Origin of the sequence: Phascolarctobacterium sp. Marseille-Q4147 (assembly GCF_017968825.1) — a bacterium.
In the GTDB taxonomy this organism is placed as follows: Bacteria; Bacillota; Negativicutes; order Acidaminococcales; family Acidaminococcaceae; genus Phascolarctobacterium_A.
This window is the reverse complement of the sequence record NZ_CP072874.1, coordinates 1,211,103-1,268,773: the sequence shown is the minus strand read 5'-3', so window position 1 is coordinate 1,268,773 and position 57,671 is coordinate 1,211,103. Positions and strand designations below refer to the sequence as shown.

51 protein-coding genes and 1 tRNA gene (2 of these 52 cut by a window edge) are annotated in these 57,671 nt (G+C 49.2%); 7 read left to right on the top strand and 45 right to left on the bottom strand.

Annotated elements, in window-relative coordinates:
- The 5 genes from rpmE to KAH19_RS05990 form a co-directional block, all read right to left on the bottom strand.
- A protein-coding gene (rpmE, locus tag KAH19_RS06010) for a 50S ribosomal protein L31 (protein ID WP_021720275.1) crosses the window boundary here: on the bottom strand, positions 1-99 show its 5' end (the start). Its footprint begins 105 nt before the window's first position; 99 of the gene's 204 nt are visible here — the first part of the coding sequence; it begins with the start codon at positions 97-99; its stop codon lies beyond the left edge, outside the window.
- A gap of 117 nt (positions 100-216) precedes the next feature.
- On the bottom strand, positions 217-1,536 hold the full coding sequence (locus KAH19_RS06005) for an ATP-binding protein (RefSeq protein ID WP_210683823.1): 1,320 nt from the start codon (positions 1,534-1,536) through the stop codon (positions 217-219).
- A gap of 20 nt (positions 1,537-1,556) precedes the next feature.
- On the bottom strand, positions 1,557-3,260 hold the full coding sequence (gene ade / locus KAH19_RS06000; RefSeq protein WP_210683822.1) for an adenine deaminase: 1,704 nt from the start codon (positions 3,258-3,260) through the stop codon (positions 1,557-1,559).
- Between the two features lie 19 nt (positions 3,261-3,279).
- Positions 3,280-4,659: an NCS2 family permease gene (locus KAH19_RS05995; protein ID WP_210683820.1), complete on the bottom strand. Its 1,380-nt coding sequence runs from the start codon at positions 4,657-4,659 to the stop codon at positions 3,280-3,282.
- A 95-nt stretch (positions 4,660-4,754) separates the two neighbouring features.
- On the bottom strand, positions 4,755-5,615 hold the full coding sequence (locus tag KAH19_RS05990) for a methionyl aminopeptidase (RefSeq protein ID WP_210683819.1): 861 nt from the start codon (positions 5,613-5,615) through the stop codon (positions 4,755-4,757).
- A gap of 176 nt (positions 5,616-5,791) precedes the next feature.
- On the opposite strand from KAH19_RS05990, the gene KAH19_RS05985 reads away from it, so the two are divergent.
- Together KAH19_RS05985 and KAH19_RS05980 are read left to right on the top strand one after the other, a co-directional pair.
- A complete protein-coding gene (locus KAH19_RS05985; protein ID WP_210683817.1) occupies positions 5,792-6,436 on the top strand; it encodes a DedA family protein in 645 nt (214 codons plus the stop codon).
- A 103-nt stretch (positions 6,437-6,539) separates the two neighbouring features.
- Positions 6,540-7,577, top strand: coding sequence for a low specificity L-threonine aldolase (locus KAH19_RS05980; RefSeq protein ID WP_210683816.1), 1,038 nt, complete (start codon positions 6,540-6,542; stop codon positions 7,575-7,577).
- 146 nt (positions 7,578-7,723) lie between these two features.
- Here the strand turns inward: KAH19_RS05980 and KAH19_RS11060 are convergent, their stop codons facing one another.
- Together KAH19_RS11060 and KAH19_RS05975 are read right to left on the bottom strand one after the other, a co-directional pair.
- Positions 7,724-7,801 (bottom strand): putative holin-like toxin, encoded by a 78-nt coding sequence (locus tag KAH19_RS11060; RefSeq protein ID WP_222859573.1) that lies wholly within the window; start codon positions 7,799-7,801, stop codon positions 7,724-7,726.
- Positions 7,802-7,933: 132 nt separating this feature from the next.
- Entirely contained in the window at positions 7,934-9,133 is a 1,200-nt protein-coding gene (locus KAH19_RS05975; protein ID WP_210683814.1) for a DHHA1 domain-containing protein, read from the bottom strand.
- 128 nt (positions 9,134-9,261) lie between these two features.
- Between KAH19_RS05975 and KAH19_RS05970 the strand changes: the two genes are divergently transcribed.
- Entirely contained in the window at positions 9,262-9,924 is a 663-nt protein-coding gene (locus KAH19_RS05970; RefSeq protein ID WP_210683813.1) for an HAD hydrolase-like protein, read from the top strand.
- Between the two features lie 31 nt (positions 9,925-9,955).
- The gene (locus KAH19_RS05965; RefSeq protein ID WP_210683812.1) at positions 9,956-10,648 is read left to right on the top strand and encodes a metallophosphoesterase; all 693 of its coding nucleotides are present in this window, start codon (positions 9,956-9,958) and stop codon (positions 10,646-10,648) included.
- Between the two features lie 119 nt (positions 10,649-10,767).
- Here KAH19_RS05965 and KAH19_RS05960 read toward each other — a convergent pair whose 3' ends face one another.
- From KAH19_RS05960 to clpB, 10 genes are all read right to left on the bottom strand, one after another.
- Complete coding sequence (locus KAH19_RS05960; protein WP_009146068.1) at positions 10,768-12,279, bottom strand: IMP dehydrogenase; 1,512 nt, start codon at positions 12,277-12,279, stop codon at positions 10,768-10,770.
- A 121-nt stretch (positions 12,280-12,400) separates the two neighbouring features.
- Complete coding sequence (gene purD / locus KAH19_RS05955) at positions 12,401-13,678, bottom strand: phosphoribosylamine--glycine ligase (RefSeq protein WP_210683811.1); 1,278 nt, start codon at positions 13,676-13,678, stop codon at positions 12,401-12,403.
- A gap of 2 nt (positions 13,679-13,680) precedes the next feature.
- Complete coding sequence (locus KAH19_RS05950) at positions 13,681-14,274, bottom strand: IMP cyclohydrolase (RefSeq protein ID WP_009146066.1); 594 nt, start codon at positions 14,272-14,274, stop codon at positions 13,681-13,683.
- The gene (gene purN / locus KAH19_RS05945; protein WP_210683810.1) at positions 14,271-14,876 is read right to left on the bottom strand and encodes a phosphoribosylglycinamide formyltransferase; all 606 of its coding nucleotides are present in this window, start codon (positions 14,874-14,876) and stop codon (positions 14,271-14,273) included. Before purN ends, KAH19_RS05950 begins: the two co-directional genes overlap by 4 nt.
- Positions 14,869-15,930 carry a phosphoribosylformylglycinamidine cyclo-ligase gene (gene purM / locus KAH19_RS05940; protein ID WP_210683809.1) on the bottom strand — a complete coding sequence of 354 codons (1,062 nt, stop codon included), beginning with the start codon at positions 15,928-15,930 and terminating at the stop codon, positions 14,869-14,871. The genes purN and purM overlap by 8 nt, the downstream gene beginning before the upstream one ends.
- Before the next feature lie 14 nt (positions 15,931-15,944).
- Positions 15,945-17,390, bottom strand: coding sequence for an amidophosphoribosyltransferase (purF, locus tag KAH19_RS05935; RefSeq protein WP_210683808.1), 1,446 nt, complete (start codon positions 17,388-17,390; stop codon positions 15,945-15,947).
- A 97-nt stretch (positions 17,391-17,487) separates the two neighbouring features.
- Positions 17,488-18,009, bottom strand: a complete 522-nt coding sequence (purE, locus tag KAH19_RS05930) for a 5-(carboxyamino)imidazole ribonucleotide mutase (protein ID WP_009146062.1) — start codon at positions 18,007-18,009, stop codon at positions 17,488-17,490.
- A 249-nt stretch (positions 18,010-18,258) separates the two neighbouring features.
- A complete protein-coding gene (locus KAH19_RS05925) occupies positions 18,259-18,504 on the bottom strand; it encodes a DUF4160 domain-containing protein (RefSeq protein ID WP_210685507.1) in 246 nt (81 codons plus the stop codon).
- Complete coding sequence (locus tag KAH19_RS05920) at positions 18,494-18,772, bottom strand: hypothetical protein (RefSeq protein WP_210683807.1); 279 nt, start codon at positions 18,770-18,772, stop codon at positions 18,494-18,496. The genes KAH19_RS05925 and KAH19_RS05920 overlap by 11 nt, the downstream gene beginning before the upstream one ends.
- A 175-nt stretch (positions 18,773-18,947) precedes the next feature.
- Positions 18,948-21,488 (bottom strand): ATP-dependent chaperone ClpB, encoded by a 2,541-nt coding sequence (gene clpB, locus KAH19_RS05915; protein ID WP_210685506.1) that lies wholly within the window; start codon positions 21,486-21,488, stop codon positions 18,948-18,950.
- A gap of 339 nt (positions 21,489-21,827) precedes the next feature.
- Here clpB and KAH19_RS05910 point away from each other — a divergent pair, with 339 nt between their 5' ends.
- Both KAH19_RS05910 and KAH19_RS05905 read left to right on the top strand, forming a co-directional pair.
- The gene (locus tag KAH19_RS05910; protein ID WP_210683806.1) at positions 21,828-22,190 is read left to right on the top strand and encodes a CidA/LrgA family protein; all 363 of its coding nucleotides are present in this window, start codon (positions 21,828-21,830) and stop codon (positions 22,188-22,190) included.
- The gene (locus KAH19_RS05905; RefSeq protein WP_210683805.1) at positions 22,187-22,903 is read left to right on the top strand and encodes an LrgB family protein; all 717 of its coding nucleotides are present in this window, start codon (positions 22,187-22,189) and stop codon (positions 22,901-22,903) included. Before KAH19_RS05910 ends, KAH19_RS05905 begins: the two co-directional genes overlap by 4 nt.
- A 65-nt stretch (positions 22,904-22,968) precedes the next feature.
- On the opposite strand, the gene KAH19_RS05900 is transcribed toward KAH19_RS05905, so the two are convergent.
- The 10 genes from KAH19_RS05900 to KAH19_RS05855 all read right to left on the bottom strand — a co-directional run bounded on the left by KAH19_RS05900 (position 22,969) and on the right by KAH19_RS05855 (position 34,006).
- A complete protein-coding gene (locus tag KAH19_RS05900; protein WP_021720293.1) occupies positions 22,969-23,229 on the bottom strand; it encodes a hypothetical protein in 261 nt (86 codons plus the stop codon).
- A gap of 140 nt (positions 23,230-23,369) precedes the next feature.
- Positions 23,370-25,727: a homocysteine S-methyltransferase family protein gene (locus KAH19_RS05895; protein WP_210683804.1), complete on the bottom strand. Its 2,358-nt coding sequence runs from the start codon at positions 25,725-25,727 to the stop codon at positions 23,370-23,372.
- A 16-nt stretch (positions 25,728-25,743) separates the two neighbouring features.
- Positions 25,744-26,382 (bottom strand): vitamin B12 dependent-methionine synthase activation domain-containing protein, encoded by a 639-nt coding sequence (locus KAH19_RS05890; RefSeq protein WP_210683802.1) that lies wholly within the window; start codon positions 26,380-26,382, stop codon positions 25,744-25,746.
- Positions 26,383-26,416: 34 nt separating this feature from the next.
- Positions 26,417-27,292 (bottom strand): methylenetetrahydrofolate reductase, encoded by an 876-nt coding sequence (locus tag KAH19_RS05885; RefSeq protein ID WP_210683800.1) that lies wholly within the window; start codon positions 27,290-27,292, stop codon positions 26,417-26,419.
- Positions 27,293-27,463: 171 nt separating this feature from the next.
- Positions 27,464-27,554: transfer RNA gene (locus KAH19_RS05880), tRNA-Ser, on the bottom strand.
- An 86-nt stretch (positions 27,555-27,640) separates the two neighbouring features.
- Positions 27,641-28,141, bottom strand: a complete 501-nt coding sequence (gene tadA, locus KAH19_RS05875; protein WP_210683799.1) for a tRNA adenosine(34) deaminase TadA — start codon at positions 28,139-28,141, stop codon at positions 27,641-27,643.
- Positions 28,141-30,090: an ABC-F family ATP-binding cassette domain-containing protein gene (locus KAH19_RS05870; RefSeq protein ID WP_246869305.1), complete on the bottom strand. Its 1,950-nt coding sequence runs from the start codon at positions 30,088-30,090 to the stop codon at positions 28,141-28,143. Before KAH19_RS05870 ends, tadA begins: the two co-directional genes overlap by 1 nt.
- Before the next feature lie 197 nt (positions 30,091-30,287).
- Positions 30,288-30,761, bottom strand: a complete 474-nt coding sequence (tnpA, locus tag KAH19_RS05865; protein ID WP_210683796.1) for an IS200/IS605 family transposase — start codon at positions 30,759-30,761, stop codon at positions 30,288-30,290.
- 173 nt (positions 30,762-30,934) lie between these two features.
- Complete coding sequence (locus KAH19_RS05860; protein ID WP_366914960.1) at positions 30,935-32,332, bottom strand: amino acid permease; 1,398 nt, start codon at positions 32,330-32,332, stop codon at positions 30,935-30,937.
- 261 nt (positions 32,333-32,593) lie between these two features.
- Positions 32,594-34,006: an SLC13 family permease gene (locus tag KAH19_RS05855; RefSeq protein ID WP_210683793.1), complete on the bottom strand. Its 1,413-nt coding sequence runs from the start codon at positions 34,004-34,006 to the stop codon at positions 32,594-32,596.
- Between the two features lie 144 nt (positions 34,007-34,150).
- Between KAH19_RS05855 and KAH19_RS05850 the strand changes: the two genes are divergently transcribed.
- Entirely contained in the window at positions 34,151-35,032 is an 882-nt protein-coding gene (locus KAH19_RS05850; protein ID WP_210683792.1) for a LysR family transcriptional regulator, read from the top strand.
- Positions 35,033-36,075: 1,043 nt separating this feature from the next.
- Here KAH19_RS05850 and ftsH read toward each other — a convergent pair.
- The 18 genes from ftsH to KAH19_RS05760 form a co-directional block, all read right to left on the bottom strand.
- Entirely contained in the window at positions 36,076-38,031 is a 1,956-nt protein-coding gene (gene ftsH / locus KAH19_RS05845) for an ATP-dependent zinc metalloprotease FtsH (protein WP_210683790.1), read from the bottom strand.
- Between the two features lie 89 nt (positions 38,032-38,120).
- Positions 38,121-38,663: a hypoxanthine phosphoribosyltransferase gene (gene hpt / locus KAH19_RS05840; protein WP_009146038.1), complete on the bottom strand. Its 543-nt coding sequence runs from the start codon at positions 38,661-38,663 to the stop codon at positions 38,121-38,123.
- A gap of 19 nt (positions 38,664-38,682) precedes the next feature.
- Entirely contained in the window at positions 38,683-39,669 is a 987-nt protein-coding gene (gene tilS, locus KAH19_RS05835; protein WP_210683789.1) for a tRNA lysidine(34) synthetase TilS, read from the bottom strand.
- A 105-nt stretch (positions 39,670-39,774) separates the two neighbouring features.
- The gene (locus KAH19_RS05830; protein ID WP_210683787.1) at positions 39,775-40,266 is read right to left on the bottom strand and encodes a S1 domain-containing RNA-binding protein; all 492 of its coding nucleotides are present in this window, start codon (positions 40,264-40,266) and stop codon (positions 39,775-39,777) included.
- A 110-nt stretch (positions 40,267-40,376) separates the two neighbouring features.
- Positions 40,377-40,670, bottom strand: coding sequence for a septum formation initiator family protein (locus KAH19_RS05825; protein WP_210683786.1), 294 nt, complete (start codon positions 40,668-40,670; stop codon positions 40,377-40,379).
- Between the two features lie 90 nt (positions 40,671-40,760).
- On the bottom strand, positions 40,761-41,039 hold the full coding sequence (locus KAH19_RS05820; RefSeq protein ID WP_246869304.1) for an HU family DNA-binding protein: 279 nt from the start codon (positions 41,037-41,039) through the stop codon (positions 40,761-40,763).
- A gap of 215 nt (positions 41,040-41,254) precedes the next feature.
- Positions 41,255-42,844: a nucleoside triphosphate pyrophosphohydrolase gene (gene mazG / locus KAH19_RS05815; protein ID WP_210683783.1), complete on the bottom strand. Its 1,590-nt coding sequence runs from the start codon at positions 42,842-42,844 to the stop codon at positions 41,255-41,257.
- Between the two features lie 22 nt (positions 42,845-42,866).
- Entirely contained in the window at positions 42,867-44,429 is a 1,563-nt protein-coding gene (locus KAH19_RS05810) for a polysaccharide biosynthesis protein (RefSeq protein ID WP_210683782.1), read from the bottom strand.
- A gap of 22 nt (positions 44,430-44,451) precedes the next feature.
- A complete protein-coding gene (gene mfd, locus KAH19_RS05805; protein WP_210683780.1) occupies positions 44,452-47,724 on the bottom strand; it encodes a transcription-repair coupling factor in 3,273 nt (1,090 codons plus the stop codon).
- Between the two features lie 63 nt (positions 47,725-47,787).
- A complete protein-coding gene (gene glpX, locus KAH19_RS05800; protein WP_210683779.1) occupies positions 47,788-48,750 on the bottom strand; it encodes a class II fructose-bisphosphatase in 963 nt (320 codons plus the stop codon).
- A gap of 126 nt (positions 48,751-48,876) precedes the next feature.
- Positions 48,877-49,428, bottom strand: coding sequence for a YIP1 family protein (locus KAH19_RS05795; protein ID WP_210683777.1), 552 nt, complete (start codon positions 49,426-49,428; stop codon positions 48,877-48,879).
- A gap of 6 nt (positions 49,429-49,434) precedes the next feature.
- Entirely contained in the window at positions 49,435-50,391 is a 957-nt protein-coding gene (gene sppA / locus KAH19_RS05790) for a signal peptide peptidase SppA (protein WP_210683775.1), read from the bottom strand.
- A gap of 152 nt (positions 50,392-50,543) precedes the next feature.
- Entirely contained in the window at positions 50,544-52,169 is a 1,626-nt protein-coding gene (locus KAH19_RS05785; protein WP_210683773.1) for a CTP synthase, read from the bottom strand.
- A gap of 122 nt (positions 52,170-52,291) precedes the next feature.
- Positions 52,292-54,016 carry an arginine--tRNA ligase gene (gene argS, locus KAH19_RS05780; protein ID WP_210683772.1) on the bottom strand — a complete coding sequence of 575 codons (1,725 nt, stop codon included), beginning with the start codon at positions 54,014-54,016 and terminating at the stop codon, positions 52,292-52,294.
- 31 nt (positions 54,017-54,047) lie between these two features.
- Positions 54,048-55,514 (bottom strand): DUF1846 domain-containing protein, encoded by a 1,467-nt coding sequence (locus KAH19_RS05775; RefSeq protein ID WP_210683771.1) that lies wholly within the window; start codon positions 55,512-55,514, stop codon positions 54,048-54,050.
- A gap of 1 nt (position 55,515) precedes the next feature.
- Positions 55,516-55,935, bottom strand: coding sequence for a DUF1934 domain-containing protein (locus KAH19_RS05770; protein WP_210683769.1), 420 nt, complete (start codon positions 55,933-55,935; stop codon positions 55,516-55,518).
- Between the two features lie 286 nt (positions 55,936-56,221).
- Positions 56,222-56,650: a hypothetical protein gene (locus tag KAH19_RS05765; RefSeq protein WP_210683768.1), complete on the bottom strand. Its 429-nt coding sequence runs from the start codon at positions 56,648-56,650 to the stop codon at positions 56,222-56,224.
- Between the two features lie 131 nt (positions 56,651-56,781).
- On the bottom strand, positions 56,782-57,671 hold the 3' portion of the coding sequence (locus KAH19_RS05760) for a CHAD domain-containing protein (RefSeq protein WP_210683766.1). It continues 391 nt past the right edge of the window; 890 of the gene's 1,281 nt are visible here — the last part of the coding sequence; the start codon falls outside the window, past its right edge; its stop codon occupies positions 56,782-56,784.

Here is a 57,671-nt window from a genome sequence, read left to right as displayed (position 1 = left end):
CACGCGTAATTCTTTTTTAGTGCTACCAGTTACGAAGCTTGCACCACATGCGCAGGTAGCAGTAACTTCACCGTAATTCGGATGAATCTTTTCTTTCATTCTTTACACCTCTCTTTGCTAAGAACATTATATTCATAATTTAGAAGCTGCCCTGCTTGGCAAAGCGGCTTGCATTAACACTAGACTAGTGTAACATATCCGCCAAGTAAACGCAAGCTATTTTTTACTAAAATCAGCAACACCCTGCAGATAATTAATAAACTGCTGCGCCGTACGTCCGGAAATGCCACCGTGATGCAGCTCCCACTTCCGCGCTTCGGCACAAAGGAAGTCGTCAGCAAGCTCCAGTCCCTGCTTTTTAGCCAGCTCGCAGACAATTTTGTAATATTCCTTCTGCGTAGGCTGTCCGTAATAAATCGTGCAGCCGAAGCGGTTAACCAGAGAAAGTTTTTCCTGCATCGTATCCGACTTGTAAATGCCGTCCTCCTGCATTACATCGTTGCGGTCCTTCCACGTTTCATTAATCAGATGTCTGCGGTTAGAGGTAGCGTAAATCAAAATATTATCCGGACGCACCTCCAGACCGCCTTCGATGATAGCCTTCAGATATTTGTATTCGATTTCAAATTCCTCGAATGACAAATCATCCATATAGATAATGAAGCGGTAGTTACGGTTTTTAATTTGGGCAATTACCTGCGATAAATCGCGGAACTGATGCTTGTAGATTTCTATCATCCGCAGGCCCTGATCATAATATTTGTTGATAAGCGCCTTAATGCTGCTGGATTTGCCTGTACCACTGTCACCAAAAAGCAGCACGTTATTTGCCGGGCGGCCTGCTACAAAAGCCTCCGTATTTTCCAACAGGCGCTTCTTCTGGTCCTCATAACCGATGAGATCAGCAAAGGTAATCTGCTCCGTATTGGATATTGGCACCAGCTCTGGCGCGCCCTGCTGCGCCTGCGCTATGCGGAAGGCCTTGTTCAGACCAAGCTTGCCCACGCCGTAATCATGATAGAATTTGGTAACGCAGGCGAAAAACTCCTCAGCATCGGCAGCACCTTCCAAAGCAGTGCTGAGTGCCTGCACCTTGTCGCTGATATTTTTGTTATAGCGACGCTCCTGCTTCACCACAGCCTGATAATTGCTGATTAACGAAAAGCAGTTAATCTCCAAGGCTTGCTCCAGTTCACTGAAATCGTAGGCAAACAGCTGCCGAAAGATTTGAAAGTCATGCTTGGCAAACAGGTTGACGCTGCCATCACAGGCTCCAACCTTTTCGCAGGTAATAGCAAAGGGATTTTCACAGCTGACGAGCAAATAAGCCAGATAATTGTGCCAAAGATTTTTGTCAAAACCATAAACGGTGCCGATATCAAGCAGCTTATGTACCTGCTCATAAATTTCCGCTGTCAGTTCCTCGCGATTATAATTTCCGCCGGCAAATTTGGCGCAGATATCAGCCAACGGCTCCAGCAAATTGTCCGTCGGCAGATTGCGGTAAATAACTAATTGTGATACAAGCTTATGCATATTTTTCCCCTCAAATATTTCTACTTTATAAATTCAAATTTTTCCGTGTCGAACATACCCATATCCGTAATGCGCAGCTTAGGAATAACCGGCAGCGCCATAAAGCTCAGGCTGATGAACGGGTCGATGCCGTCTAAAACTCCCTGTGCATGCGCCTTCGCCGCAATCTCATCAAGACTGCCGATAAGCTCCTCGGCAGGCGCGCTGCTCATCAGTCCACAGATATTCAGCGGCAGCGTATCAATAACCTCGGTGCCCTTGACCAATGTATAACCACCCTGTACACGTACCAGCTCCTTAGCGGCAGCATTCATTGCTTCCGGACTTGTGCCGATAACAATCAGGTTATGTGAATCGTGTGCCACAGTTGTCGCTACCGCACCGTCCTTCAGGCCATAGCCACGCAAGAGGCCAAGTCCCACATTACCGGTACCGTGATGTCTTTCCAGCACGGCAATCAGATATACATCGCCTTTTTCCAAAGCGGAGGCAATATCCTTGCCCATAATGGTGCTCTTTTCGGTAAAAATTTCACCGGGAAGCATAGTGATAACAGGATATTCCCTGTCATCGTCAAAATGCGATAAAGAGAAGGTTTCGGCATCAAATGCCGCAGGCTTCACGCTGCCCTGCAGGCTGGCATTGGGAGTAACAGGCGTAATCTTTTCGCAAGCCATAAGCGCGTCCACGCCCTTATGGAAAACAGCCTGCGGCGTAAGGCTTTGCAGGTTGTCAAAAACTACCAAATCTGCCTGCCAGCCGGGAGCAACAGCACCCACGCGGCGCAGGCCGTAAATACGCGCAGCGTTGATAGTTGCCAGACGCAGAGCACGCACAGGCTCCATACCTAATTCTATCGCCATTTGTACGCAGTGACGAATAGTTCCTTCGTGGCGAATATCGGCAAGATGCTTATCATCGGTGCAGAAGGCCAAACTGCTTACATCAATACCTTCTTCAATAACGCCGCGCAAAATTGCCGTAAGATTACGCGAAGCACTGCCCTCGCGCACCAGCACTGCCAGACCGTTGCGCAGCTTTTCCTTCGCCTCGTCCCAGCTGATGCTCTCATGGTCGGTATCAATACCGCTGGCAACGTAGGCTGCCAGCTCCTTGCCACGCACGCAGGGTGCATGACCGTCGATTACGCGGCCCAAACTTTGGAACAGGTCCAGCTTTTTCTGTACCTCGGCGGAATTATAAATAACACCCGGCACGTTCATCATTTCGCCCATACCGAGTACACCCGGCTCATTGACAAGCTTAATCATATCACGCGCGTCCATCACACAGCCGCTGTGCTCAAAGCGTGTCGCGGGCACGCAGCTCGGCAGATTCACATAATAGTTCAGCGGCATCTGTCCGCCGGCCTCCAGCATATAGTGAATGCCTGCTGCACCCGCTACGTTGGCAATTTCGTGCGGGTCGGTAATCAGCGTGGTTACGCCCCAGCGCAGCTCCTCAGCGCAGTAATGCTCAGGCACAGCCATCGAGCTTTCTACATGGCAATGCGCGTTAATCAGACCGGGCGCAACATATGCTCCCTGCAGATCGATGATTTTTTCCGCCTGGTCATAGCTGCCGACGCCGGCAATCATGCCCTCGGCGATAGCAACATCAGCTTCATAAATTGTTTCGGTCAGCACGTCAACAACCCTGCCGTTCTTCAAAAGAATATCAGCAGGGCTGTTACCGAGTGCGACCGCTCTTACACGGTCCATCATATTTATTACCTCAATCCTTTTACACGTAAATATATTTCAGGATAAAGATTACCGCCAGCACATACACAATCCAGCTGGTTTTTTTATTTTTGTATTCGCCGCTGAGCAAGTTAATTGCCACATAGGAGATAATGCCCATGGAAATACCTTCGGAAATAGAATACATAAAAGGCATTGCTACTGCTGCAACAAAAGCAGGAATAGCTTCGGTCATATCATCAAAGTCTACATTCAGCAGGCTGCTTACCATCAAAAAGCCTACAATTACCAGTGCCGGAGCGGTAGCAAAGGCAGGAATTGCCAGGAAAATCGGTGCAAAGAACAAGCTGAGGAAGAACAGAATTGCTGCAGTAACAGCAGTAAGACCGGTACGGCCGCCGACAGCAACGCCGGCGCTGCTTTCTACGAAGGTAGTAACGGTGGAAGTACCCAGCAGCGCACCACCGGTAGTAGCGATGGAGTCGGCCAGCAGAGCGCCTTCAATATTCGGCAGCTTGCCGTCCTTGTCCAGCATTTTAGCCTTGGAAGCAACACCGATCAGGGTGCCAAGGGTATCAAACAAATCTACAAACATGAAGGAAAGCATGATTGTAATGAAGTTAAAGGTGAAGATAGCACTGAAGTCCAGCTGCATAAAGGTCGGTGCCAGACTGGGAACAGAAATACCGTTAGCAAAGCTGGGCATAACGGAAAACATACCGAGCTTCGGATTCGGTACATAAATACCGGTCAGCTCACAAATCATGCCTAAGCCCCAGGTAACCAGAATACCAACGAGGATACCGCCGGGAACCTTTTTCGTCATCATTACCGCAGTCAGCAGAATACCGATAAGTGCCAGCAAAGCACCGATACCGGTGGAGCAAAAGGTGCCGTCTGCCAAAGCAGCCTTAAACGGATACAGGCCGACAAGAGTCGGTCCCGCAACAACGAGCTTGGAATTCTGCAGGCCGATAAAGGTGATGAACAGACCGATACCGCTGGTAACGCCAAATTTCAATGCAGGCGGAATGGAGTTGAACAACGCTTCGCGCACCTTAGTCAGGGACAGAACAATGAACAGAATACCTTCGACAAAAACAGCTGCCAACGCAATCTGCCAGCTATAACCCATCTGTCCTACAACAGTATAAGCAAAAAAGGCGTTCAGGCCCATACCGGGAGCAAGAGCAAAAGGATAGTTAGAGAACAGCGCCATGAGCAGAGTACCAAGACAAGCACCCAAAGCAGTAGCGGTAAATACAGCGCCCGCATCCATACCGGCAGCACTTAAAATGCCAGGGTTAACAGCTAAAATATAAGCCATCGTCATAAAGGTGGTGATACCGGCAAGAATTTCTGTGCGGACATCCGTCTGATGTTCCTTCAGGCGGAATGTTTTTTCCAAAAAGTCTGTCATTATTATAGCCTCCTATGCTATCTATTTGCCCAAGCTGCAGGGCCCGGGCACAATAATAAAGATTAAGACTGCCTGCACAGCCGTCAAGCCATTAATTAATATGTTAAAATCTCCGGACCGTTTTCGGTAATCAGGACCTGGTGCTCCCATTGAGCGGAAAGACTGCCGTCACAGGTATAAACAGTCCAGTTGTTAGCCTCGTCAACAAAGATATCTCTGTGACCCATGTTAATCATCGGCTCAATAGTAAAAATCATTCCCGGTACAAGTACCATACCGGTTTTGCGCTTGCCTACATGGCAGACGAACGGGTCCTCGTGGAATTCTACGCCAACGCCGTGGCCACCGAATTCTTCGACAACGGAATAACCGTGCTTATGTGCCAGCTTGGAAACGGCAGCGCCGATATCGCCCAAAAATCCCCAAGGCTGAGCTGCTTCAATACCGCGCAGCAGGCATTGCTTGGTAATCGCAACCAAATCTGCCGCCGGCTTAGCAACCTTGCCGATCATAAACATACGGGATGCGTCAGCATAATAGCCATTGTAGATAGTAGAAACGTCTACGTTCACAATGTCACCGCTGCGCAGCACATCATGCTCGCTGGGAATACCATGGCAAACCTGGTCATTGATAGAGGTGCACACGCTTTTCGGGAAGCCCTCATAGCCCAACGGTGCAGGGATAGCATTATGTGCTACTGTATATTCGTAAACGATTCTGTCGATATCAGCAGTAGTCATACCGGCCTTAATATATTTGGCAACCTCATCCAATACACCGGTATTGATTTTGCAAGCTGCACGAATACCTGCAATCTGCTCCGGAGTTTTAATCATATCGCGGTCAGGAACCTCGCAGCCCTGAGCCTGCAGCAACGCAATTTTCGCATCATTCATTTTGTGGCAGTCTGCATATGCTTTACCGCTGCCACACCAACATAATTCTTGGTCCAAAGAAAACACTCCTTATCTAAATAATTGTTACAACTTGTACATTACAACCTTATAGCTTCTATTTTACCACATATTTAAGGGAAAAATCACATTTTCGGCTTAAAATTCTCTTACAACGTTTGGTTTTTTGTGTTAAAATTATTTTATATGACTCAAGGTTAAGAAAGGAAATTTTTATGGAAGCATACGCAATGTATTTTATCGATTTAATTCTTCACCTGGACAAGCACCTGCCGGAAATTATGATGGCCTACGGTCATCTGATTTACGCTATCCTGTTCATGGTAGTGTTCTGCGAAACCGGTCTGGTAGTTACCCCATTTTTACCGGGCGATTCGCTGCTTTTCGCCTGTGGCGCCCTTGCCGCTGCCGCACCCGAAGGCATGGATATTAAAATTATCGTGCCCATCTTTTTAGTTTCGGCTGTGCTGGGTGATGCCTGCAATTATATGATAGGCGAGCATCTCGGCATGCACATGATTAAGAAGAACATCATCAAGAAGGAGCATGTCGACAAGGCCAGCGCTTTTTATGACAAGCATGGTCATAAGGCTATTTTTCTGGCACGCTTTGTACCGATTGTACGCACCTTCGCACCCTTCGTTGCCGGCATCGGCAAAATGCACTACCTGACCTTTGCTCATTACAATGTCATCGGTGCCGTAGTGTGGGTATTTCTCTTTGTCGGCGGCGGTTATTTCTTCGGCAATATCCCTGCCATCAAGCATAATTTCACACTGGTAACTCTGGGCATCGTTGTCTTTTCCCTGCTGCCTGTGTTATATGAATTCGTAGGCAAGAAAATTTTAGGCAAGAAGTAAGAAGGTCTTGGAATTTTTGTAACAGGTTCTCCTCCGATAGAGCCTTTACACAGTTAAACTCCCAAGTACATATATAAATTTTAAAAATTGAAGGTGATTTAAAATGACTTATCGTTTTAACAGTGATTACACCGAAGGCTGCCATCCTGCAGTCCTTGAAAAACTCGTGCAAACCAACATGGAACAGACCGACGGCTACGGCCTTGATCCCTACTGCGACGAAGCACGTAAATTGATTAGAGAAGCCTTTGCCTGCCCGAACGCTGATGTGCATTTTCTCGTTGGCGGCACCCAAACAAACCTGACGGTTATCTGTGCTGCATTGCGTCCGCATCAGGCTGTTTACGGCGCTGTTCCCAGCCATATCAATACGCATGAGGCCGGTGCTATTGAGCATGTAGGCCACCGCGTACTGCCGCTTCCGAGCGAGGACGGCAAGCTCACCGCCGAGCAAATCCGCCACGAATGGAAAATGTACGATACCGACCCCAGCCGTGAGCATTGGGCTCAGCCTAAAATGGTTTATATATCCCAACCGACTGAAATCGGCAGCATGTACAGCAAAAACGAGCTGCAGGATTTATATCAGGCCTGCAAGGACTGCGGTCTTTACCTCTTTGTTGACGGCGCACGCTTAGGCTATGTTCTCGGCGCTCCCGACAACGATATGACTGCTGCAGACTTGGCAGCCAACTGCGACGTCTTCTATATCGGCGGTACCAAATGCGGCCTGCTCTTCGGCGAAGCAGTTGTTATTTTGAACGATGCACTCAAGCCTGACTTCCGCACTATTGCTAAGCAATGCGGTTCTATCATGGCCAAAGGACGTCTGCTTGGCGTACAGTTCGGCGCAATTATGAAAGATGACCTTTACAGCAAAATCTGCGGCAAGGGCACACTGCAGGCGCTGAAAATCCGTGATGCACTGTTAGCCAAAGGCTTTAAGTTCGTTACCGAGTCCCCCACCAACCAGCAATTTGTGATTATGACTCCGGCACAGTTTGAAAAGCTGAGCGAGGAATTTGCTCTCAGCCACATTGCTTATCTGGAGGACGGCAATTACAGCGTGCGCATCTGCACCAGCTGGGCAACCAAGGACGAAGAGGTTGACAGACTCATTGCTATGATCAACGAGTTGTAAGCTTGACAGAAAACGTAAATTTGCTATAATAAAGACAAAGAGAGACTCTGACAGTCGCATGTCAGCCCTCTCTGTTAATTGTGTATATTTGACAAAAGGCTGACATTGACCTCTAATGTCGGTCTTTTGTTATATTGTAAGCAAAATTACTTACGTTTAGACATAATGGTCGCAACAAGCAAACCAAATGTTAACATTATCTGTAACGCTTCGGCTACTGTCATGCTCCCACCTCCTTACGGAGGAACCGACCTGTCAGAATCTCTAGTGTTATTATAACAGCTATTCTATTTATTGACAATATGTTCACGAAAATAAAAAGACGGTCGCTTGACCGTCTTTTTATTTTGCGCTTGTTACTTCAGTTTTTCTACAACGCTCTGCAGCTTTTCCTGCCAATCGGCGCAATAATCCGCACCGCCCTGCGCGCAATCGCTCTTGCCGCCGCCACGGCCGCCAAAGGCTTCGTTGAGCAGCTTAATAACACTGCGGCAATCACCTGCAGTATCAGCACCCAAAGCAACTGCATAGCTGATGCGCTCATGCTGCACTGCTACCAAAAGGCTCAGCGTGTTTGCCAAGGCAGTAACCTTCGGCAGAAAGGCTTTGATATCCTTGGCATCGTGACCTTCCATAGGCAAAGCCAAAACTTTTACTCCGTCAGCATTCACCGGTGCAGCAGCATACGTTTCCTGCAGCTTTTCCTCTTCAATCTTCAAAAGCTTACTCTTGGCAACATCAAGCTGTGCCAGCAAATCATTTTTCTGCTTACTTACGGCAGCAGGCACCTGCTCAGGCTTCACGGAAAGACTTGCAGCAACATTTAGCAAAGTGCTGTTCTTGGTGTCCGCATCAAGCAGTGCTCTGCGGCCGCAAACAAACTCTACGCGACAACCGCCCTTGTGCTTTTCATGGCGGATGACCTTAACGCTGCCCAGCATTCCTGTAAACGGCGGGTGCGTACCGCAGCAGGTACAGATATCGGCATCCTCAACCGAGACGATACGCAGCGTACCTGTCAGCTTGCTGTTGAACTTACGCATTTTATCCTTCAGCTTGACAGCCTCTGTGCTGTCCATGTAGCTGATATGTACCGGGCGATTCTCCCAGATGATCTCATTCGTATATAATTCTGCCTGCAGCAGCTCCTCGTCCGTCAGCTCCTTGTCAAGGTCAATAAAAACATCATCCTCATTCATATGAAAGCCGATGTTGTTGGCCTTAAACAGCTTCCAGCATGCGTAGGACAAAAGATGCTCGCCCAAATGCTGCTGCATTCTGTCCAAACGCACAGGCCAGTCCAGCACAGCCTCTGCCTCAACACCAACCTCCAACGGCTTGTCGCACTCATGGTAAATGTGACCATCCTTTTCGCTTACGTGGCTTACAACAGCATCAGCCAGCTTACCTCTGTCGCTCAACTGACCGCCGCCCTCCGGAAAGAAAACCGTCTGGTCAAGCTCAACCAGATATTTGCCATCCTTAGGCGTGCAGGCCGTAACCTTCGCCACACACTGTTTGAGCAAAGAATTATTTTCAAAAAGCTTAATTGTCATTTTTTATTCCCCCTCATGAAATCTATCTGTCTCTAATAACCATTATTGTATCACTAATTTGCTAAAGTGTGTTATAATCAGTTATACAAGTCCAAAAAAATTCTATTGAAGCGAATAAGGAGCAATAAATGTTTCAAAATTTACTCTTTGATTTAGACGGTACCCTGACAAATTCCGCCGAGGGTATCACCAAATGCGTACAATACGCCCTGCGCGCTCAAAATATCGAAGAGCCTGATTTAAAAAAGCTGGAGGTTTTCATCGGCCCGCCTCTGCGCGACAGCTTTATCAAATATTACGGCATGACCAGAGAGCAGGCTGAAATCGGCGTAGAAAAATATCGCGAACGCTACACCGATATCGGCATTTGGGAAAACAAGGTTTATCCCGGTATCATGGAGCTATTGGCAGACCTGCAGCAGGATGGCCGCCGCCTCGGTATGGCTACCGCCAAGCCGGAGGTTTTTGCGCTGCGAATTGCCGAACGCTTTGGCTTTAATCCCTATCTGGAAGATATCACCGGCTGCAGCCTAGACGGCAAAACAGACAAAAAAGCTTTGGTAGTTGCCGCCGCTTTGGAAAAATGGCAACTCACTACGCCGGAAGCTAAAAAGACTATAGCACTTATCGGCGACCGTCGTGAGGACGTTCTCGCCGCTCACGCCAACGGTATCGCCTGCATCGGTGCAGGCTTCGGCTTCGGCAGCTACGAGGAACTGTCGGAGGCAGGTGCCGATTACTATGTTTCTGATGTTCCGGCCTTAGCACGCTTCCTGCTGAACAGAGTCTAAAATAAAATCAACACTTACAGGTGATAATATTATGCATATTTACGCAATAGGCGACCTGCATTTATCAGGCGAACCGGCAAGCAAGCCCATGGAGGTTTTCGGGGAGCATTGGCGCAACCATAAGGAAAAGGTTGCCGCTAATTGGCAAAACACCGTAACCGCACAGGACACCGTTATTGTCTGCGGTGACATTTCCTGGGCCATGACTTTGGAAGAAGCAGCACAGGATTTAGACTGGTTGGCGCAGCTTCCCGGTCGCAAGCTGCTGCTGCGCGGCAACCATGATTACTGGTGGAGCAGCTTGAGCAAAATGCAGCAGCGTTACGGCGCTCATTTTGAATTTCTGCAGAACGACTGCATTATGGCAGAGGATATTGCTGTCTGCGGCACCCGCGGCTGGCTGCTGCCCTCAGCCGAAAGCTTCAGTGACGCCGACAGAAAAATTTACAATCGCGAGGGAATCCGCCTGGAGCTTTCCCTGCAGCAGGCGCATAAAATGCAGGCGCAGCAGATAATTACGGCCTTTCACTATCCGCCGCTCTTTGCACGCACGGAGCACACCTGCTTTACTAATCTTATGCTGCGGTACGGCGTGCAGCACTGTGTCTACGGCCACATTCACGGTGAAAACCACATTCCTGTTTTTGAAGGATTGCGCGAAGGAATCAACTATAAGCTGGTTTCCTGCGATACGCAAAGCTTTCAGCTTTACAGGGTAATATAACAGCGAAACTTCGCTGAAAAACAGACAGGCTCCCCTGAACGATTCGTTCAGTGGAGCTTTTTGTATAGAAAAACAAGCCCTCGAATTTCTTCGAGAGCTTGCCATTTACATTCATTTAATTATTTAGGATAGTTGCTGTTGGAGTTTTCTTTCAACATAACGTCATGTGCGCCGCCTTCAACCAAGCTGGTTGCGGAAACCAAAGTCAGCTTAGCCTTCTCCTGCAGCTCGCGGATGTTCAGAGCACCGCAGTTGCACATGGTGGAACGAACCTTAGCCAAGGTCAGGTTTACGTTATCCTTCAGGCTGCCTGCGTACGGAACATAGGAATCAACGCCTTCTTCGAAGGACAGCTTAGCTGCGCCGCCCATGTCATAACGTTGCCAGTTACGTGCACGGCTGGAACCTTCGCCCCAGTATTCCTTCATGTAGGTGCCGTTAATGTTAACCTTGTTGGTCGGGCTTTCGTCGAAACGAGCGAAGTAACGGCCCAGCATCATGAAGTCAGCTCCCATAGCCAGAGCCAGAGTCATGTGGTAGTCATAAACGATACCACCGTCGGAGCATACAGGAATGTATACGCCGGTTTCTTCGAAGTATTCGTCACGAGCCTTGCAAACGTCAATCAAAGCAGTTGCCTGGCCACGGCCAATACCTTTTTGCTCACGGGTAATGCAGATAGAACCGCCGCCGATACCAACTTTAATGAAGTCAGCGCCAGCCTCAGCCAAGAAGCGGAAGCCTTCAGCGTCTACTACGTTGCCTGCACCAACCTTAACGCTGTCACCGTAGTGCTCACGGATCCAGTCCAGGGTGATTTTCTGCCATGCGCTGTAGCCTTCGGAGGAGTCAATGCAGAGTACGTCTACGCCTGCATCAATCAATGCGGGAACACGCTCAGCATAGTCGCGGGTGTTGATACCTGCGCCAACGATGTGGCGTTTTTTGCTGTCCAGCAGCTCCAACGGATATTCTTTATGAGTTGCATAGTCTTTACGGAATACCATGTACAGCATACGGCCGTCGTCATCAACGATAGGCAGAGTGTTGAGTTTTTTCTCCCAGATGATATCGTTAGCCTGTTGCAGGGTGGTATCTTTCGGAGCATAAACCATTTTGTCAATCGGAGTCATGAAGTCACGAACCTTAGCATCCATAGACATACGGCTCGGACGATAGTCACGGCTGGTAACAATGCCTTCCAGCTTGCCGTTAGCGGTACCATCGCTGGTAACAGCAACAGTGGAGTGACCGGTGCGTTCCTTCAGTGCCAAGATGTCAGCCAGAGTGCTGTCCGGACGGATATTGGAGTCGCTGCTTACAAAGCCTGCACGATAGCCTTTAACGCGAGCAACCATAGCAGCTTCGTCCTCTACGGATTGAGAACCATAGATGAAAGAAACGCCGCCCTCTTTGGAAAGAGCTACAGCCAGCTTTTCGCCGGAAACAGCCTGCATGATAGCAGAAACCATCGGGATGTTCATAGTAATTGCCGGCTCTTCACCTTTTTTGTATTTAACCAGCGGCGTACGCAGGTCTACATTGGCGGGGATACATTTTTCGGAGGAATAACCGGGAACTAACAGGTACTCACTAAATGTGTGAGCAGGTTCATCATAATAAAAAGCCATTCTTTCATCATCCTTTTCTTAATAATTTTTTGTTTACCACAGCCAAAGCAATTGTTAATCATGTAACATAATTACTTGAAAAAATTGCTTTTCTGCGGTCCGAGTAGGTATTTTATCTATTTTACCTCTTTAAGGCTCTCCATGCAATATCTTTTCTGCAAAAAGCACCATTAAAATTAATTTTTTCTACAGCAGTATATGCACGGTCACGTGCAGCCTTGATATTTGCGTCTACGGCAGTTACGCCAAGCACACGTCCGCCGTTGGTAAGAACCTTAGCGCCATCAGCTTTGGTACCTGCGTGGAATACAACAACGTCTTTATCTGCAGCAGCGTCAGCCAGACCGGTAATTTCCATACCCTTGGCATAGCTTTCGGGATAACCGCCGGAAGCCATTACTACGCATACAGCAGCCTTGTCATACCAGCCGAAGTCTACCTGATCCAAAGTTCCGGTAGCGCAGGCCAGCATAATTTCAGCCAAATCACCGTCAAGCAACGGTAACACTACCTGAGTTTCGGGGTCACCGAAGCGGCAGTTGAACTCTACAACCTTCACGCTGTCGCCCTTGATCATCAGGCCGGCATAGAGGCAGCCCTGATACGGCATGCCTTCTGCTGCCATGGCAGCGATAACAGGCTTCAGAATCAGCTCGGTTGCTTTTAAACGCAGCACGTCGGTCATAACCGGAGCGGGAGCATAGGTGCCCATACCGCCGGTGTTGGGGCCTTCATCGCCGTCAAATACGCGCTTGTGGTCCTGGGAAGCAATCATCGGCACAATGGTCTTGCCGTCGGTAAATGCCAGGAGAGAAGCCTCCTCGCCTTCCATGTATTCTTCCAGAACGAGGCGTGCGCCTGCGTTGCCGAATTTATGGTCAGCCATCATTTCGTCGATAGCGTCAAGTGCTTCCTGCTTAGTCATTGCAACAACAACGCCCTTGCCTGCTGCAAGACCGTCAGCCTTAACTACGATAGGTGCGCCCTTTTCTTCAACATAAGCCTTAGCGGTTTCAATATCCTCGCAAATTTTGAAGAAGGCGGTAGGAATATTGTATTTTGCCATCAGCTCTTTGGAAAACGCTTTGGAGCCTTCCAGCTGCGCTGCAGCCTTGGAAGGACCGAACACCGGCAGACCGCGGCGTTTGCAAACGTCCGCAAGACCTGCAACAAGCGGTGCTTCAGGACCTACAACGGTCAGGTCAATGCTCTTTTCCTCAGCGTAATCTGCTACACCCTCCAGATTTTCAACATCCAGAGCAATGCATTCGCATTTAGGCAGCAGTGCCATGCCCGGGTTGCCGGGAGCAGCATAAATTTTTTCAACCTTAGGGCTTTGCGCCAGCTTCCACGCTAAAGCGTGTTCGCGGCCGCCGCCACCGATTAATAAAATATTCATGGTTATTTCTCCAGTTGCTTCTTCAGATATTCGCTGATCATTGCATCGTATTCAGCAGTATGAGTGAAGGCTTCCAATGCCAGCTCCTTGCGGGTGCGTGCATCAACGTCGCCTTCTTTAGCGAGCATTTCCATTAAGCCGGCATAACGGCTAGGATAGGTTACGATAACAACGTCCTTGAAGTTTTTAGCGCTGGCACGTACCATTGCCGGACCGCCGATATCAATATTTTCAATTGCCTCAGCCTCGGTTACGCCGGGTTTGGCAACAGTTTCACGGAAGGGATAGAGGTTAACTACAACCAGGTCAATCGGGGTGATGTCATGCTCAGCCAAAGCCTTCATATGCTCCGGATTGCTGCGTACAGCCAGGATTGCGCCATGAATCTTCGGATTCAGAGTTTTTACACGGCCGTCCATGATTTCGGGGAAGCCGGTTACATCACTTACATAGGTTACAGGAATGCCTGCTTCCTTAATAGCCTTCATGGTGCCGCCGGTAGAAATAATTTCTACACCGTTGTCACTCAGGAATTTTGCCAGCTCTACAATGCCGGTTTTATCACTAACGCTTAATAATGCTCTTTTAATTTTCATGCTTTAACCTTTACCTTTCTGCCTTCGATTGTCAGCTTTCCTTCTGCCCAAAGCTTTAAAGCCTCCGGCATCGCGATATGCTCCTGCACCAGAATGCGGTCAGCCAAAGTATCCTCGGTGTCGTCATCCATAACAGGAACAACCTTCTGCAGGATAATCGGGCCGCTGTCAGTGCCTGCATCTACAAAATGAACAGTGCAGCCGCTGAATTTTACACCGTAATCCACAGCCTGCTTTTGGCCGTGCAGACCGGGGAAGCTCGGGAGCAGCGCCGGATGAATGTTAATAATCTTATGCTGCCATTTATTTACGAAATCAGCGCTCAGAATACGCATGAAGCCTGCGAGAACTACCAGCTCGCAGCCCTCTGCTTCTAAAGCAGCGTTGATTTTTGCTTCAAATTCTTCTTTGGAAGCGCAAGCCTTACGCTCTACGGCAACGGTTTTGATATCGGCCTTTTGCGCACGCTCCAAAGCAAAAGCATCAGGCTTATCGCTGATTACAACCGCGATTTCCAGCGACAGATAGCCATCAGCGATACGGTCCATAATTGCCTGCAGATTGCTGCCGCGACCGCTTACAAGTACGCCGATTTTATGCACCGAAAACGCCGCCTTTCATAATCGTTTCTTTGTGGCCGGGAACAACCTTGCCCAGCTCATAGAAGGTTTCGCCCTCAGCCTTCAGGTGAGCGCGTACAGCGTCAGCCTCAGACGGGTCAACAACCAATACCATACCTACGCCCATGTTGAAGGTGCGGTACATTTCAGCCCAAGGCACATTGCCCCATTCCTGCAGCTTTTTGAAGACAACAGGAACTTCCCAAGCCTCGGCATTTACCTCAGCATCGCAGTCTTCGGGCAGAATGCGGGGGATATTATCATAGAAGCCGCCGCCGGTAATATGCACCATGCCGTGCAGATCGAAGTTTTCAATCAGCGGCAGGCAGGTTTTCGGATACAGACGAGTCGGAGTCAGCAGCTTTTCGCCCAAGGTGCAGCCAAATTCCGGAACTTCGGTGTCCATGGTGTAGCCCATAGCCTCAAAGCAGATTTTACGTACGAGGGAGAAGCCGTTGGAATGCACACCGCTGGAAGGCAGGCCCAAAAGCACGTCGCCGGCCTTAACCTTGTCACCGGTAATCATTTTGCTCTTGTCAACAACGCCAACGCAGAAGCCTGCAATGTCGTATTCGCCTTTGGAGTAGAAGCCGGCCATTTCGGCAGTTTCGCCGCCGATAAGAGCACAGCCGCTTTCCTTGCAGGCATTGGCAACACCCTTAACAATGTTGGCAACCTTTTGGGAATCAACCTTATCTACTGCAATGTAATCCAGGAAGAACAAGGGCTCTGCGCCTTGTACCAGGATATCGTTAACGCACATTGCTACAGCATCCTGACCGATAGTATCATGCTTATCAGCCATGAAAGCCAGCTTCAGTTTAGTGCCTACGCCGTCAGTACCGCTGACGAGCACAGGCTCCTTGTATTTGCCGCTGTTTAAAGCAAACAGGCCGCCGAAACCGCCCAGGTCACCGATAACCTCAGGTCTGTAGGTAGCACGTACGCTGTCCTTCATTAATTCTACTGCTTTATTACCAGCATCAATATCTACACCGGCATCAGCATAAGTAAGTTGTTTCTTTTCCTCGCTCATGAGCCTTCCTCCTGTTATTCAATAATGCTTTCAGGTTCTGCTTTGATTACACTATCTGCGTTATCGGGGTATTTAGCGCTGAAGCAGGCACAGCACAAACCATCGGGATCAATTTTATCAATAGCACGTTTCATGCCATCCATAGAAATATAATGCAGACTGTCTGCCCCAATATAACGGCAGATTTCATTTTCCGTGCAACGTGCCGCAATCAGCTCTTTACGCTCGGAGGTATCAATACCATAGTAGCAGCTGTCTGTTACCGGGGGAGAAGAAATGCATACATGCACTTCACGTGCGCCTGCCTCCTTCAGCAGTTTAACAATCTTGCCGCTGGTAGTGCCGCGAACGATGGAGTCATCGACCATAACAACAGATTTGCCTTCTACAACGCTGCGTACCGGATTCAGCTTCAGACGTACTGCATTAGCACGTTGCTTTTGCGTCGGCTGAATAAAAGTACGGCCTACATAACGGTTTTTGGTAAGGCCTTCCAGGAAGGGAACACCTGCCTCCATAGCATAGCCGATTGCCGCCGGAGTGCCGCTGTCAGGAACGGAAATAACGATATCCGGATGAATATCAGGAGTTTCCTTAGCCAGCTCGCGTCCCATCTGGATACGTGCATCATATACAGATTGGTTGTCGATGATACTGTCATTACGAGCAAAGTAAACATATTCAAAAATGCAGTGCGCAGGCTTTGCCGGTTTGTTTTCAGCCCACATCATGCTGCGCGGTTCAGAGTTATCGCTGTCGATAATAATCATTTCGCCGGGCTTAACATCGCGTACCAGCTCTGCACCAACCAAGTCAAAAGCACAGGATTCGGAAGCAACGCACCAGCCGTTTTCCATCTTACCGAGTACCAGCGGACGGAAGCCGTAAGGATCGCGTACAGCGATGATTTTATTATCAGTCAACAGCAGAATAGCAAAAGCGCCCTTAATCTGGTTAACAGCCTCTGCTACACGCTCTTCAATAGTCGGACGTGCACTGTAGGCAATCAAGGTCAATACAACCTCACTGTCAACAGTAGTATTAAATACTGCGCCTTCCTTAGCCAGGTTAGCACGCAGCTGACCGGCATTAGTCAGGTTACCGTTGTGGCTCAGCGCAAGGTTACCGCCGTCAAAATAAACCTTCAGCGGCTGAATGTTATACGGCATGCTGGCACCGGTGGTGGAATAACGTACGTGGCCGATAGCCGCATAGCCCTGCAAATCAGCAACGCCGTCCTTGAAAACATCGGCAACGAGGCCCATGCCCTTTTTAATTTTCATACGCTCGCCGTCAGTTACAACAATACCGGTACTTTCCTGGCCACGATGCTGCAACGCATACAGTCCCCAATAGGTGTTGAGTGCTACATCTTCATTATGGCTGAAGATACCAAAGACACCGCACTCCTCATGCAGCTTGTCCTCGCTAAAATTTTGCTCCTCGAAAATCTGCTCCACAATTTTTCTCCTTAATTTTAGTTTTTAGTTATCAGTTATTAGTTATCAGTGATTAGTGACTAGTGGTCAGTATCTATTCACTATCCACTACTCACTATTACAGGTGTAAATCCTTAAACTCCTGCGCAGGAACGCCACGCATGGAAGCCAATTTCTCACCCTTAGCTCTTACTTCTTCACGCATTGTTGCACGATGCTCTGCCAGCTTTTCTACCAGCTCCGGATATTTTACGGAAAGAATCTGAATTGCGAACAATGCAGCATTCTTGGCACCATTGATAGCCATCGTTGCAACAGGCACGCCGGAAGGCATCTGTACAAAGCTCAGCAGTGCATCCATACCGGCCAACGGTGTTGCGTTAATAGGAATACCGATGACAGGAACGGTAGTAAAGGCAGCGATGAAACCACCCAGATGAGCAGCTGCGCCGGCTGCGGCAATAATTACCTCTACGCCACGGTCACGGGCACCCTTAGCAAAGTTCTGTACTACATCCGGAGTACGGTGAGCGGAAGCAACTACTACTTCAGTTTCAACGCCAAACTCCTTCAGAGTTTTTTCTGCAGCCTCAAGTACAGGCCAATCAGAATTACTACCCATGATAATTGCAACTTTCATTGAAATCTACCTCCCAAAAATTACTTGTAGAAACAATAAAACCCAAGCAGAAAGCTGTTCAGTTTCAAAATCCTGTGCAAAATCTAACCCGGGTTCTCAATCACTTAAATAATTCACTTTAATTATACCAATCCAACGCGTAAACGTCAAATAAACTGTGAACTTTTTAACAGTTTTTTAGAAAATCGTTCGGAAAACTTCGGAGTAAAGAAAAAAGCACCTGTCAGACACCAGACAGATGCTAAAAACTCATACACCAAAATGCTTATTCCACTGTTCAATGATTCTCTTTTTGTTCTGAGATACGAAGCGAAGTATTTTCAGCAAATCGGCATCAGGAATTTTGCTTTTATTATGCTCTAAAATAACACGTTCCCCAACCCATATTTTAGTTGCATTTTCAGTAGGCCTGCCTTTACAAACGTGTACGTGAACCGGCTCACCGGCATCACCTGACCAAAAATATATTGTATAACCTAAAAGCTTATACAGCATTGGCAAGATGATCTCCTCCTTCGCGTGCCATCTCCCAAATCAAGGCTGCATTATCAGCAGCGAAATCTTTTAAATCTTCTATTTCAGCCTCGCTGTATCCCTCAAAAGAAGCTGTATCTAAGTCAGGCAAGGAAATCTGCAAATAGTCAAAGCCGGTATCTACAGGACGTTCAAAATAAACATCAATATGCTCACCGTTCTTATCCTTGCGTATATCATTAAAAGTAACAAGTGTTCCATCAGCGAACTCTACATATGTATATTTCATTTTGCTCACCTCGTTTTATAAACATCATGCATTGGCAACTCATTAACTGAACATCTCTTTTAATTGTATCATTTAACCACCTGCTACGCAATAACAGGCCTGTCGGCAGATAAGAAAAAAGCACCCTCCGCCACCGCTTTCACGGCAGCAGAGGGCGCTTAAACCCAAAGCTGTTTTATTTTACGACAACGTCAATTGCATCGTTTACCAATACAACCTCAACCTTGTCGCCATTTTTAATTTCGCCTGCAACAATCTTCTTGCCCAGGATATTTTCTACAGTGTGGACAATCAGACGTTTCAACGGACGAGCACCGAAGGCAGAATCAAAGCCGGCCTTTGCCAGGAAAGCAACAGCCTCGTCGGTATAAGTCAGCGTCAGCTCAAGCTGCTTGTTCAGACGGTCGCCCAGCTCACGCAGTACCAGTTTAACGATTTCCTTAATCTGTTCTGCCTGCAGCGGTTTGAACACAACGATGTCATCAACACGGTTCAGGAATTCCGGACGGAAGAAGTTCATCAGCATCTGCTGAATCTTTTCTCTGTCCATAGAGCCCTGTGCCTTCATAATCTCGCTGCTGCCAAGGTTACTGGTCATAATAATCAGGGTATTCTTGAAGTCAACGATACGACCTTTACCATCAGTCAGACGGCCATCGTCCAGAACCTGCAGCAATACGTTAAAGACATCTGCATGTGCCTTTTCGATTTCGTCCAGCAGGATTACGCTGTACGGATGACGGCGTACAGCCTCGGTCAGCTGACCGCCTTCATCATAACCGACGTATCCCGGAGGCGCACCGATCAGACGAGATACGGTATGCTTCTCCATGTATTCGCTCATATCGATACGCACCATGTTGCGTTCATCATCAAAGAGGACCTCTGCCAAGGTCTTAGCCAGCTCGGTTTTGCCGACACCGGTAGGACCAAGGAAGATAAAGGAGCCAATCGGACGGTTAGGATCCTTGATACCGGCGCGCGCACGGATAACAGCCTCGCTGACAGCCTTAACTGCCTCATCCTGACCGATAACATGCTCGTGCAGGATTTCCTCTAGGTGAACCAGTTTAGCACGTTCACCGGTGCCTAAGCGGGCAACAGGAATACCGGTCCAGGTGCTGACAACCTTCGCGATATCCTCTTCGTCAACCTCTTCCTTGAGCATAACATTGTCATTGCCGTTTTCATCCTTCTTGGACAAAGCAGCCAATTCCTTCTGCAGCTCAGGCAGACGACCGTATTTCAATTCAGCCATTTTATTCAGGTCATAGTCGCGCTCAGCCTGCTCCATCTGGTTTTTCACAGCATCGATTTCCTTCTTTACCTCACGTACGCGGGCAATAGAAGCCTTTTCTGCATCCCAGCGTTTAACAAGCTCGTCATTTTCCTTACGCAGCTTTGCCAGCTCCTCATTCAGCTTAGCCAAACGATCTTTGGACTGAGCATCCTCCTCTTTGCCCAAGGCCTGAGCTTCGATTTCCAGCTGCAGGATACGACGTTTGCTTTCATCAAGCTCAGTCGGCAGCGAATCAATTTCGGTACGCAGACGGGCAGCAGCCTCATCTACCAGGTCAATAGCCTTATCAGGTAAGAAACGGTCATTGATATAACGGTTAGAAAGCACAGCAGCAGCCACCAGAGCAGCGTCTTTAATGCGCACGCCATGATGTACCTCATAGCGTTCACGCAGGCCACGCAGGATGGAAATTGTATCTTCAACGCTAGGCTCCTTAACCATTACCGGCTGGAAACGACGCTCCAGCGCACTGTCTTTTTCAATATACTTACGGTATTCGTTCAGCGTAGTTGCACCGATGCAGCGCAGCTCGCCACGTGCCAGCATCGGTTTCAGGATGTTGCCTGCATCCATAGCGCCTTCGGCAGCACCGGCACCGACAACGGTATGCAGCTCATCAATAAACATGATAATCTGACCGGCACTTTCGCTGACAGCCTTCAATACCTTTTTCAGACGCTCTTCGAATTCACCACGGTATTTGGCACCGGCAACCAAAGCCGCCAGGTCCAGAGCATACAGGGTTTTATTCTTCAGGCTTTCCGGTACATCGCCGGCAATAATACGTCTTGCCAGACCTTCAACGATGGCAGTTTTACCAACGCCAGGCTCACCAATAAGCACCGGGTTATTTTTCTTACGACGCGAAAGGATTTCAATCGTACGACGGATTTCCTCATCACGTCCGATTACCGGATCCAGCTTGCCTTCTTTAGCTTTTGCTGTCAGATCCTGGCCGTATTTTTCCAGCGTCTTTTTAGTTTCATCATTTGCTTCGCTATTTTGATACTGCATAAATGCCGCCTCAACTTTTTTCTTGTCTATACCATATTTACGGAAGATCGATACTACATCGCTGTCACCGTCACTGGCCATAGCCGCAACCAGCTGGCCGATACCGATTTCTTCCTTACCTTGTCCCAGAATAGCCATTACTCTGGCAAAGCCGGTACCCATCATCAGCTGACGGTCCTGACCTTTTACTCCGGGGATTTTTTGTACCAAAGCCTTAGCATCCTTGCTGAAAGCATTTTCATCAATGTGCAGGCTCTGCAGCAAATATTTAAAGAAGCCGTCGCTGCCGCACAATGCTGCCAGAACATGTGCCGTTGTCAGCTCCTGGTGATAGTTCATAACTGCCTGCTGCTGAGCAGCCTCCAATATAGCCTTTACCTCTTCACTGTAGCGTTCATTCATCACGCTGCACCTCCTTCTATCAGGTTCAATAGCAGTCAATAACCGAATGGAGTTGACTCTTTTCCATTTCCGGACCACTATTCACTTTCTAATTGCTATTATATCAGTAAAAGTCAAAAAGTCAAATAGTTTTCTGTGTTAATTCAGTGAAAAATCACCGTCATTTTGTTGACATATTTTTAGCTTTGTGGCAATATTAATAGCATGTCGTTCTGTCGGCCAAGTACTCTTAACCCCAAAGACCATCGGCTCACCCCAGCCGTTTTGACCTTTATGCGTACTTCCACCAACAGGTCTATAATAATATTATTTGTCATGTTTTTATGAGGAGGAAACAAAATGTCACCCACCAGCTTATTGCGCGGTATCGCCTTTTTACTGCTTTTGCAATGGGTATCCACGCTCATCATCAACGCCCTCGGCGTCCCCTTTCCGCCCGCTCTTTTGGGAATGCTGATTTTAACGGCACTTCTCTGCGGCAACGTTATTCCGGCAAGCTCCATCGAGGGCATCTGCGATATCCTGATTTCCAAAATGGGTATGCTGTTTTTACCGGCAGGCGTCAGCGTTATATTATATGTAGATGTTATCAAAGCTGAGCTGCTGCCCATTACCGTTACCATTATCGTCTGCAGCGTTGTTGTTTTGGCTGTCACAGCCTTCTTTATCGAAGCAATGCTCAAAGGAAAGGAGAGTCAATGATGCTTTTTCCTGACGCTTTACTTAATTCACCGCTCTTCGGTATCGGTCTGACAGTTATCCTGTATGCTATCAGCGAAATCATCATTGACCGCTTCAGCCTGAACATCATTCCGCCCTTCGTTATCGCCTGCCCTCTGGTCATCGCCGTCATTGTTCTGGCGCCAGGCGTAGAGTACAAGCAGTACGAAGCAGGTGCGGAATTCATTAACTTTCTTTTAGGACCGGCAACTATCGCTCTGGCCCTGCCTTTGTACAAGAACCGTGAAATCATCATGGCTAAGGCCGGTGCTATTGTCGGCGGCGTTACACTGGCAACGCTTTCGGCTATCATAGTGGTTTACTTCTGCGGCAAGGCAATGGGTACCAGCGAGCAGGTTCTGCTTTCGCTCATCCCCAAATCCATTACCACGCCAATCGCCATTGACGTTTCCAAAACCATCGGCGGCATTCCGGCATTGACTACGGCTGCTGTTATCTTTACCGGCATGCTGGGTTCAACCTTTAATCATAAGCTGCTGCGTCTAATGGGAATCAAAAACCATTTGGCTGCCGGTCTCGCTATCGGCGCCTCCAGCCACGGCCTCGGCACCAGCGTCTGCGCCAATGTCAGCCCCGTTCAGTTGGCTATCGGCGGTGTAGCGATTGCCCTTACCGGCATCAGCACCTCAATATTAGCACCGCTTTTACTGCCGATTTTAAAAAGCATCTGGTAAGCAGATAAAGCAAAAGCCCAAATTCTCACGTACATATCATGTGGGAATTCGGGCTTTTTTTGTTTTTAGAGATGCGGAATAATCCCGCGCAGCTCGGAAAAGATTACTGCTGCCTTATCCGCAGGATATACGCTGCACGGCAGCTGCCTAAGATCCTCCGTGCGCCAGCCTTTATTTTCCTCCGCCAGCTTGGTCAGCGCTTCTTCCAAATCATGCGCCAGCACAACAGCAATCGCATCAAGATAAAATTCGCTGTTGACGCAGGGCTCGTCGATCATACTGTGGCTATGATATGTTTTGTTGTGTCGCCAAACGTAAATGTTCATGCAGCATCCCTCCGTTCATGGTGATATTTGTTTAATTCTTGGGAGGGAGCGGTTTTTCCTGCTTAAAGGCCCAAAAGTCGAAACTCCGTAAAAAAGGACTACCACGCTAAGCATGATAGTCCTTAAATCACCTATATAATTTATTTGCCTAAGATCTCGTTGACGTAATTTACCGCACTGACAGCGTTCGGCGCATAATGCTCAGCACCGATAGTATCAGCGTATTCCTGCGTGAGCACTGCACCGCCGACAACAACCTGACAGTCACATTCATTATGCAACGCAGCAATAGTTTCTTCCATTGCGCCTACGGTTGTGGTCATCAATGCAGACAAGCCGACAACCTTGGCATCTGTTTTCTTGGCTGCCTCTACAACTGCTTCCACAGGCACATCCTTGCCCAAGTCAAGCACGCGATAGCCGTAGTTTTCCAGCAGCACCTTAACAATGTTTTTGCCGATATCGTGGATATCGCCATGGACAGTAGCGATAATTACTGTTTCTCCCTGCGTTTCGCCCACGCCGACAGCCTCACGGATAACCTCAAAGGCTGCCTTCGCCGCATCCGCGCTCATCAGCAGCTGCGGCAGGAAGAGAGTTTTCTTTTCAAAGCCATGACCGACAAAATCAAGCGCCGGAATCATATACTTGTTAATGATATCCAAAGGCTTTTCGCTTTCCAGAGCCTTGGCTGCTGCCTGACGCGCAGGTCCCTGCAGTCCTTTGACAATGGCATCGTAAAGTCCCATTTCGCTTACTGTCGTCGCCGCAGCCTTCGGAGCGTCCGCATAATGCTGCACGTATTCCTTGCAGCCCTCGTCATAGCCTGCCAGTGCACGATAACCGTAATAAGCATCCATCATCGGCTTGCTCTGCGGATTGATGATGCCGCAGGAAAGGCCTGCTGCCATCGCCATGCTGAAGAAGGTGCTGTTGACAGCATCACGTCCTGGCAGACCGAAGGAAATATTGGAAACACCCATAACAGTGTTAATGCCACGCGCCTTCATTGTGCGGATAACCTCACAGGCAATCGCCGCGTTATCAGCACCGGTGGAAATAGTCAGTGCCAGCGGGTCTACAACTATATTGCGGCTTTCAATACCGTATTCTGCGGCACGGGCGATAATTTTTTCAGCCACGGCAATACGACCGACGGCAGTAGAGGGAATACCGTTGTCATCAAGGCACAGTGCAACCAGCACAGCACCGTATTTTTTTGCCAGCGGCAGCACATGCTGCAGGCTGTCCTCCTTGCCGTTGACGGAATTGAGCATCGGCTTGCCGTTATAGAGGCGCAGCGCTCTTTCCATTGCTTCGTAATTAGATGTATCAATCTGCAGCGGCGTATCGGTAATTGCCTGCAGCGCCGGCACAGCCTTCGCAGCCATTGCCGCTTCGTCAATGCCCGGCGTACCTACGTTAACGTCCAAAATCTGTGCGCCTACGCCAATCTGCTCCAGACCAAGACGGCACACATAATCAAGGTCACTGTTGACCAATGCTTCCTTCAAACGCTTTTTGCCTGTAGGATTGATGCGTTCGCCGATAATTATAGGACCTTCGCCAAGATGCACTGCCTTGCCGTAGGAGGATACCGCCGTCAGACGGCAATCACGCGTACCTCCGGGCTGCAGAGTTTTGCATTTGGCAATCATCTGCGCAATATGCTCCGGCGTTGTACCGCAGCAGCCGCCGACGATGCTTGCTCCCATGCCTGCAAGCTCGTACATCAGCTCCGCATATTCCTCGGGGCCAACATCAAAGCAGGTTTTACCGTCACGCTGTACCGGCAGACCGGCATTCGGATTGATGATCAGCGGCAAGCTGGTTGCTGCCAGCATCTGCGGAAATAAATTACCCACCTGCACCGGTCCCAGACCGCAGTTAAAGCCGATGGCATCTACGTCCAGACCTTCGCACATCAGAGCGGCAGCCTCAACCGTAGCACCGGTCAACAGCTTGCCACCCTCGTCAAAGGTCATGGTCACGCAAATCGGCAAATCACAGTTTTCCTTAGACGCCAGAACCGCAGCTTTAATTTCATAGGTGTCGCTCATCGTTTCGATAAGAATCAAATCCGCACCGGCAGCAGCGCCGTAACGTACCATTTCGCCGTAGGCTTCTACTGCCTTTTCAAAAGGCAAATCGCCATAAGGAGCCAACAGCTTGCCTGTCGGTCCCAAATTCAGCGCAACAAATTTATTTTCCCTGCCACCGCAGGCCTTCTTGGCAATCGCCACAGCCGCTTCGATGGTTTCCTTGCAGTCCAGGCCGGAGCCTGCCAGCTTCAACGGATTAGCACCGAATGTATTGGATTTTACGATATTGGAGCCTACATCAAGATAACTGCGATGCACAGCCTCTACAATATCGGGGTGTGTAAAATTCCAGCTTTCGGGCAGCTCACCCGGCTGCAGACCGCGTGCCTGCAGCTGTGTGCCGGTGGCACCATCAAAGAACAGCATTTGCTTGCCTAACAATTCCTTAAAATTCATAAATTAAATCTTCTCCTCAAACTTTCTTAATATCAGTATCTCTGTAAGGACAGTTTATATTACTGCAGGTCATACATTTATTCTGCACGCAGTCAGCATCTTCCGATAAGCCGATGATTGCCGTCACCGACTTGGACGGAGCCATCATCAGTCCGTCCGTCAGCGTCAAGCCGATGCGCTTGGCACAGTTCAGCACTGCGAACAGCTGACGCTGCTCCTCCAGCGGCCAATCTCCGTAACCAGGCGAAAAGCGCGGACGCTGCAGCAGACCGCCGGTTTCAGCCTGCGCCTGCACTTCATCGCAATAGCTTTCAATCAGCGCCGCTGCCACAGCCTGAGCCGCCGCACCTTCAGCAACGCTGATGAGCGCAAGGCGGCGGATGGCTGCGTCCACCCTGCTGCCGAGTGTTGCACCCATAAGCAGCACCGTGTCGCAACCCTTTAAATGCCGCGCCAACGCACGCGAATGAAAGCGCACGCCGCAATCCAGCGTTACGCCTGCCTCATCTGCCGTTATCGCATGCTTTTGCAGGATATAACGTGCCTGTACCTCATTGCGCAGCTTCAGATAAACCGTATCCACTAAAATTTCTGCTGCCTTATCTCCCGGCTTGGCCCGCAGATAGCGCAGCGCTTCCTTTTGCTTAAATTCCATAACAACAACCTGACTTTTGCGCCATAGCGCAGGACTATTTATCTACAATCTCTCCGAGATTATCCATAATACCGGCAAAAATTTCCGGCTTGTTCATCGTATAGATGTGTACATTGTCAAAACCATTGGCAATCAGATCAATAATCTGACCGGTAGCATAGGCGATACCTGCCTGCTTCAGTGCCTCCGGCTTATCGGCAAATTTTTCTACCATCGCACGGAACTGCGGCGGCAGCTTAGTGCCGCTCAGCTGGCAGATACGGATAATCTGCTTGGCATTCGTCACCGGCATAATACCCGGCACTACCGGCACATTGATGCCCGCACGCAGCAGGCGGAACATATAGTTATATAAAATCGTATTATCAAAAAACATCTGCGTCACTAAAAAGTCCACGCCGGCATCTACCTTATACTTGGTGTTTTCTATATCCTGTTCCAAGGAACCGGATTCAGGATGGCCTTCGGGATAAGCAGCACCGCCGACGCAGAAATCGCCTTGCTGCTTCACAAAACGCATCAGCTCACTGGCATGGGCAAAGCTGCCGATTTCCTCACCCTGCATATCTGCCGGTATATCGCCGCGCAGTGCCAGAATATTTTTTACGCCGAAGCCATGCAGCTGTCCAAGTACCTCTGCCAGCTTTGCTTCGTCAGCCTTTACGCAGGTAAGATGTGCCAGAGCCGGTATACCGTTATCCTGTACCTTTTTGGCCAGTGCTGCCGAATAGCCTACCGTGCTGCCGCCTGCGCCATAGGTAACGCTCATATAGGACGGCTTGCTGGCCGCAATCTGGTTGACAATCTCCAGACTGTTTTGCAGCTCTGCGCCCTGCTTAGGCGGAAACAGCTCACACGACAGATGGATTTTTCCATTTTTTAAGATATCAATTATTTTTTCCGATGTCATAATAATCCCCCAAAATCAAAAGCATTCGTATGACATTTTAACAGTTAGCGACATCTTTGGCAAACAAAAAGCAGAATAAATTAACTATCAGGCGATAAAACCTACCAAAATGATAAATATGTTACACACTAAAAATCCCGCAGCCAAATAAGCTGCGGGATTGAATTTCGTTGGCGGAGACGGTGGGATTCGAACCCACGTGCCGCGCAAACGGCAAACTGATTTCGAGTCAGCCGCGTTATGACCACTTCGCTACGTCTCCATTATTCTGTTGGCGCGAAATATTCGCATCAGGTTAACATTAATATTATATAAGAAAAATCCTGTCTTGGCAACCGCATACTGAAATTATTCCTGTGGCGCTCCGGCTTCACTCTTGCGCTTCGCCTTGTTTTCCTGACGGCGACGGCGGAAAAAGTCGCGCATCACCTGCGCGCATTCCTCCTCACAGATGCCGCTGATAACTTCAGCGCAGTGATTGAGATTAGGATTCGTAATAATATTGAAAATTGATTCCGCACCGCCGGCCTTCACATCAGGACAGCCGTAAACAACGCGGTCGACACGGCCGTTGACAATGGCACCGCTGCACATCGGGCAGGGCTCAACGGTAACGTAAAGCGCACAGCCGCTCAAACGCCAACGCCCCAGACGCTCGCAGGCCTCACGGATGACGATGACCTCAGCGTGCGCCGTTGCGTCATGCCACGTTTCACGCATATTGTGCGCGGCGGCGATAACCTCACCTGTTGTCATATCCGCCAGTACCGCGCCGATAGGAATTTCACCAAGCTCTGCGGCCTTGCGTGCCTCAGCCAGTGCCAGCTGCATATACTTTTTATCGTCCATCAGGCATCCTCCGCCGCTTCCATCAGCAGCTCCCATTTCTCCATCAGCTCGGCAATGGTTTGCTCGTATTCCTCATGCTCTGCTGCCATCGCTGCGCTATGCTCTGGACTGGTGTGATTTGCCGGGTCCGCCATCTGCTTTTCCAAAAGGCCCATCATGGCCTCCTGCTCACGAATCTGCAGCTCTACCTTAGGAAGTAGCCTTGCAGCCTCGTCCGGACTGTAACGGCGCTTTTTATCCTCCTGCTTTTTCGCTTTCGTCGGCGCAGCAGCAGCCTGCTGTTGCTGCTTTTTAGTCTGTGCCTCCGCATAGGCTGCAGCCTTTTCCGCTTCCTCCTGTGCCTGCGCCAAAGCAACAGCCTTTTTCTGCTTTTCTTCGAGGTAAAAATCGTAGTTGCCTTTGTAGTCCTTGACCTCTAAATCCTCAATCTCCCAGATGCGGTCCGCAACCTCGTTGACAAAGTAACGGTCATGGCTTACTACCAGCACTGTACCGTCAAAAGCCTCCAGTGCTGCCTCTACCGCTTCACGCGCCATAATATCCAGATGGTTTGTCGGTTCGTCAAGCACCAGACAGTTGGCGCCGTCCAGCACCAGCTTCAGCAACACCAGGCGTGCCTTCTGACCGCCGCTCAGCTCGCCGATTTTTTTGAACACATCATCACCGTGGAACAGCATGCCACCAAGCATGGAACGTGTATGCTCTTCCGTAAATCCGTATTCAACAACAAAGTTTTCCAACAGCGTCTGCTCCGGGTTTAAGCGCTCATAGCTCTGCGAAAAATAACCGATCTGCACTCTGCTGCCAATCTTGGCCTTGCCCTTCAGCGGTGCGATTTCACCAAGAATAGTACGCAAAAGCGTTGTCTTGCCGGTACCGTTGGCACCCAAAAGCGCTGCCTTTTCCCCACGGCGCAGTGTCAGGTTAATGCCCTTGGCCAGCACCTTCTCACCGTAACCGATGGTCAGGTCCTCCATAATCAGCACTCTGTCAGCACATTCAGCAGCCGGCGGCAAACGCAGCTCAAACTCCTCATGCTGCACCGGTGCATCAATACGCTCCAGACGGTCGAGCTGTGACTGACGGCCACGCGCCATTTTACTCTTGATGCCTGCCTTAAAGCGACGGATATAAGCCTCCGTGCGTGCAATATAATCCTGCTGCGCATTATAGGCAGCAGTCAGCGTGCTGCTCTGAATCGCCTTCTGCTCCAAGTAACGGCTGTAATTGCCCTTAAAGGATTGCAGCTTGCCGCCCTCCATCTCCAGAATGCGCATAGCCACATTATCGAGGAAGGCACGGTCATGGCTGACAACGAGCAGACCGCCCTTAAATTCCTGCAGATACTTTTCCAGCCACTGCGTCATAACAATATCCAGATGGTTTGTCGGTTCATCCAGAATCATAAAGTCGGGATTACGCACCAGTGCCGCCGCCAGCATCAGGCGTGTTTTTTGACCGCCGCTCAGCGTTGCCGCATCATGCTGCCACCAGTCCTCGGTATAGCCAAGGCCGATAAGCACACGCTTAATGCGGTTTTCGTAATTATAGCCGTCAATAAATTCGTAGCGCTTAAGTACGCGTCCGTATTCCTCCAGGCAGCTGTCGAGCTTTTCTCCCTGCAGCTTGCCGGAATCAGCCTCCAGCTGTGCCAGCTTTTGGCGCAGGCTGCTAATTTCCGGACAGGCTGTCTGCATAAACTGCCAAATAGTACCTCTGATATCGGTAAAGCCCTGCTGTACATAGCCCACACTGATACCAGGCTCGAATTTTACCGCACCGCTGTCAACCCATTCAGGCTGCAGCAGACAGCGCAGCAGCGTCGTCTTGCCGCTACCGTTGACACCGACAAGGCCAATATGCTCGCCTTGCTCCACCATAAAGCTTACATCTTTAAATATTTCATGAATGCCAAATGCTTTGGCGATTTTATCTACTACTAATTGCATAACCATTCTCCTTTTAACAACTATTATAACACCTTCCGGCATTATACTCAAAAGGCTCTGCTATATTCTTATATTTTCGTGCATTACATAGTAAAGATCCACCCGCCTAGCGGGTGGCTTTTATTTTTCGGGCATAGCCCTATCTTCAGCAGCCACACATAAATGTGTCTTTTATTGGCCTGCCAGCCATGCAATTATTACTTGCTACCCATAAATGGGTCTTTAGGATCAAATAACACTAACTGGTCCATTTCTTTATCTCGCTCCAATTGATTTGCTATGTATTCTTTTATTGCAGTAGTATTTTTACCTACTGTATCTACATAGTATCCCTTACACCAAAATTCGCGATTTCGATATGCGAATTTCATATTTCCAAACCGTTGGAACATCATCAGACTACTTTTTCCTTTTAAGTATCCTACGAAATACGAAACGCTCATTTTGGGCGGGATACTTAACAACAGATGTACATGATCTGGACATACTTCTCCCTCTATTATCTCTACTCCTTTCCATCCGCATATTGTTCTTAATATATCCCTTATCGCCAATCTTTTTTCTTCATAAAAAATTTTTCTACGATATTTTGACGCAAATACTATATGGTACTTACAATTCCACTTGGTATGTGCTAAACTATTTACGATATTATCTTGCTTTTTCGGCATTTTAATGTCCTCCTAATGTGTTTTTTACTTTGACTGGCAGGTCATTAGTATATTATCACATTAGGAGCTTCTTTTCTTTGCTCACCGCTTAAGCTCTTTTTAACCCCGCCACAATGGCGGGGTTTTTGTATACAAAAAGAGGCTGCCGCATCTGCGGCAACCTCCATATACTTTTAAGATTTATGAGCCATAGCAACCTGAGTTTTGGTCTGAACCAAGCTCTTGTGATGCTTGCGCCAACGATAGCAAAGCATCGGCACCACCAACATCGGTACACCTGCATACAGCGTCTGACGCAAATCCGGTGTCAAAGCAATTACTGCCAGGCAGAAAACCTGCGACCAGATACCGAAATGCGTAACATACGGGAAGAACGGTGTTTTATATTTCAGAGTATCTTCCTTGCCTTCGGCAATCAGACGGCGGCGGAAATTATATTGGCTCCAGCAAATGGAAATCCAAGCCATCGCTCCGGTAAAGCCGGATACTGCCAGCAAATAAGTATACAGTGTAGAATCGGGATTAAAGGTGTAGAAAACGATAACTGCCCAGCAGGCGCACACAGAAACAATAATGGAATTCTGCGGCATACCGTTTTTATTGAGCTTGCCCAAAAACGCCGGTGCCATATCCATGCGAGCCAGTGCATGCAGCGCACGAGCACCGCCGTACAGGCCGGAGTTGGCGCAGGATACACCTGCAACCAGCACTACAAAGGCAATCGCGGAAGCTAAGCCGTCAAAGCCGTATTCCGCCAAAGCAGCGGCAAACACGCTCTCCTTCAGGCTGGCCTTATCCCACGGCATAATGGACAGCAATAATGTAATAGGAATGATATATAAAGCAATGACACGCCAAGAAACATTGCGAACAGCAATAGGAATGCTTTTAGCAGGATCCTTGCATTCGCCCGCAGCCAGACCGATGATTTCGGTACCCTGGAAGTTAACCAGAATAATAACCATGGTCAGCACAATCGGCCAATATCCCTGGGGAGCAAAACCGCCCTGGCTCAGCAGCACCTTAGCGCCTAAATAGCCTTGGTCACCGACAAGACCGCAAACTATTAAACCGGCAACGCCGCAGAAGCCCACAAGGGCAGCAATTTTGATAATGGAAAGCCAAAATTCGCTTTCACCGAAATTATCGACATGAAAAAGGTTAATTACAGTCACCAGCAGGCCAAAAAGAATTGCCCACCACAGTTGACTGACGGCAGGTACAAAATTGTTCATAATGATACCCGCAGCAATCATTTCAGACGGCACGTAAGCCATCCAATTCAGCCAATAGGCCCAGCCAACGCCACAAGCCCAGGTTGAGGATATATTCTCACGTGCGTAGGTAACAAAGGAACCGGAAATAGGCTTAGCTACAGCCAGTTCCGCCAGGCACAGCATAACGCATAAGACGATTGCACCGCCAAAAAGATAAGAAAGGATAATAGCAGGTCCGGCCTGCTCAATCGCATATCCGGCACCTAAAAAATAACAGCTGCCGATGATGCCACCTAAAGAAATCATCTGTAAGTGTCTGTTCTTTAAACTTCTATTCATGGATTGCTCGTTCATTACCTTAATAACACAACCTTTCTTGAGCATATGTGTGGAACCTTCCGTTCCGCCTTAATTCTTGTGATATGATTTTACTACAAAAAACCGTGTTTGTATAGAAAAAAATGCACTAAAATCAGCGATTTTACAAAAAAAATCTATTTTCCTCTTTTTTCCGCTGTTTTGCATCATTTTCAAGCATACTTCTTCGCAATTCTCTACAAAAAATACTCCCCCGCCATCCCAGCAATGACAAGGGAGTAAACAAAGAAGGCTTCTTTAAAGATGGTTGAAAAGACTCCAGAAATGCATGCAGATACAGCCAAGCGCACTGACGAGCAGCATGCAGATTATCGAAAGCTTAAGGCCGTTTTTCAGCAAATCATCAGGGTTTAGACCGTAGGTTACACCAACGGCACGTGTGCTTACCGGCAGAATAAAGGCACAGTTAACGGCAACAATCGAGGTCAGGATATAAGGAATGGGGTTCAACCCCAACTGTTGCGAAATGCTTTGTACTACCGGAATTGAGATAGAAGCCGCCGCGGTATTACTGCTGATTTCCGTCAGGAATGTGGCAAACAGCGTCAGGCTGAACATCGTTTCCCAACCGCCGCTTAACGGCAGCAGTGTAATTACCTTGGCAATCTGTGTTGCCGCACCGGTTTTCGTAATCAGCTGGCCTAATGCCAGACCGCCGGAAAAAAGGAAAATCATACCCCACATGATGCCCTTTTCAGCCTCACGCCATGTAAGAAGCAGCTGGCCTGTTTCGTTGCGCAGCATAAAGGTGAGCATACCGAAGGTAAAGAAAACATACGCAGGCTTCATCAGCGGCAGATACTGCACGTAAAGCGGACGGACGAAGGCCAGTCCTGTTGCGAGAATAAAAAGCCACAGGCCTAATTTTTCACCACGGCTCATCGGCCCGAGTTTAGCATAAGCAGCACGGAAGTATTCCTTGCCGCCGTCAAGACGTTTAACAGGCAAAGGCAAATGCAGCAGATAAGCCAGAATGAGCAACATGATGATGAAAAGCAGCGGCAGAAAACGGATAACCCAGTCAACATACATGAATTCGTGTCCCGTGAGCTTTTCCAGATAGCTGATTGCTACCAGGTTGGAACTGCTGCCCAAGGGAGAGCCGAAACCGCCGAAGCCCGCGCCCCAGACGATGGCCAACAGAATCGGCGTTGCTACGGGATTATTGGTAATCTGCTGCTGCCCTAAAAAGCGCAGCATGCTTACAGCCACCGGCAAAAGAATCATAACCACAACAACGTTGGGCAAAAAGATAGACAGCAACGTTGAAGCAACCAGCCAGACGCATATCTGCTCGCGCATTGATGTACCCAGGCCGCAAAGGCTTTTTATCGCCAGACGCTTATCAAGATGTGTTTTTTCCCACACCAGGCTGATAAGGTCACTGCCGACAAGCAGCACAACTATTTCCGAAAAGTATTTGCTGATAATACCGTCCATCGGCACCATGCCGAAGATGGCGTTCAAGGGAATCGGCAACAGCGAGGTTACGGCGATATTTACCGGACGCAGCACCCACCACAGGCCCATCCAGAAAATCGTAGCAATGGCGGCCGCCTGCTTAAATTCAATTACAGGTGCCAGTATAAGCAGGACAAGCAGAAAAAGTAACGGTCCTGACAAAACATTCAACGAACGGTGTTTTTTCATAATAACAGCTTCCTCTCCGAGTTAAATAGAAGTTTGCCTTCTATTTTTGCATTTACTTAATTCTACTCCCGTTCTATAATTAAGTAAAAGACTTTATTTTGATTATTATAATCATATTTTTTGATATTTCAAGGAGATACTGCTATGGATTTTGCTTTTTACAGAAACTTTATCACTGTTGCCGAAACAGGTAATCTCAGCGCCGCGGCGAAACGTCTGGGCATTGTACAGCCGGCGCTCAGCGCGCAGATGAAGGCTATCGAAAGGAATTATGGCGTGCAGCTTTTCAAAATGCAGCGCGGTAAGCGCCACATTGAGCTGACGGAGGCAGGCGAAACCTTTTTGCAGCAGGCGCGTCAGCTATGCAATACAGAAGATGATATCAGCCTGCGTATGCAAGCCTTCGGCAGGCGTGCCGCAGGTACGCTGCGCTTCAGCGTGTCACATGTGCGTACCGACTATTTCCTGCGCAGCTATCTTATTCCCTTTGCCAAGGAGAATCCGGGAATCAGCTATCAGTTTCACGATGCTACGGTAGAGCAGCAGCAGCAGCAGCTGGAGGCAGGCAGTATTGATTTTGCCTTTGCTAATGCACCATTGCCTGCGGCGCACAATTTTGCTACTATCAAGGTGCAGCGGGAAAATTTTTATGCTTTCTATAATGCCGGATTTGCGGTTCCGTGGGCAGGTAAAAGCATGCTTTCGCCGGAGGATTTGGCAGGTGTGCCTTTGTGCTGTAATTATGGCAGCTATGCGCTTTTGCGCAATGTGTTTAAGGGTTATGCTGTTAAGCCGAATGTTGCCTTTATTGCTACTACAGCGGAGAGTGCGCTTACCTTTGCGACAAGCGGACTGGGGGTTGCAGTTGTTGCGGCGTTGGAGAGTGATGCTGTGCCGCAGGAGATGGTGCGGCGGCAGCTTGTTGATGAGAAGCTGCATTTTGATCAGACGTTGTATTGGAGTAAGGAGCATAAATTATCGCCTGCGGCGGAGAGGTTTTTGGAGTTTTTTCGCAAGCATATATAGTTATGTTACTTTTCCACGGAAGGAAAAGTAACCAAAAGTTCCTTTGGCCGTGCGCAGGATTCCGGTGCTTTTCGCCATGCGTTTGCCGCGAACCGAAGTTACGTTGGTGTGCTATAGAAGAACGCGATGTCGGTTGAGCGTCAAACGAAGGAGATGTTCCCAAAGCAGCGCAGGCTGTGCGAACAAAGACGCTCGACTGCAGCCAGCATCCGTTCCTGTCCGGCGCGGCTTGAAGTGTGTGGAACATGCGGAGTGTATGGGTTGTATTGGTATTTTGGGAATGTCGTGCATCCGTTAGGATGATATAAGCAATACGCTAGTTATGTTACTTTTCCACGGAAGGAAAAGTAACCAAAAGTTCCTTTGGCCGCGCGCAGGATTCCGGTGCTTTTCGCCATACGTTTGCCGCGAACCGAAGTTACGTTAGTGTGCTATAAAAGAAAGCAATGTCGGTTGAGCGTCAAACGAAGGAAATGTTCCCGAAACAGCGCAGGCTGTGCGAACAAAGATGCTCGACTGCAGCCAGCATCCGTTCCTGTCCGGCGCGGCGTGGAGTGTGTGGAACGTGCGGAGTATATGGGTTGTATTATGGTTTGGAAATGGCGTGCATCCGTTAGAATAATATAAGCGATACGCTGGTTATGTTACTTTTCCATGGAAGGAAAAGTAACCAAAAGTTCCTTTGGCCGCGCGCAGGATTCCGGTGCTTTTCGCCATACGTTTGCCGCGAACCGAAGTTACGTTAGTATGCTATAGAAGAAAGCAATGTCGGTTGAGCGTCAAACGAAGGAGATGTTCCCAATGCAGCGCAGACTGTGCGAACAAAGACGCTCGACTGTAGCCAGCATCCGTTCCTGTCGGGCGCGGCTTTGAGTGTGTGGAACATGCGGAGTATATGGGTTGTATTATGGTTTGGAAATGGCGTGTGTTCGTTCCTGTCGGGCGCGGCTTAGAGTGTGTGGAACATGCGGAGAGAAAATTATATATGCGAACAGCAAAAAAACGCCCACGTTTTTTCGAACGCGAGCGTTAATTTTTTGCTGTTATTCTTTGGGTGTTTCTTCGTCTGCATTTGCAACAGCTTTCGGTGCATCTGCTTCGGCAGCAGGCGCTTCAGCCTTTGCATCAGCTTCGGCAACGGGAGTAGCAGCTGTTTCCTCATCCACAACAGATTGCTGTACTAATTGCAGCTTTTCTTCTGCGGTAAGGATATGACCGTATTTTACCAGCTGGTTGATTTCTTCCTCTTCCAGAGTTTCTTTCTCCATCAGAGCTTTAGCAATCACATGCAGCTTGTCAATATTGTCGGACAGCAGCTTTTCGGTAGCAGCATAGGCATCTTCCATAAAGGAGCGTACCTCTTTATCAATTTCAGCTGCCACTTCTTCACTGTAATCCTTGTCGCGGGCAATGTCACGGCCCAGGAATACCTGATCCTGACGATGACCAAAGGTTACAGGTCCGATGTTTTCGCTCATGCCGTATTCGCAAATCATCTGGCGTGCCAGTTGAGTTGCACGCTGCAGGTCATTGCTGGCACCGCTGGAGATTTCCTTCAGCACCAGAGCTTCGGCAACACGGCCGCCCAGCAGCACCTTCAGCTCATCGAGCATTTCGCTGCGGGTTGCATAATACTTATCTTCCTTAGGCAGGCTCAGGGTATAACCACCGGCACGGCCACGCGGAATGATGGTAACCTTATGTACAGGGTCAGTATGCTCAAGCAGCATACCAACGATAGTATGACCGCCTTCATGGTAAGCAGTCAGGCGTTTTTCCTTATCGCTGATGACACGGCTCTTGCGCTCCGGTCCCATGATAACACGCTCGGCAGCTTCTTCCATTTCCGGCATATTAATAGCCTTCTTGTCCTTACGTGCAGTCAGCAGCGCTGCTTCATTAACCAGGTTGGATAAATCAGCACCGGTAAAGCCGGGGGTACGCTGAGCGATTACGTCCAGATTTACATCCTGTCCTATCGGCTTACCCTTGACATGTACCTTCAGGATTTCGGTACGTCCCTTGATATCAGGACGGTCTACTACAATCTGGCGGTCGAAACGGCCGGGACGCAGCAGCGCCGGGTCCAGAATATCCGGACGGTTGGTTGCGGCAATCATAATGATGCCTTCGTTAGCGCTGAAACCGTCCATCTCAACCAATAATTGGTTCAGAGTCTGCTCACGCTCGTCATGGCCACCGCCAAGACCTGCGCCGCGCTGACGGCCTACGGCATCAATCTCATCGATAAATACGATGCAGGGTGCACTTTTCTTTGCCTGGTCGAACAGGTCGCGTACACGCGAAGCGCCGACACCGACAAACATTTCTACAAAGTCAGAACCGGAAATACTGAAGAACGGAACTCCTGCTTCACCGGCAACTGCCTTCGCCAACAAGGTTTTGCCTGTACCCGGAGGGCCATAGAGCAAAACACCTTTAGGAATCTTAGCTCCCAAGTCATTATACTTCTGCGGATGCTTCAGAAATTCAACAACCTCTTCCAGCTCCTGCTTGGCTTCTTCAGCACCGGCAACATCCTTAAAGGTTATCTTCAGTTTTTCCTCATCGTAGCGACGCGCACGGCTCTTGCCAAAGTTCATCACCTTGCCGCCACCGGCACCGCCCTGATTCATCAGCATGAACCACAGGCCTACGATAATCAGCATCGGCAAAATAGAGCTGAGAATGCTCATCCACCAAGGCGGTTGCGGCGGCAGCTCTGCCTTAATGTCTACTTTCTTTGCTTCCAGCTTTTCTACCAGCTTGCTGTCATTAGGCGCAACGGTAGAAAATTCCTTGCCATCCTTTAATTTACCGCTGATAACGTTATCAACAATAGTTACCTGTTTGATTTCGTCCTGCTGTACATGCTGCATAAAGCTGGTATAGCTTATATCGGCAGGCTTAGAATTCTTTTCACCGTAAAGGTCAAACATCCAGATAATTACCATGATAATCAGCAGATAAAAAAGTACGTTCTTAAAAAATTTATTCAAGCACGTAGCCTCCTTCCACTTAGCTCATAATATTTTATTATATTATAGATAGGAAAAACTAGCAACTGTTTTATGCAATTTACAGGCTTTTATTTGCGTGCGTATACAGCAGGCTTCAGGATACCGATAAACGGCAGATTACGGTAATCACCTGCATAATCCAAACCGTAGCCTACAACGAATTCGTCAGGAATTTTAAAGCCTACATAATCAGCTTCCAGACCGTTTACACGACGCTCGGCCTTGTCGCACAGAGCAGCGGTTTTCAGAGTTGCGGGCTTGTAGTGACGCAGCATATCGGTGATAGAAGCAAAAGTAACGCCGCTGTCAATGATATCATCGATTACCAGCACGTCCTTACCCTTGATGTCCTCGCTGACATCAAGCTTAACCTTAACGCTGCCGCTGGTGCTGGTTCCGTTGCCATAGGAAGAAGCAACCATGAAGTCTACGCGCAGCGGCATATCAATAGCGCGGGTCAGGTCAGTAGCGAACCAGGCAGCACCCTTCAGCAGCACAATGACAACAAGCTCCTTGCCTGCATAATCGGCAGCAATCTGCTTGCCCATTTCCTGTACGCGGGCATCAATTTCTTCTTTAGTCAGCAAAACTGTCTTAATATCGTCATGCATTCTTCATTCTCCTTATACTTTATATTATTTTAACAAAAATAAGCTGTTTATTTTTGTAGACTACGTTTATTCCCTGCGGCAACTGGATAAACTTGCCGCCGCTGCGCCTAATCAGCAAGGAATCAATAGCCTGACTACGTTCGAAGGACAGCTCATCACCGCCCAGCTCGAAATACGCGCGTCGCAATACTCTCAGCCTTACGGCACTGTGCAGCGCCGTAAGCTGCGTCACCGGCAAACTGACAGCATCCTCCTGCCTGCGCACCAGCTGCCTGTAAGCAGCATCAGCCATTTGCTCCAGACATTCCGCATCCTGCGCCAGCAAGGCGGCAGTACGCGCCAACGTCGGCACCACATTATGGTTGAAGCTACGCTCCAGATACGGCACAAGCTCCAGACGTACACGATTGCGCGTATACGCCGTATCAGCGTTGGTGCTGTCGTAGCAGACTGCAATTCCCTCGGCGCTGCAATATTCCTCCAGCAGGCTTTTCGGCAGCGTCAGCAATGGTCTGATGATATCGCCCTGCTGCGCCCGCATTCCGGCAAGTCCCTGCAGCCCTGCGCCGCGCAGCAGCCTTAAGAGCAGCGTTTCCGCCTGATCGCCCTCGTGATGCGCCGTAACAATCGCCGCAGCGCCCTGCTGCGCCGCAACGCGCCTCAGCGCCGCATAACGCAGGCGGCGCGCAGCATCTTCGGTAGAAAGCCGGTTCTGCGCCGCATAGGATGCAGCCTGCACATGCTCTGTAAAGCAGGGCAGTCCCCAAGCCTTGCAGGCACACTGCACAGCCTGCATGTCGCGCAGAGCTTCTTCACCACGAAGTCCGTGCTCAACGTGACAGACGCTGTAGCTGCCCCAGCCCTGCGCTGCCAAAGCAGCACAGGCATGCGCCAAAGCCAGAGAATCGGCACCGCCGCTCACCGCCAGCAGGTAATGAGCCTCAGGCCGCAGCAAATTTTTAATTGTTTTGCGCAGCTTGTAGACTGCAGGCGCAATCTGCCTCATAGCATATCTCCTTCAGCAGCGGGTTAAACGTGTCATATCGCATTTTTCTATGCTATAAAAGAAAAGGCACTCTCAGGAGTGCCATTTCATTAATTACCAGCTTGCTTATTTATCACGTCTGGCACCACGACCACCGCGTTTGGACTCAGTATTACGTTTTAAATCCAGCATACGGTCATCGCTGTCTTTCAGGAATTTAGATAATTTATCCTCAAAGGAAACGGGAGCCATAGGTCTTGCGCTTTGCGGACGCATACCGCCACGGCGTTCACGATTGTCGCCTTGCGGACGCATACCATTGTTGTTGCGGCGCTCGCGGTTATCATTTTGCGGACGCTGCGGTCTCGGTTGCGGAGCCGGCGGCGGTGTGAGCTGTTTAATAGACAGACCAATTTTGCCGCGATCATCTACAGATAATACCTTAACCTTAACCTTGTCGTGCTCCTTTAAAAAGTCATGCACGTCTTTTACATAAACATTAGAAACCTCAGAAATGTGAATCAGGCCAACCTTGCCCTCAGGCAGTTGGACAAATGCGCCAAAATTGGTGATACCTGTAACTTCACCCTCTACAATTGCACCTACTTCAAGTGACATCGAGAAAAAAATCCCCCTTAAAAATTCTTAATACTCTTGTATTATACTCTTTAATTTTTCATGGTGTCAATAAAAAAAGCAGAACAAAAGCTATCATTTCTTGTTCTGCCTTATTTTTTCTCATCAACTATAAACAGCGGCACCTCGTCTTTACCCACCATGTTGTAATCCTCACGGGCGAGCTTTTCAATATAACGCGGGTCATCCAGACGTTTACGCTCTGCCTCCAGCTCAGTCTTCTGTTTTTGTAAAGCAGCAATACGTTGCTGTGTAGCAGCCTGTTCCTGTTTAATCTGATAAATAGAATACTCCTGCTTGCCGATAACGAACAGGCAGGCAACAAACAGCAGCATCATAAAGACATTAAAAGCTTTAGATTTATGTCTTACACGACGTCTAACCATATCAAAGCCCCCCAGCATTGAGTATTCCGCAGTATATTTTTTAGAAAAGCCCGGCAGCAGCTGCCGGGCCTAAAGCACTAAAACAGCTTATTATTTTACGTTAACAGCATCCTTGAAAGCTTTGCCGGCTTTGAAAGCAGGGATGGTTGCAGCAGGAATAACTACCTTCTCACCATTTTGCGGATTTTTACCTTCACGTTCTTTACGAGCACGTGCTTCAAAAGTACCAAAGCCTACTACTTGTACTTTGTCACCCTTAGCAACTACCTCTTTAACGGTTTCCAGAGTAGCGGTGATAGCTTTTTCAACATCTTTTTTGGTTAAGCCGGCTTTTTCAGCAACAGCTGCGATCAATTCAGTCTTGTTCATCAAAAATTCCTCCTTAATTATGACTTTAGTTATTATTGCAAATGCTTGGCAAATGCTTGCGGAGCACGTAACTTCGTAACGTAACTCAAATTTAACTTGCAATAGTATTCTACACTGTCAAACGTTTTCCTGCAAGCCTTTTCCGAAAATATTTATAAAATAAGCCAAAAATAGCATTATTTTAGTAACTTTATTGCCAAATTGCCTTGTAAGCCTTACTTGCGCTCCAATTCCTTAGCCTGATTCCAAAATTCATCCAGCTCGGTCAAAGTGAAATCCTGCCATGTTTTGCCGCTGACTTCCACCTGCTTTTCCACGTAATTAAAACGGGAAGCGAAACGGTTATTGGTGCCGTCCAAAGCAACCTCAGGCTCGATACCGTTATGACGCGCATAATTTACCACAGCAAACAGCACATCGCCAAGCTCACCCTCGGCAGCAGCCTTGTCGCCTGCCTGCAAAGCCTCCTGCAGCTCGCCCAGCTCCTCCTGTACCTTAGCCCATACGGATGCGCTGTCCTGCCAGTCAAAGCCTACCTTGGCAGCCTTGCTCTGCAGCTTATAGGCACGCAGCAGCGCCGGCAATCCCTGAGATACGCCGTCCAATACATGCTTGCGCTCCTGTTTTTCCTGCTTTTTGATAGCCTCCCAATTTACCAGTACATCATCGCTGTTGTCGACATGGGTATCACCGAAAACATGCGGATGACGGCGGATAAGCTTATCTACAACCTCGTCGATAACATCCTGCAGATCAAAGCGGCCTGCTTCCTGTGCCATGCGGGCATGGAAAACAACCTGCATGAGCACGTCGCCAAGCTCCTCACGCATGCCATCAACATCGTCAGCATCCACAGCCTCCAGATATTCGTAAACCTCTTCAATCATATTGCTGCGGATAGATTTATGTGTCTGCTCTCTGTCCCAAGGGCAGCCGTCAGGCTCGCGCAGGGTACGCATAACATCAGCCAAGGGCTGAATGTCGAAATCATCAAAGCCTGCTTCCGGCAAAAAGTCTTCTGCATAGCCTTCTTCGCCTTCTTCGGCAAATTCGTCCTCATCGTCGCCAAAGGTAATAATACCGGGAACAGCTTCCGCATCATCAACATTTTCAAATACAGTATCCTCTGCTCCCTCAGGCATCGGCGGAACATAAGCGCTCGTAAGATGGTCAATGTTCGGCTGTCTGTCCAGCTCGTACAGCTTAATCGGACGGCATTCCTCATCAGGCAACCCCAGATTGCGCAGGAAATAAATTTCGTATTCGTCAGGCAGTACATCCATCAGCGCAATTTTCAAATCACCGGCAACCATCTGGCTGTAAACCTGAGTAATCATCAGCGGATGCTGACCTGCACTTGCAATCTCCGCAAAATCCTGCGCGTCAATAATCTGCAGGCCGGCAATCGGGTCGATGCCAAGCTCAACGTAAGCCAAGTCCAAGAAGCTCATGGAAGGCTTAATAACCAGCTTAATGCCCTGCGCCTTCGCAGCGGTACGCATTAAAACAACGGTTTTTTCCGCAACAAGCGGGCTTCCGGGTACGGCGTAAACAACATCACCGTTCTGCGCTGCTGCCAACACACGCTCGACAACGCTGTTATATACCTCCTCAAAGGAAGCAGCCTTTTCGTATAAATCGTCACATGAGGTAAATTTTACGTTTTGCTTTTCCAGCTCGGCAACGGTGGGATGCACCGCCGTGCGCAGGATAACCTGAGCGCAGTTTTGCAGCAGTCCCATAGTTTCCAATGAAAGATGTCCCACAGCACCGGGGCCTAAGCCGACAATTGTAATTGTTCCCATGATAGTACGCCTTCTTTCTTAATTATTTAAAAAATCGTTTCACTACCGGCAGCTGACGCAGCTCCTGTCTGTTCAGCACGCCTAAAAGCGGCAGCAATATGATATAGCTTATCCCGGCAGCCAGCATAGCGGCGATTGTTGCCAAAGCAGGCGATACACCGCCAAGCAGCGTGTGCGCTTCTACAGCAACAGCGCCCATCACCGCTGCTGCGGCGATGATTTTCGCAATACTGAGCCAGGAAAATCTTATACTTAATTTATACAACGCTATAATATTCAACAGCGCCGTCACGCCAAAGTTTATGTTCGTTGCCCACGCTGCGCCGGCAATACCGTATTCCGCATTCGTCAGCTGACAGACAGCAACCAGCTTGGCTACAATACCGATAAGCATATTCAGCATCGGCAGATTGGTGTGCCCCATTCCCTGCAGCATACCGGTTGTCACCTGCTGCAGGCCTAAAAGGTATATGGCAGGCGCCGAATGCATAATAGCAACGCCGGCCTTCGCCGTGCCGTACAGCAGACGGCTGATAGGCTCCGCCAGCACCCACATGCCTACGGAAGCAGGCACAGTTATCAGGCAGCACAGCTTCATAGCGGTTGCCGCCTTTTGCTCGATAATCTGCCATTTATTCAAAGCAAAGGCTTCGGAAACAGCCGGCACAAGGCTTGTTGCCAGCGACATTGTCGGTATCGTCGCCATTAAGAGCAAGGGCTGTGCCATGCCTGCCAGATAACCGAACTGCGCCGTCGCCTGCGCCACACTAAAACCGCTGTCAATCAATCGGCCGGGCACCAGCAATACATCAATGCTGCTGGTAACAGGCACAAGGATATTAGCGCAGGACACTGGCAGCGCCAGCAGCAACAAGCGCTTAATCAGCTTACTGCTGCGCACAAGCTCGGCAGCAGGTTCCTGCACCTTTACTGCATCAGCCTGCCACTGCTTACGGTAATAGCGATAAAAGCAGCCCATAACCACAAGACCGGTCAAGCTACCCGGCACAGCGCCGAAGGCAGCGCCGGCAGCAGCGTATTCCAAACCGTAGGGCAGCAGCACATACGCCAGAACCACCATTGTCACTACACGGATGAACTGCTCCACAATCTGTGATACCGCAGGCGGTGTCATCAGCTGATGTCCCTGAAAATACCCGCGGAAGCTGGCCAGAATCGTAGCAAAGAAAATCGCCGGTGTCAGCGCTATAAGCGAATAGTAGGCACGCGCATCGGTAATCACGCCGGCATCAACCAGCCAGCCCGCCGCCAGCACCAGACAAACCGCCAGCACAGCACCCACGCAGGCCATCAGGCGCAGCGAAACGCGAAACACCTGACGCACATTAGCATAGTCCTTCTGCGCCAGAAAGCCTGCGACAATAATCGATATTGCCACCGGAATGCCGGCCGCAGAAATCGCAAGCAGCAAAAGGTATACGGGATAAGCCATTTGGTAAAGACCGATACCCTCGCCGCCCAGCAGACGTGAAAGCAGGATGCGGTTCACAGAACCGATAACCTTTACCATCAGTCCTGCCAATGTCAGAATCATCGCGCCGCGCAAAAATTTATCACTGCTCATCTCCTGCTTTCACCTCCTTTAATCAATCTTCCAATATCAGAGCAGGCAAGGTCTGCTCCAGCCACGCCAGGGGCTCCTGCTTTGACGTACCCATTCTGTACGTCAGCTGCTGCTCCTGACCGTTTTTCAATGTCATCGTCTTAGGATGCTGCATCAGCAGCTTCAGCACTGCCTCCGGGTTTACCTGTGCCTTCTCGCCGAAGGTCAGGCGGATAATACCCTGATGCACATTTACGCCACGGATTTTCAGCACTCGGCACAAGCCCTTAAGCGCTGCCAAACGCCAGAGCATTTCCACCTCCGGCGGCGGATTGCCGAAACGGTCGATAATTTCGTCCAGAAAATCCTCCCGCTGTGAATATTCCAGCTCGCTGAAGCGACGATACAGCTCCATTTTATAACGCGGATCCGGAATATAGCTGTCCGGAATATAGGCCTCTGCCTGAATTTCCAGAACCGGCTCCGGCTCCGGCTCGGCCTCCTTGCCGTTTTTCAGACGTTCAATGGTTTTTTCCAGCATCTCGCAATAAGCGGCAAAGCCTATGCCGGTAATATGTCCGTGCTGCTGCGGTCCCAGCAGATTACCGGCACCGCGGATTTCCAGATCGCGCATAGCAATCTTAAAGCCTGCGCCCAGCTCCGTAAAATCACCGATAGCCTGCAGACGCTTTTCAGCAATTTCGCTCAGCGCCTTATTAGGCTGATAAACAAAGTAAGCATAAGCAAGACGCGAGCTGCGTCCTACACGGCCACGCATCTGGTAGAGCTGCGAAAGGCCGAAGTTGTCGGCACCGTCGATAATAATCGTATTCGCCAACGGTACGTCCAGACCATTTTCCACAATCGTCGTACACAAAAGCACGTCACAGCCGCCTTCATAGAAGGTAATCATGGCATCCTCTAAAGCATCCTCATTCATCTGTCCGTGGGCAATTTTGATGCTGATGCCCGGCACCAGACGGCGCAGCTTGGCAGCCAACGGCTCCAAAGCGCTGACGCGGTTGCTGATATAGTAAATTCTGCCACCGCGGCGCAGCTCACGCTCCAGCGCCTCCTTAATCATGCCGTCATTATATTCGCTGACATAAGTTTCAACAGGCAAGCGGTCCTCCGGCGGCGATTCGATAACGCTCATATCACGGCCGTTGACCAGCGCCATATGCAGAGTACGCGGAATAGGTGTTGCCGAAAGCGACAAGACATCTATGCCGAGATGCCATTTCTTGATTTTTTCCTTTTGGGCAACGCCAAAGCGCTGCTCCTCATCGATAATCAGCAGGCCGAGGCTGGTAAAATTCACATCAGGCTGCAGCAGACGGTGCGTACCGATAAGAATATCAACCTTACCGTCGGCAACCTCCTGCAGAACAGTGCGCTGCTCCTTCGGTGTACAAAAACGGTTCAGCAGGCGAACCTCTACGCCGAAATTGCGCACGCGCTCCTTGAAGGTAATATAATGCTGCTGTGCCAGCACTGTTGTAGGTGCCAATACCGCCACCTGCTTACCGTCAAGCACAGCCTTAAAGGCAGCACGCAAGGCCACCTCTGTTTTGCCGTAGCCGACATCACCGCAGAGCAGACGTTCCATCGGCTGCGGCTTTTCCATATCAGCCTTGATTTCGGCAATCGCCTTCAGCTGATCCGGTGTTTCCTCGTAAGGAAAGGCTGCTTCAAAGTCCTTTTGCAGCTGACAGTCCGGTGAAAAGGCATGGCCCGGCATAATCTGCCGCTGTGCATATAAACGCAGCAACTCCTCCGCCAGCTCCGTAATCGCCTTAGCAGCCTTGGCCGTAGTGCGTTTCCAGTCATTGCCGCCCATTTTCGACAGACGCGGCACACTGCCCTCGCTGCCGACATATTTATGCAGCATACCGACCTGCTCTACCGGAACATACAGCTTATCATCTCCGGCATAGGCCAAAAGCAGATAATCACGGTGGATGCCGTCAACCTCGACGTTTTCTACGCCTATATAACGTCCGATACCATGAACCTTATGAACAACATAATCTCCGGCCTTGATATCCGAAAAATACTGCAGCTGCTGCCCCTGGTTTTTAGTATGCAAGCGTTTGCGCTTCTGCATGCCGAAAATATCATTTTCCGTCAGCAGCAGCCATTCTTCATCCCAGAAGCGGAAGCCGTGATCCAAATCGCCGTAGGTAACATTGACAACTCCTGGCTCAAAGCTCTTTTGGGCAAAATGTCCCTTTAGGCCGTAGTTGCGCAGATTATCCGCAAAGCCACGGGCCTTAATGCTGCCGGAAAGCATAATCAGCGGCGTAATTCCCTCCGCCAGCCAGTTCTGCAAATCATCCACCAGCAAATTAGTATTCTTATTATACGGCGCAACCGCGCGCACCGGTATATTCAGCGAAGGCAGCTGCTGCAGATAGCTGTGTCCCAACGCCGATACAAGCACAGCACCGTTGGCTGCAAGCTGCTCTATAAGCTCCTGCTTGCCGAAAAGCTCGGAGGCATGCTCCTTGTTTTCCTTGTCCAGCTTTTCCAGCATACTGAAAACATGCACCGGCTCATCAACAACTACCATAGTATCCGCAGCGCAATATTCAAAGATATCGGCATCATAGCTGAAGCTTTCATCTACCTTCAGCGGAGCGATTTTGATACTGGTGAGAGTCTGCAAACTGCGCTGGGTGTCAACATCAAAGCTACGCATAGCGTCAAGCTCGTTGTCGAACCATTCGATGCGCACCGCAGCACTGCTGTTAATAGGGTACACGTCCAGAATATCACCGCGCAGGCAGAACTGTCCCAAAGCATCAACCTGCTCCGTACGCTCATAGCCCAAATCAAGCAACGCGGCAGCTATATTACGCTGTTCGTGCTCCTCGCCCACAGCGAGCTGCAGCGCCTTGCCGGACATACCGCTCGGACGCAGCTGCTTTTGCTGCAGCGCCTCCGCCGTAATGAAAACAATGCCACGCTCCTCACCGCTCAGAAAGCGCAGTGCTGCCGCACGTCCGGCCTGCAGCTCCAAACTCTGCGTATCAGCCTGCACACGCGGCAGGCTTACAGGATAAAGCTCCTGCATCGGCAAATCGGGGTACAGATAGTTAAGCTCGCGGCGATAGGTACGGATTTCCTCACGCGAAGCAGTAATAAAGGCCATACTGCCCTTGCCGCCCAACAGCTTATCGGCGGCAGCAAAAAAGACCGGCTTGCTGCTTCCAGCCAACCCGGTTAAAATACAGGCCTGTTTTTTCTTTTGATATTCGGCCGCCTGCCGCACTTCCTTGACAGCGGCAACCTTATTGACTAATAAATTTTCCATAGGCTATACAAATTGATAAATAGGGCTGTTACAGACGTAACAGCCCTATAATCTGTTTTAAAATCAGAGCTTAACAGCAAGTACTTTGCGGTCCAGGCTGTGAATAGCATCAACAAAACGTACGGTGCCGGTTTTGTAACGGGCAGAAATAGTATGGGTACGTACGCCGTCGCCGAAGTAACGCAGGCCGTTCAGCATGTTGCAGTTGGTAATAGCGGTAGCAGTAAACATGCAGTCATCGCCTTTTACCAGATCATCCAGAGTCAGCACCTTGTTAACATCAGCAATGCCCATCTTCAGGCAACGTTGAACCTGAGCTTCGTCTTCGGGAACCAGACGAGCTTGCATATCGCCGCCCAGGCATTTAACAGCAGCAGCACCCAGAACACCTTCCGGAGCGCCACCCTTACCAACGTACATATGCACGCCGCTGCCTTCGATGCAGCATTCAACAATCGGGTTAACGTCGCCGTCGGTAATCAGGGAGATACGAGCGCCGGCTTTACGGATTTCGTCCATCAGGCCGTAATGACGTTCGCGGTCCAGCAGAACTACGTTCAGGTCGCTTACTTTACGGTCCATAGCTTTAGCAACACGTGCCAGGTTTTCGCTAATCGGAGCATTGATGTCGATGCAGCCTTTAGCACGGGGGCCGACAGCAATTTTATCCATGTACATATCAGGAGCATGCAGCAGGCAGCCACGCGGAGCGATAGCAATAACTGCGATAGCGCCGTTTTGTCCTTTAGCAACCAGGTTAGTACCTTCAATCGGGTCAACAGCGATATCAACCTCAGGGCCGCCGGCACCTACTTCTTCGCCGATATACAGCATCGGTGCTTCATCCATTTCGCCTTCGCCGATAACAACGGTACCTTTAATGTTTACGGTATCAAAAGCTGCGCGCATAGCGTCAACAGCCAGACCGTCAGCCCCGTTCTTGTCGCCTCTGCCTACAAGATGACCGCAGGCAATAGCTGCAGCCTCGGTTACACGTACAAATTCCAAAGAAAGCTCTCTGTTCATTCTTCACAACACTCCTTAATATAAATTCAATATAGTAATAGCACTGCTTGCACAGCACAAAGAATTAACTACATGTCCAATCTTTATTATGCCACGTTTATTCTGATTAATCAATCTAAATTTTATTTACAGCAACAGCATCAAGCAAACCTGCCACGGTAAAACAAAAACAATATACAGCAAAAACAGGCTGAACACCACGGTTACACCTGCACGGAAGGCATCTACAAGGTACACTGCCTCCAATGACCGCACCAGAAGATACAGCATCCACAGACAGCCTATAAGAAACAGCACACCTAAAAGTGGCAAGCCGTTAAGCCCCATCCTGCCCGCAAGCAAGGCCCCCGGTGTGAGCAGCAAAAACGGCAGCGTCGTATACCCCAAAAGGCAGATGAGCCCGACAGGGTCGCCTGCCAGCGCACCGAAGGTTTCCATAATGCCGTGCAGCAAAAAACCGTAAAGCGTTAAAGCTGTTCCCGCAATCAGCACCGTAGCAATAATAATGCCGAAGCGCACCTCCAACGGCGAATCCAGCAGCCAGCAATTTGTTGCTACGCCAAAAAAGCTGAAGCTGAGAGTGAAATAAAAAGCACTGCGCCAAAGAGAAGGCTGCTTGGCAATCGCAGCCATGCCTGCACCGGGCTCAAAAAGTACCTCAAAGGTTTTGCGCCTCATAGCTCATCACCTCGTCATACCGCCTGCCGGCGCCCCGCTCTGCTGCAGACTGCCTGTCAGCTGGTTTACAAGCTCTGTTTTAATCAGCTCCGCAATATGAGCGCTGAGCAGAAACTCCCACGGCTGCTGTTTTTCCTTAGCCTTCACCGGCGGCAAGCCGTCGGCACCAGGCTTAATTTTGCCTAATTCGCCTGCTGCGGCAAGCGCATCGTAATAATCACCAATTTCGTCTACCAGGCCCAGATTCTTAGCCTGCAGACCGGTATAAACGCGGCCGTCAGCCAAGGATTTTACCTTGCTTTCTTCCATCTTGCGTCCTACGGCAACAGTTGTCACGAACTGCTCGTAGATTTCGTTGACGATGTTCTGCAAAATAGCCTGCTCCTCCGGTGTCATCGGTCTGTCACTGCTCATAATATCCTTATAGGGCCCGCTTTTAATCTTATTGCTGGTGATGCCTATTTTCTTGAACAGCTCCTCCGTATTCATGTACGGCATATACACACCGATACTGCCGGTAAGCGTTGTAGCGTTGGCATAAACCTTGTCACTGGCGCAGGCTGCAATCCAATAGGCAGCGCTGGCACCGGTATTGCCCATAGTTGCAACTATCGGCTTTTTGGTTTTCTCCTTAAAGCGCTTCAGCTCACGTCCGACCTCCTCGGCAGCCGTAGCACTGCCGCCGCCGCTGTCGATACGCAGAACCAAGGCCTTGACACTGTCATCAGCCGCTGCCTCACGAATCTGCTTCATAATGCTGCCGCTTGTTACACCGCTGGTCTGGCTGAAAATATTGTCCTTGCTGTCCGCACCGCTGATAATTGTACCGGAAATATTGATTACGGCCACACGGTCAGGTACAGTAACAGTTTTCTCGGCATTGTTATTCCCCTTGAGCAACGAAACGACAAAGCTCAACACAGCCAGAATCAATACCGCACTGATAAAAATTTTCTTAAGCATTCAATCACTCTCCTCCCTAATTTTTAGTATAACATAAGCAAAAACTCCCCTCAGGCGTATGCCTTACGGCAATTGCGCCTAAGGTGCCTAAGAGGAGTATTCTTATTTTCCGAAAGCAGCGTTGGCTTAAGCTCAGCGCTTTCAAGATAACCTTATTTGTGATGTTTTACCGCCGCACCTACAAACTCTCTGAATAACGGATGCGGATTTGTCGGGCGGGATTTAAATTCCGGATGGAATTGCGCACCGAGGAACCACGGATGCTCGCTCTCAGGCAATTCAACAATCTCTACCAGGCGGCCATTAGGCAGTGTGCCGCCAAGAACCAATCCCTTGCCAACAATTTCTTCACGGAAAGCATTATTGAACTCATAACGATGACGATGACGTTCGTAAATCAGCTCTGCATTGTAAGCCTTGCTGGTCAGCGTATCGGGATAAACCTTACACGGATACAGTCCCAGACGCATCGTACCGCCCAAATCCTCAACATCAATCTGTTCCGGCATCAGGTCGATAACAGGATGTGTGCTGTTCGGATTGAACTCCGAGCTGTTGGCATCAGCCATACCGCAGACGTGACGGGCAAATTCAATTACTGCGCACTGCATGCCCAGGCAGATACCGAAGAACGGAATCTTGTGCTCACGTGCATATTGAATAGCCTTAATCTTGCCTTCAATACCACGGTTACCGAAACCGCCCGGAACCAGAATGCCGTCAACACCGGCCATAACCTTATCCATATCCGTATCATCTGCTTCGATTTCTTCAGCATTTACCCAATGGATATCAAGCTCGGCTTCATTGGCAACTGCGGCATGACGCAAGGATTCCGTAATAGAAATATAGGCATCCTGCAAAGCAACGTATTTGCCGACTACGGCGATAGTTACCTTCTTGTCATATTTTTTCAGGATGCGGGCCACCATATCATGCCAGCCCTGCATATCCTTCGGCTTGTCCTCCATTTCCAGCTTGCGCAAAACAATGGTATCAAGTCCCTGCTCCTCCATGAGCATCGGTACCTCGTAAATGCTTCTTGCGGTAAGGTTTTGGATAACTGCGTCCGGATCAACGTCGCAGAACATAGCCATTTTTTCGCGCATTTCCTTGGAAATAGGCTTTTCACTGCGGCAAACGATAATATCAGGAGAAATACCGATGCTGCGCAGCTCTTTGACGCTGTGCTGAGTCGGTTTGGTTTTCAGCTCACCGGCTGCGGAAATATACGGTACCAGTGTAACATGAATATAAAGCACATCGTTCTTGCCGACATCCTTTTTTACCTGACGGATGGCTTCCAAGAACGGCAGGCTTTCAATATCACCTACAGTACCACCGATTTCCGTAATAACGAAGTCGGCATTATCCTGTTGGCCTACGCGGAAAACACGCTCTTTGATTTCATTTGTGATATGCGGAATAACCTGTACGGTACCGCCAAGATAATCGCCACGGCGTTCTTTATTTATTACACTCTGGTAAATCTTGCCTGTAGTTGTATTGGAGTTTTTGGACAGGTTGATATCAATAAAGCGTTCGTAATGTCCCAAATCAAGGTCAGTTTCCGCACCATCGTCAGTTACAAAAACCTCGCCATGCTGATACGGGCTCATTGTGCCCGGGTCAATATTGATATACGGGTCGAACTTCTGGATAGTAACCCTATAGCCGCGGCTTTTCAGCAAACGGCCCAAAGACGCAGCAGTAATGCCCTTGCCCAAAGAAGAAACAACGCCGCCTGTCACAAAAATATACTTGGTATTAGTAGTCATGATTTTTAACCCCCTCAGATTTCATAAAATGCTACAGCACAATAAAAATATTAAATTGTATCTAAACTCACTGCAGGCGGCAAAGCCCAAGGACTCTGCCACCTGCAAAAGAATTTCTTAAATTACATTCTTTCCGGAGCAGAAACGCCCAGAATACCCAAAGCATGACGGATGGTGTGACCAACTGCCTTCACCAAAGCAATGCGGGCTTGTTGTAAGTCTGTATCTACGCCCAAAATACGGCATTGGTTATAGAAGGAGTGGAACAAAGTTGCCAGCTCGTAGGTATAGGTTGCCACATGATGTACAGCGCGTTCGCGAGCTGCACGGGCAAGCAGTTCCGGATATTCGCCCAGCTTTTTAACCAGCGCCAGCTCTTCGGGAGCCTGCAGAGTATCCAGCTTCAGCTCGTCTAAAGCTACAGCCTCAATGCCTGCTTCTGCAAGCTGACGGGCAATGCTGCAGATACGCGCATGCGCATATTGGATATAATAAACCGGGTTCTCATTGGATTTTTCGGTAGCCAGAGTCATATCAAAATCAAGCTGGCTGTCTAAGGAGCGCATGCAGAAGAAGTAACGTGCCGCATCAACGCCAACCTCATCCATCAGCTCGCGCAGAGTGATGGTTTCGCCGGTACGCTTGGACAGCTTAACGATGTCGCCGTTGCGATACAGACGTACCATTTGCAGCAGCAGCACCTCCAGCTTATCAGCATCAAAGCCTAAAGCACTTACAGCAGCCTTCACGCGGGCAATATAACCGTGGTGGTCAGCGCCCCACAGGTTGATGATGCGGTCGAAGCCACGCTCGAATTTGTTGCGATGATATGCAATATCGGCAGCAAAGTAGGTGGACACGCCGTTGTCACGGATAACAACGCGGTCCTTGTCATCGCCGTAAGCGGTGGAATTAAACCATTTTGCGCCGTCCTTTTCATAAACGCAGCCTTTTTCCTCAAGGAATTTGCAAGCCTCACGGATTTTATTGGCATCATGCAGGGATTGCTCGCTGAACCATACATCGAAGGTTACGCCAAAAGCTTCCAGATCTTCTTTCAGGCCTGCCAGCTTTTCTTTATAAGCAATTTCCAGGAATTTTGCCAGACGCTCTTTTTCCTCTAAAGCAACGAATTCCTTACCGTAGATACGGATAATGCGCTGAGCGGTTTCAATGATATCATAGCCATGATAACCGTTTTCCGGGAAAGGAATACCGGTCGGCATTTCGTCCAGCTGCTTAACGGTCAGGTCGGCAGGAACGCCGCCCATTTCCTCCAGCTTCAGCAGCTGCAGGTAACGTGCATTAACGGAGTTTGCCAGATTGTTCATCTGGTTGCCGGCGTCATTGATATAATATTCGCTTTCAACATCGTAGCCTGCAGCACGCAGCAGGTTAACCATAGCACTGCCAACTGCAGCACCGCGGGCATGACCTACATGCAGCGGGCCGGTGGGATTTGCGCTTACATATTCAACCTGAACGCGGCCCAAGCCGTTAGCAGGCAGATTGCCGTAGTTTTCACCGGCAGCCAGAATGCCTGCCAGCAAATCAGCGGTCCAGTTTTGTTTCAGATAGAAATTGATGAAGCCAGGGCCGGCAATTTCCATTTTATCTACAGAAGCACAGTCCAGATTATCAACAACAGCCTGTGCAATCTGACGTGGTGCACAATGCAGGCTACGGGCAGACTGCATTGCAAAGTTTGTTGCAAAATCGCCGAATTCCTTTTGCGGCGGAACCTCCAGCATAACCTCGGGCAAAGTACCCGGTTTCAAAGTGCCATTATCGATAGCTTTTTGCGCTGCATCTTTAATGGCAGCGGCTAATAAATCCTTTATATCCAAAGCAAAATCTCTCCTTCTCTTTATTTATTGCTTATTTTGTTTCGTAAATAGGGTCATTAGTCAGTTCAACGCCCAGCTTTTTGAATACCTTGAAATCGCCCTCTGTCAGCATAACGGTAGAGTGAGCCTGACAGCCCTTCAGCTCCGGCAGCTTTTCCAGCGCCAGCTTAGCCAGACTGTCCGTTGCGGCACACATGGAAAGCGCTATCAGCACCTCATCCATATGCAGACGCGGATTGCTGCTGCCAAGGTAGCGTGTTTTCAGATTCTGAATCGGGTTGATGTAGGTCGGCGAAATCAGGTGCATTTCATCCGCAATACCGCCCAGTTCCTTAATAGCGTTCAGCAACACGGCACTGGCAGGTCCCAGCAAATCCGTAGTTTTGCCTGTTACGATTCTGCCATCGGCAAGTTCCAGCGCAATAACAGCGCACTTGCGTTCTTCCGCAACCTCCTTGGCTACGGTAACAACGCGGCGGTCATTTACGCTGACCTTAGCCTGTTTCATCAGCAGCTCCAGCGTATAAACCTCCTGCTTGGTAGCCTCATCCAGAGCCAGACGGTTCAGGGACTGATAATAGCGGCGAATAATTTCCTGACGCGATGCCTCGCAGCAGACCTCATCATCACAGATGCAGTTGCCTGCCATATTAACACCCATATCCGTAGGCGATTTATACGGGCAATAGCCGTAAATGCCTTCAAAAATTGCTGCCAGTACAGGATAAATTTCAACGTCACGGTTATAATTTACCGTGGTTACGCCATAAGCCTCCAAATGGAAGGGGTCAATCATATTAACATCCTGCAGATCTGCCGTAGCAGCCTCGTAAGCCATGTTTACAGGATGCTTCAGCGGCAGATTCCAGATAGGGAAGGTTTCGAATTTGGCATAACCGGCCTTAATGCCGCGCTTATTTTCATGATACAGCTGCGACAGGCAGGTAGCCATTTTGCCGCTGCCGGGACCGGGAGCAGTAACAACTACCAACGGACGTGTAGTTTCTACATAGTCGTTCTGGCCATAGCCAGCATCGCTGACGATATGCTCCACATTATGCGGATAGCCTTCAATCGGATAATGGTAATAAACCTTGATATCCAAAGCCTCCAGCTTATTCTTGAAGCTTTCGATAGATTTCTGGCCCTTATATTGCGTAATAACAACGCTGCTGACATAAAGTCCCTTAGAACGGTAAACCTTTACCAGACGCAGTACGTCCAAATCGTAGGTCAGGCCTAAATCGTGACGCACCTTGTTATTTTCAATATCATCGGCATTGATGGAAATAATCATCTCTGCCTGATCCGCCAGCTGCAGAAGCATCTGCAGCTTACTGTCCGGAGCAAAGCCCGGCAGTACGCGGGAAGCATGGTAATCATCGAACAGCTTGCCGCCGAATTCCAGATAAAGCTTATCGCCGAATTTACTGATGCGCTCTCTGATATGCTCAGATTGCATGGTCAAATATTTTTGATTATCAAAGCCTATTTTCATATTAAATTTCCTCAACCTCAATTAAAATCTTCATCTCGCCATAAGGCTTCTCATCATGATACAAGGTATATTCCATTTCCAGCTGCCACATGCCGTTGCGGAAATGGGTATATACATAACTGGTTTCCGTCGTCAGAGGAATTTTCATATACGGTGTCTGATAAAGGCTTTTATCTACATATCCACGGCGGAATTCCTGTCTGTGATCTACGCTGCCGCTACGCATGACAATAACGTGCTCATCGTCCCATTTCAGCGTTGTCTTGGTGTTATCCAGACCGGACTGTTCATCCTCCTTATAGATTACGTAGTATTTGCCGCCTTTTTCCGTCATCATACCCTTATACTTTTGTTCAGAAGCCTGAGCCTCACTACCCTCATCCTTCGTTGTACTCAAAATACGAATTTTTACCGGCTGCATAGTACGTGCCTCCATAAACAAGATAGAGCCTGCACCGTTTCGCCACACCATTATGATCGAAAGGTCGCAAGCCCTACAAGATTTTTGTCAATCTAATGCCATTAAACTTTTCTGCACTAAAAGACCTCTTATATTCTTCAATATTATATAACAGCTATAAAGTACAGTCAAGAAATTGCATAAGGAAGTGCAGGATTTACTATAACAGCAAGCTAAAAAAATCAACCAAAAACGACAGAGTATACTGCCATAGTATAGCTCTGTCGTCAGCTTTTTAATGTAAAATTTATTTTTTAGCTTCTTCTTTGACTGCTTCTTTCTGCTGCGGCAGCATTACACTGAAATCATTCAGCATAGGCTTCTCGCCGTTCAGCTTGAAAAGGTATATGAAGCGGGCAGCCGGTTTTTTCTCTGCGACAACATGATACAGCAGTACGTCTGCGCCATTGTGCTTTTCCACAACCATCAGTTGGTTGGTGGTCAGCTTACCGAAATCCTTAGCAAGCTGTGCATGCAGATTATTGTATGCTTTTTCATCCCAGTTCTTTTGCATATCCTCGGTCATCATGGAGGTAACTGCCTTATAGTTGCCGCCGTTGATAAATTTGTCAACAATAACTTCCTCGGCGTCCAGAACCTTGCCGTTGGATGCGCTGCAAACTGCGCTGACAGCCAACATCATAATCATTGTAACCAGCATTAATATTTTTTTCATGGAAAATCTCTCCTCCCATATGCTTAATATGTGTTTAATTATAGTCTTTCGTACCAACAAGTGCAAGCACTACCATAAAAACTTTACAAATCTTTTCTACTGATAAGTTTAATCATAGCTTAAGCACAGCACTAAAGATTTTTGTTTTTCCATTCCGTCAGCTGGCTGCTGAAGGCTTCCCACTGCTGCGGCAATGCTTCCAGCGCCGCATCAGCCTTGGCCTGCTCCCAACCGCTGAACAAGGCTACCTCATAGCGCAGTTCCTTGGTTTTCGGATGTGCCGCCACCAGCTTCTCCACCATCAGGGTGTTGATATAATCATCGTGCAGCAGGCCCAGCATATCCTGCAGATACTTCAGACTGCGCAAAAGGCGTGCTTCCGGAGCCAGCTCCGGCACGCTCTGCAGCGCATAACGGAAGCGCTTGAGCTTGATGCGGATGCGGTGCAGCTGCTCCATATTATGCAGGTCAGGATATTTTTCCGGCAGCTCCATCAGCTTGTCATACCAGTTACCGAAACGACGCGACAAAAACTCTGACAATGTCAGCTCCTTTTCAGGCGCAGGCACACTGTACAGCCACAAAAGCAAACGGGCCAGCTCCAACGTCAAGCGGTTCAGCCTCAGCCCGCGCAGCGCCTTAGTTGCCGCCGTACTGCGCAGCTGCGTCAGTAGAGCCGTAAGCTGCGGCAGCACTGCTTCTGCCTGCTCCCGGCTGCGCTGCAGGCGTGAGCAGATCTGCAGCGCCACATCGTACTCCCGCACATCACCCAAAAGATTAGTGCGTGCCTTCAGCACTCCCTGCCAATGCACCGCCTCCTGCTCAGGCAACAGCGGCTTGCACAGCGTCAGCAGCGAGCGCAGACGTCTGAGCTTTACCCGCAGCTGACGCAGCAGGCTGCGTTCCGGGCCACGGCTCAAAACCTCCTGCCACAGCTTGCTTACATAATAAACTTGCCAGGGAAGATGACAATACAGCAGGCTCATAGCGCTGTCTGCATCGTAGGCCGCCAGCTGCTTTT

Bases quoted from the DNA above. Each gene is read 5' to 3' on its own strand.
- KAH19_RS05960 (WP_009146068.1), bottom strand. From the start codon at position 12,279: ATGGCTTTTTATTATGATGAACCTGCTCACACATTTAGTGAGTACCTG.
- KAH19_RS06005 (WP_210683823.1), bottom strand. From the start codon at position 1,536: ATGCATAAGCTTGTATCACAATTAGTTATTTACCGCAATCTGCCGACG.
- KAH19_RS05860 (WP_366914960.1), bottom strand. From the start codon at position 32,332: ATGAACGAGCAATCCATGAATAGAAGTTTAAAGAACAGACACTTACAG.
- glpX (WP_210683779.1), bottom strand. From the start codon at position 48,750: ATGAACAGAGAGCTTTCTTTGGAATTTGTACGTGTAACCGAGGCTGCA.
- KAH19_RS05785 (WP_210683773.1), bottom strand. From the start codon at position 52,169: ATGACTACTAATACCAAGTATATTTTTGTGACAGGCGGCGTTGTTTCT.
- tnpA (WP_210683796.1), bottom strand. From the start codon at position 30,761: ATGCCGAAAAAGCAAGATAATATCGTAAATAGTTTAGCACATACCAAG.
- KAH19_RS05925 (WP_210685507.1), bottom strand. From the start codon at position 18,504: ATGCTGTATAAGCTTTTAGGTTATACAATATATTTTTGGTCAGGTGAT.
- mazG (WP_210683783.1), bottom strand. From the start codon at position 42,844: ATGGGAACAATTACAATTGTCGGCTTAGGCCCCGGTGCTGTGGGACAT.
- KAH19_RS05910 (WP_210683806.1), top strand. From the start codon at position 21,828: ATGTCACCCACCAGCTTATTGCGCGGTATCGCCTTTTTACTGCTTTTG.
- purM (WP_210683809.1), bottom strand. From the start codon at position 15,930: ATGAGCGAGGAAAAGAAACAACTTACTTATGCTGATGCCGGTGTAGAT.
- KAH19_RS05920 (WP_210683807.1), bottom strand. From the start codon at position 18,772: ATGAAATATACATATGTAGAGTTCGCTGATGGAACACTTGTTACTTTT.
- KAH19_RS05795 (WP_210683777.1), bottom strand. From the start codon at position 49,428: ATGAGGCGCAAAACCTTTGAGGTACTTTTTGAGCCCGGTGCAGGCATG.
- KAH19_RS05765 (WP_210683768.1), bottom strand. From the start codon at position 56,650: ATGAAAAAAATATTAATGCTGGTTACAATGATTATGATGTTGGCTGTC.
- KAH19_RS05895 (WP_210683804.1), bottom strand. From the start codon at position 25,727: ATGAATTTTAAGGAATTGTTAGGCAAGCAAATGCTGTTCTTTGATGGT.
- KAH19_RS05885 (WP_210683800.1), bottom strand. From the start codon at position 27,292: ATGACATCGGAAAAAATAATTGATATCTTAAAAAATGGAAAAATCCAT.
- KAH19_RS05825 (WP_210683786.1), bottom strand. From the start codon at position 40,670: ATGGTTAGACGTCGTGTAAGACATAAATCTAAAGCTTTTAATGTCTTT.
- KAH19_RS05905 (WP_210683805.1), top strand. From the start codon at position 22,187: ATGATGCTTTTTCCTGACGCTTTACTTAATTCACCGCTCTTCGGTATC.
- KAH19_RS05850 (WP_210683792.1), top strand. From the start codon at position 34,151: ATGGATTTTGCTTTTTACAGAAACTTTATCACTGTTGCCGAAACAGGT.
- KAH19_RS05775 (WP_210683771.1), bottom strand. From the start codon at position 55,514: ATGAAAATAGGCTTTGATAATCAAAAATATTTGACCATGCAATCTGAG.
- hpt (WP_009146038.1), bottom strand. From the start codon at position 38,663: ATGCATGACGATATTAAGACAGTTTTGCTGACTAAAGAAGAAATTGAT.
- KAH19_RS05970 (WP_210683813.1), top strand. From the start codon at position 9,262: ATGTTTCAAAATTTACTCTTTGATTTAGACGGTACCCTGACAAATTCC.
- KAH19_RS05965 (WP_210683812.1), top strand. From the start codon at position 9,956: ATGCATATTTACGCAATAGGCGACCTGCATTTATCAGGCGAACCGGCA.
- KAH19_RS05770 (WP_210683769.1), bottom strand. From the start codon at position 55,935: ATGCAGCCGGTAAAAATTCGTATTTTGAGTACAACGAAGGATGAGGGT.
- KAH19_RS05995 (WP_210683820.1), bottom strand. From the start codon at position 4,659: ATGACAGACTTTTTGGAAAAAACATTCCGCCTGAAGGAACATCAGACG.
- mfd (WP_210683780.1), bottom strand. From the start codon at position 47,724: ATGGAAAATTTATTAGTCAATAAGGTTGCCGCTGTCAAGGAAGTGCGG.
- KAH19_RS05980 (WP_210683816.1), top strand. From the start codon at position 6,540: ATGACTTATCGTTTTAACAGTGATTACACCGAAGGCTGCCATCCTGCA.
- tadA (WP_210683799.1), bottom strand. From the start codon at position 28,141: ATGGACGATAAAAAGTATATGCAGCTGGCACTGGCTGAGGCACGCAAG.
- KAH19_RS05855 (WP_210683793.1), bottom strand. From the start codon at position 34,006: ATGAAAAAACACCGTTCGTTGAATGTTTTGTCAGGACCGTTACTTTTT.
- clpB (WP_210685506.1), bottom strand. From the start codon at position 21,488: ATGAATGAACGCTACAGTGAAGAGGTAAAGGCTATATTGGAGGCTGCT.
- KAH19_RS11060 (WP_222859573.1), bottom strand. From the start codon at position 7,801: ATGACAGTAGCCGAAGCGTTACAGATAATGTTAACATTTGGTTTGCTT.
- sppA (WP_210683775.1), bottom strand. From the start codon at position 50,391: ATGCTTAAGAAAATTTTTATCAGTGCGGTATTGATTCTGGCTGTGTTG.
- KAH19_RS05890 (WP_210683802.1), bottom strand. From the start codon at position 26,382: ATGGAATTTAAGCAAAAGGAAGCGCTGCGCTATCTGCGGGCCAAGCCG.
- purD (WP_210683811.1), bottom strand. From the start codon at position 13,678: ATGAATATTTTATTAATCGGTGGCGGCGGCCGCGAACACGCTTTAGCG.
- KAH19_RS05975 (WP_210683814.1), bottom strand. From the start codon at position 9,133: ATGACAATTAAGCTTTTTGAAAATAATTCTTTGCTCAAACAGTGTGTG.
- tilS (WP_210683789.1), bottom strand. From the start codon at position 39,669: ATGAGGCAGATTGCGCCTGCAGTCTACAAGCTGCGCAAAACAATTAAA.
- KAH19_RS05870 (WP_246869305.1), bottom strand. From the start codon at position 30,090: ATGCAATTAGTAGTAGATAAAATCGCCAAAGCATTTGGCATTCATGAA.
- KAH19_RS05810 (WP_210683782.1), bottom strand. From the start codon at position 44,429: ATGAGCAGTGATAAATTTTTGCGCGGCGCGATGATTCTGACATTGGCA.
- KAH19_RS05820 (WP_246869304.1), bottom strand. From the start codon at position 41,039: ATGAACAAGACTGAATTGATCGCAGCTGTTGCTGAAAAAGCCGGCTTA.
- purE (WP_009146062.1), bottom strand. From the start codon at position 18,009: ATGAAAGTTGCAATTATCATGGGTAGTAATTCTGATTGGCCTGTACTT.
- KAH19_RS05985 (WP_210683817.1), top strand. From the start codon at position 5,792: ATGGAAGCATACGCAATGTATTTTATCGATTTAATTCTTCACCTGGAC.
- ade (WP_210683822.1), bottom strand. From the start codon at position 3,260: ATGATGGACCGTGTAAGAGCGGTCGCACTCGGTAACAGCCCTGCTGAT.
- KAH19_RS05900 (WP_021720293.1), bottom strand. From the start codon at position 23,229: ATGAACATTTACGTTTGGCGACACAACAAAACATATCATAGCCACAGT.
- KAH19_RS05950 (WP_009146066.1), bottom strand. From the start codon at position 14,274: ATGAAAATTAAAAGAGCATTATTAAGCGTTAGTGATAAAACCGGCATT.
- KAH19_RS05830 (WP_210683787.1), bottom strand. From the start codon at position 40,266: ATGTCACTTGAAGTAGGTGCAATTGTAGAGGGTGAAGTTACAGGTATC.